Here is a 46,441-nt window from a genome sequence, read left to right as displayed (position 1 = left end):
AAATGGGATTACCACTCACTTTACCAAGCACATCTTGGGCCTCAGGAGCTCAGGAGGAGCTTTAAAATATAAACAAAAATTCAGTTTTGAAGATTCACAGCCAATTATTTGACACTTACGACGTCGTTCAATCCGTGTTAAATGTTTGCCTTTTATGTTAGAATGATTTTGGATCTGAATTACTTTCTACTTACAATTTTTTCCAAATTCAAGTATAAAGGTTTCAGGTGCTTTTTTTTTCTTTAGGTGGCTGACTTAATATTATAATTTGCCATGAAGTCAGAATTTAAGTTATGATTAAGTTTTTATTAAGCTTGAGATTAGAAAAGCCTGATAATATTTATCAACAGGCTATTGAATAGTGGCATTTTCGCTTAAACGCATAGGTCCTCTATCCAAGTTCCTAGCTTCATTAAAATTTGAAAAATTAATAGATGAAATTAAAGAAAGACTTAAAGATGAAAAAATTAGTATCTATTATTGTAACGGCCCTGATTGGTTTGGTAGCAGTCGTTGATGGCTATTGGTTCTTTAGTAAAAATATAACAAAAACAACTACTTTAGCTACAGCCTCCTCGAGTTCTTCCGCTAGTCAAAGAAGTTCTTCAGTAACTTCTACGGTTCAAAGTTCTGATACTTTGGAAGCTTCTAGTGTTAGTGGGTCAAGCTCGACAGGTTCTTCTGGCTATAAAGATGGAACCTACACTGGAAAAAGTATAGCGACGCAGTGGGGTAATGTACAAGTACAAGTCACAGTTTCTAGCGGTCAAATCAGTAACATTATTATGCTCAAATCAACTTCTTCTGATGGCGCGGGTAGAAGCCATCAGATTGACTCTATTGCTGAACCTATCTATATCAGTGAAGCCAAGTCAGCGAATTCGGCCAATATTCAAGCCATATCAGGTGCAACTGAGACCTATGACGGTTTTACGAATTCTCTACAAAATGCGCTGACACAGGCGGTCTGATATGAAAATAACGATTAAACAGGTCAATCAGGGATATAAAATGATTAGCATTGTCTATTTGGGGATGGGAACAGCTTTTACGAGTCAGGTCGTTGTCAAAGATGAAAGTCCGGTTCCCGAAATTTTGTTTGCTCAAGGAGCTTTGGAAAAATGGTTGGAACATGTTGACGAAGTCTTTTCAACCTATAAGGAAAATTCAGAAGTAAGCAAATACAATCGTGGCGAAGTGGACTTCTTAAGTATGTCTGAGGAAATGCGCTTTGTCTATGTCTCATGTGCTCAGGCAAGTGAAGCAACTCATCATTCTTTTAATGCAATGCTTCCATCTGGGTACGATCCAAGCGGATTTGTTAAGGGTTGGGCAATTGAGGAAGGGTTTAATCGTTATTTAAGGCCATTACTTGATTTGAATAATGTCATAGGCGCAAATTTGAATGGTGGTGGAGATATGCAAATGGCCAGCAAAGAAGAGAGTGATTGGAATTTTGAAATTGCTGTTCTCGATCCTTTTGATAAAACGAAAATTATTGCAGAACTTTCGATGAAAAAAGGAGCAATTGCTACTTCGGGAATTTCAGAACGTGGAAACCATATTTTTGGAGCAGATAAAAATATTTTGCAGACAACCGTGATTGGAGTAAATTTACAAGAAGTAGACGTTTGGGCGACGGCTTTGATGGTTGATTTTAATTCTAAGATGCCTAACTATTTAAGAGCTTTTGAAGTGAACCGACACGGCATTATAGTAGAGAAAGAAGTAATAACAAATGCTAAAGAAACATAAATTTTGGTTAGGCCTCTTTTGGCTAATAACTATATTCATTATTCCTTTTCCTCTTATTTTGACAGCTACACAGGGGGTAACAGGTACGATTAACGCACCAATGACTTTGGGTATACAGATTGGAACAATTGCCTATGTATGGATGCTTTTGGTTATCGCAATTTCAGTAAAGCCACGTTGGTTAGATCGGTTGATAGGGCTACCCGAAATGTATTTTTTACACGGAATTGTTGGAACACTTGCTGTAGTCTTGGCTTTCTTTCATAAAGAACTTTCCCCTTCTACTGGGTTGATAAAATTAACTGGAGAGATCTCACTTTACTTATTTATTTCAATTTTGCTTTATTCAATTTTCTTTATGTCAAGTTGGCTGACTGGAAGAAGCCGTTTTGCTAACAAAGTTAAGAAATATTTAGAAAAGATTTTCAATTATGAGACTTCAATATGGTTACATCGATTAAATATTGTCGCAACCTTACTAGTCTTTGGACATGTGTTATTGATACCATATATTACATCAATTAAATCTTATATGTTTTGGTTCTATCTATACTCAGGTGTCACAGCTGTTGTCTATTTTAGCTATCATTTTATAAAACCATTGGCTTTTCATAATGGGAGGCTCATCTCAAATAGAAAATTAGCAGATAACATAACAGAACTTGTCGTTCAACTTAAAGGAAATATTGCTTATCGTGCCGGAGATTTTGCTTTTATTTCATTTCCGAATGATGAAGGCATGAAAGAAAAACATCCATTTTCAATTTTGCAGTATAATAAGCAGAAAAAACAGGTAACTTTTGCAATTCGAAATTATTCAGATTTCACAGGTAAATTAGATCAGTTAAAACTAAGAAGTCGAGTGAAGATTGATGGAAGTTATGGGCGGCTATATGAATCTTTACAAGAGCACATAAATCAAAATTTAGTTATGATTGGCTCAGGTCTAGGCTCTGTCCCACTTATATCAATTGTTATACATTTTGTTGGGAAACGTGAGATCACTTTTGTACGTGTGGCACATGAGCCAAAAGATCTTATATATGAAGAGTTCTTAAAAAGCTTATCTGATAGATATTCAAACTTCCACTATATATCTCAAATTGGTAGGTTATCAGAATATCAGATTGACCAATTTGCAAATGAAAAGTCTTATTTTCTGGTCGGAGGGTCCAATCAGATGATGAGTGGGACAATGACCATGCTCAAGAAAAAAGGTGTTAAATCTTCAAATGTTTATGGAGAAAAATTTAGTTTTTAAAAAAGTTGAGAATTATTTTCTCGACTTTTTAATTATTCTCAAATATTGGCAAATTGCAATTATAAGTTAGCCAGTCTTAACATCTGGTTCGAACTTTTATAAGTGAACATTTTTCTTGGATAAGAATTAATCCAACCTTCAATAAAGGTCACAAATTCTTTTGTCGTTGATCGTGTTCCCTTAGGCAAAAAACGTCGGATCATACGATTGTGGTTCTCATTTCTTCCACGCTCAAAGCTTGCATAGGTTATGACAATAATGAACCGAACAAGTTACTGCTTCACGAAGGCATGCAAATTCACGGCCATTATCCGAAGTAAGGGATTTGAACGTTATGGTTTGCTGGATTATCTTGAGTTCCATGTTAACAGATTGGGCAGACTTATCTGGAATCAATCGGATCAACTCTGAACGTGTCTTTCTTTCTGTAAGCGTTAGGAGACACTCCTCCTTCGCTTTTGTCAGAAGGACGGTATCAATCTCGTAATTTCCAAATTCTTCACGCTGGTTAATCACCTCAGGACGTTGTTCGGTGACCCATAAGGTCGCTTAGGCTGAGCTGACCGTAGTTTCTTCACCTGAGGATAAAGGAGATCATGGGTTTTCACATCCAGACGTCCCGCTTCAATCCAGTGATAGAGCGTTCGTAAACAGACAGGATGAGAAAGTTTATGAGAGAGGACTTCAAGTGATAATTTCTCCCGGACGCCTTTTGAAATCAGATCATTCAAAACCTTTGTGAACTTTGAGGGACGTCCACAATGCCTTCGACTTTTGTCATAGGAAGCTTGAGCCACCTCAGCGGAATACTTGGTCTTGGTCTTAAATTGAACCCGTCCCCGCTTGAGTTCATGATGAATCGTTTGTGGTGCCTTACCTAAGAGGCGTGCAATCTGATTGTCACTTCGGTGTCCCCTATTGTGCCAACGTTCAATTTGATGTCGTTCAATCAGTGTTAAATGTTTGCCTTTTGTATTAGAAGCATCTTGCATCTGAATCCTTTTCTACTTTATTTTTCCAAATTCAAGTATAAAGGTTTCAGGTGTTTTTTTCTTTCTTCAGGTGGCTAACTTAATTTTACAATTTGCCTTTTCTGATTTTTAAAATAATTTTTAAATAATCAATCATCATAAGGTGTCCATTTATTAAAAAATAATTGTGCTAATTTATGTATATGTCTATTTATTCTTGACATTATTGTATAAAAGTATTATATTATTGTTGTAATCGTTTTCAAAAATAGTTGTAACGATTAAATGAAAGGATTTATAAAAATGGATAATGCAATTAATGTCAATTCCGAAATTGGTAAGTTAAAAACTGTGCTCCTCCACAGACCTGGAGAGGAAGTTGAGAATATAACGCCAGATACAATGGATCGTCTTCTGTTTGATGATATTCCGTATTTGGAAATTGCTCAAAAGGAACATGACTTCTTTGCTCAAACTTTACGCGATACAGGAACGGAAGTATTGTACATTGAACAATTGATCGCAGAAACTTTGGATACATCTAAATTAGTTCGAGAAGGTTTTACTAGAAGATATCTTGAAGAACATGGATATTCAAGAGGCAAAACATTTGAGGGACTGGCAGAATATCTAAATTCATTTACCACTAAAGATTTTATTGAAAAAATATATGCTGGTGTTCAGAAAAAAGAAATTGAAATTCCTCATGAAGTGTTGTCAGACATGGCTGGTAGTGATGCAGAAAAATTATTTTATCTTGATCCTCTGCCCAACGCTTATTTTACACGGGATCCTCAAGCTTCCATGGGTATTGGTATGACAGTAAACCGTATGACTTTTGCCGCTCGTCAACCAGAATCACTTTTGACAGAATATGTTTTGAATCATCATCCACGTTTCGCAGGTAAAGTTCCTGTGTGGCGCAATCGTAATCATCAAACTCGAATTGAGGGTGGAGATGAATTGATCCTTAGTAAAAATGTTGTGGCAATTGGGGTCTCTGAAAGAACTTCAAGTAAATCTATTCAACAATTAGCACTTGAATTGTTCAAGAATCCACTATCAACCTTTGATACTGTATTGGCAGTCGAAATTCCGCATAACCATGCTATGATGCACTTGGATACAGTTTTTACAATGATTAATCGTGACCAGTTTACAGTTTTTCCTGGAATCTTCCACGGTGATGGATCAATTAATACATTTATTTTAACTCCCGGCAAGCAAGCAGATGAAATTAAGATTGAGCATCTAACGGATCTTGAAGCCGCGTTAAAGAGAGTTTTGAATTTAACAGAGCTTGATTTAATAGAGTGTGGTGGTGGTGACTCTATCATAGCACCGCGTGAGCAGTGGAATGATGGATCAAATACACTTGCCATTGCCCCTGGAGAAATTGTAACTTATGATCGTAACTATATCACGATTGAATTGCTTAAGAAACATGGCGTTAAAGTTCACGAAATCTTATCGTCGGAATTGGCTCGTGGTCGTGGAGGAGCACGTTGTATGTCACAACCACTTTGGCGCGAAGACTTATAGAAAAAATCAATATTTTAAATAATACAAACACAAAGGAAGAAAAATGGAAGAAGCAAAAATAAACTCAGTATTTCAAGGTCGTAGCCTTTTAGCAGAGAAGGACTTTACCCCTGCAGAAATTAACTATCTTGTAGATTTTGGAATTCACCTCAAGGCATTAAAGAAAAATCGAATCCCACATCGCTATCTTGAGGGACGTAACATAGCCCTACTTTTCGCGAAGACATCTACGCGTACACGTGCTGCTTTTACAACAGCATCTATTGATTTGGGAGCTCACCCTGAGTATCTTGGAAAAGATGATATCCAACTAGGAATCAAAGAATCAACAGAGGACACTGCAAGAGTATTGGGTTCTATGTTTGATGCCATTGAACGCCGAGGCTTCTCACAACAAGAAGTTGAAGATTTAGCAAAATACTCTGGTGTTCCAGTTTGGAATGGTTTGACCGATCAATGGCACCCAACTCAGATGATTGCAGACTTCATGACAGTTAAAGAAGAATTTGGTCATCTTAAGGGCCTTACTCTTGTCTATGTAGGTGATGGACGCAATAATATGGCGAATAGTTTGATCGTAACTGGGTCGATGCTTGGGGTCAATGTGCACATTGTTGCCCCTGACAGTCTGCATCCGAGTCAAGAAGTCATGGATATTGCTAATGATTTTGCAGTAAAATCAGGAGCTAAACCACTTGCCACTTCGAGTATTGAAGAGGGGGTTAAAGGTGCAAACATTATCTACTCAGACGTCTGGGTATCAATGGGAGAAAGCAATTGGGAGGAACGCGTTAAACTTCTCACGCCATATCGTATCACCATGAATATGATGGAACTAACTGGCAACACAGAAAATGGTAAATTAATCTTTATGCACTGTTTACCTGCCTTCCATGACACGGATACTAAGTATGGCAAAGAAATTAAAGAGCAATATGGGTTGACTGAAATGGAAGTTACTGATGAAGTCTTCCGTAGTAAGTTTGCCCGTCAGTTTGAAGAAGCAGAAAATCGTATGCACTCAATCAAGGCAATTATGGCAGCTACACTTGGTAATCTCTTCATTCCAGCAGTACCACAAGATTGGGAATAATATTTTGGCTTGAGATATTTGTCATTTTGATGGGTTTCTCAAATTATAGAAAAGGATTATTACATTATGGAAGCAAATAAAAAGGGAATTGGTCTAGTTGCTTTAGTTGCACTAATCGTCTCAGGAGCAATTGGAGGTGGTGTATTCAACCTTCCTAATAGCTTGGCGTCTGGTGCGACAGCAGGTGGTGCTCTTGTTTCGTGGTTAATTGTTGGGCTAGGGATTTTATTCTTGGTACTTACTTTTAATTATTTAATTGTTAATAAGCCAGAATTATCTGGCGTTTCAGACTATGCTCGTGCTGGATTTGGGGATCTAGTTGGGTTTATTTCTGGTTGGGGTTACTGGTTATCGGCATGGTTAGGAAATATTGCCTTTGCTGTACTTCTTATGACATCTGTTGATTTCTTCTTCAAGGGAACATTTGCCAATAAGAATGGATCTTTGACGATTCTTTCAGTTGTTGTTGTTTCACTAGTCATGTGGGGCTTGACCATTCTTGTTTCACGTGGAGTCGAGGGAGCAGCTGTGATTAATGCCATTGTTTTGATTGCAAAATTGATCCCACTTTTAATTTTTGCTATTGCTGCCATTGTTTCTTTCAGGGCTGGTGTGTTTACAGAGCATTTTTGGCAAAATGTGTCAGTGAATGCTGACATGTCAAAATTTACTTTTTCAGCTATGACGGGTTCTGGATTTATGAGCCAATTTTCAAGCTCTTTGATGGTTATGATTTGGGTTTTTGTTGGTATTGAAGGTGCTGCTATGATGGGGGATCGTGCGAAGAAAAAATCTGATGCAGGTCGTGCCACGATTCTCGGCTTAATTAGCTTAATTGTTATCTATGTTCTACTTTCTATTTTACCTTATGGATTTATGGACCAAAAGACTTTAGCAAATGTTGCTGCTCCAGGACTTATAAATATTTTGAATGCCATGGTAGGAGGTTGGGGCGGTTCATTAATGGCGATAGGCCTTATTATTTCTCTCCTCGGTGCTTGGTTATCTTGGACAATGTTGCCAGTGGAGGCTACTACACAATTAGCAAAGCAAAAGCTTTTGCCAAAATGGTTTGGTAAACTTAATAAAAACAACGCACCATTTAATGCTTTAATGTTAACAGGACTGCTGATGCAGGTTTTCATTATTATGACTTATTTCTCTGCAAATGCCTATAATGTGTTCGTGTATCTATGCACAGCTGTCATCATGATTTGTTATACCTTGGTTGGCTTTTATATGATGAAACTTGGCTTTCAGGAAAAGAAGACTTCTAATATTATTATTGGATTCTTAGCTGGTATTTTTCAAGTTTACGCCCTTTATTTATCAGGATGGATCTTTATCTGGGCAGCGACAATTATCTATATCATTGGATTTGCCTTCTTTACAATTGCAAAAACAGAAAACGGTCAAAAAGTCGGAAAAGGAAATATCATCGCTTCTGCAATTATTACGCTCCTAGCTATTTTTGCAGATATTGATTTGCTTGCATCTTGGGGGGGGAATCTTGATATACGTGGAAATTTAGGAATTGATCCATCAAGTATGGTTATGGTATATTTATTGACAGCTATCTTGGTAATGGGTATTGGTGCATTAATTTATAGTATTATAAAAAACAATGCTGTTAAAAAGGTTGAACTTAAAGATGCTTAAAAATAGGAGAATGAGATGGTAAGACGTATCTTAGTAGCCTTGGGGGGGAATGCTATCTTAACGGATGACCCCACTGCAAAGGCGCAACAACTTGCTTTAGAAAAAACAGCTGAACTGCTAATTCCACTTATTAAAGATAATAATGTAGAAATTATTGTCACTCACGGAAATGGGCCACAAGTTGGTAACCTCTTGTTGCAACAATTAGCAACAGATTCAAAAAAAAATCCAGCAATGCCACTTGATACGGCAGTTGCGATGACTCAAGGACAAATTGGTTATTGGGCGCTTCAAGCCTTCACTAAAGCGTTAAAAAAGAATGGTATGGGCCAAGTTGATGTTCTTCCAGTCATAACACGTACATTAGTAGACAAGAATGATCCAGCATTCGAGAAACCTTCAAAACCAATTGGTCCTTTTTACGATAAATCAGGAGTCAATGAGTTGCTTAAAACTTATCCGGAGTGGACTTTTGTTGAAGACTCTGGAAGAGGCTACCGTCGAGTCGTTCCATCACCAAAACCAAAAGGGTTTATCGAATCAAAAGCCTTGGCAGCAATGGTTTCAATGACAGTTCTTCCAATTATCTCAGGAGGTGGCGGGGTTCCAGTTGTTCAAACTGAGGACGGTTATGAAGGAGTTGAAGCAGTTATTGATAAGGACTTTTCAGCTGCAAGGTTAGCAGAATTAATTGAAGCTGATGATCTTTTGATTCTGACCGCGGTAGACAATGTTTATGTCAACTTCAACAAGTTGGATCAACAAAAGCTTGAGATTGTGACTATGGCTGAGATAAACAATTATATTGAACAAGGCCAATTTGCAGCTGGGTCAATGTTACCAAAGGTTCAAGCCGCAATAGAATTTGTGGCTTGCACTGGACATGCAGCTACAATTACTTCACTGGATAACCTGGCAAGCTTTTTAGCTACTGGCTCTGGTACTAGAATTGTTCCTTAAGATAGATAAAATCAAAAACTGTTGCAACACTGAATCAAAGAGTCTGTAACAGTTTTTTTTAGAGGTAGAAATGATGAATCTTGTACAATTTGGATGTGAGGATTGGTTAAATAATTGGGAAAAATCAGCCAAAATTGATATTGCTCAGTCAACGATATCATCCTTAACTTTAGAAGATATTTTGAATCTTGAACCAGATTCTGGAGTGGCTATTCTAGAAAAATTAAAAAAAGAAACTTTTTCATACGGTTGGATTGAGGGCTCACCCCAATTCAAAAATGAAGTCTCAAAACTTTACAAGAATATCAAGACGGATAATATTTTATCAACAAATGGTGCAACAGGTGCTAACTTCATAGCGGTTCTTGGATTGATTGAGCCTGGAGATCACGTCATCGCTGAGTATCCAACTTATCAACAGCTTTATGATTGGCCGAGGACTTTGGGGGCAGAGGTTGATTATTGGAATGTGTATGAAGAAGAAGACTGGCACCCTCGCCTTGAAGAGCTCCGTGCTCTTGTTAAAAAAAATACAAAATTGATTTGTATCAACAACGCTGCTCAGCCAACAGGTGCTATTTTGAACACTGTATTCTTGAAAGAAGTAGTTGAAATTGCTCGTTCAGTTGGTGCATATATTTTATCAGATGAGGTTTATCTTCCCTTAAATTCAGAAATAGATTATAGCCCAATTGCTGATCTTTATGATAAGGGAATTTCGACTAACTCATTGTCAAAGACCTACTCAGTTCCAGGCATTCGGGTTGGTTGGATAGCTACTAAAGACGATTTTCTTGTCAATAATATCCGAAAAATTCGTGACTACACATTGATATGCACGGGAGTTTTTGATGATGCAATTGCTGCTTTAGTTTTGAAACATAAGGACAAAGTATTATGTCGTTCACGTTCAATTGTTTTGAATAATTTGGCTATATTAAAGGCTTGGGTTGAAAATGAGCCCCTGGTTTCAATGATCTATCCAGACATGGTATCGGTCAGTTTTGTAAAATTTGAAAAATTGGCTCCAGAAAGAACAGAAGAGTTTGCTGAGTATCTTCTAAAGGAAAAAGGAGTACTTATTGTTCCAGGTAATCGTTTTGATATGCCTGGACATGCACGAATTGGATATTGCACTGATGAAAAAACCCTGCGCACAGGTCTGGAATTACTGTCAGAAGCATTACGCGAATTTAAATAATTAATTTAGATAGATTGGAAATATAATATTATGATGCGACGTATAGTTGTTGCTTTGGGAGGAAATGCTATTCTTGCAAGTGATCCATCAGCAAACGCTCAACAACTTTCCCTTGAAAATACAGCTGAGCAGTTAATGCCACTGGTTATTGACAAAAATGTGGAGTTGATTATTACTCATGGCAACGGTCCTCAAGTTGGTAACCTTCTCCTCCAACAATTGGGATCCGACTCTGAAAAGAACCCCGCAATGCCACTTGATACTGTTGGTGCAATGACTCAAGGTCAAATTGGTTATTGGATGGGGCAAGCCTTTACGAAAGCTTTTGATAAGCATGGGTTGAAAAAGCCATTTGTCTCTATTGTGACTCGTACAGTTGTTGAGGCTACTGATCCTGCTTTTACTCACTTGACCAAGCCAATTGGTCCCTTTTACACAGAAGAAGAATCAGAAAAGTTAAAATCTCAAAACCCAGATTGGCAAATCGTTGAAGATGCTGGTCGCGGTTATCGTCGTGTTGTTGCTTCACCACTTCCGGTTGAGATGCTTGAAGCTGATGTGATTGAGCCTCTTCTAAATGCTGGAGCACTTGTTTGTGTATCTGGTGGGGGTGGCATTCCAGTAATCAAGGTTGAGAGAGGTTATCAAGGTGTTGAAGCCGTGATTGACAAAGATTTCTCAGCAGCTAAATTAGCAGAGCTTGTTGGAGCTGATGAATTGGTAATATTTACATCTGGTGGCGATGTTTATTTGAACTATGGTAAGCCAAGTCAATCTCTATTGACCGAAGTTACCTCATCTGAAATGAACAGTTACATTAACGATGGCTACTTCGCGGAAGGTTCAATGAAGCCAAAAGTGGCTGCTGCCACTTTATTTGCTGAGCGCACAGGTAAGATTGCCACAATTACTTCACTTGATAATGTGAAAAACTTTGTTAAAAATGGTGCTGGAACTCGAATAATTGGTAGTTAATAGTAAATAACGAGATAAGTTATCAAACGTACTTTTTGAAGGATTTTTTAATATGTTATAATCACCTTGATTTCACTAATAAAAATTATAGAATAGAATAAATATGCAAAAAAAACAAAAAGGTATCGGATTATTTGCCCTCATTGCAGTAATTGTCAGTTCAGCCATTGGTGGTGGTGTATTTAATTTAACAAATTCTTTGGCGATAGAAGCAACACCAGGTGGTGTCGTTATTAGTTGGTTTTTTGTAGGTGTAGGTATAGTTGCTTTGGTACTTTGTTTGAATTATTTAGTCTTAAAAATGCCGGAATTAAGTGGTTTGTCAGACTATGCTCGTGCAGGATTTGGTGATTTTGTTGGTTTTCTTTCTGGTTGGGGTTACTACTTATCAAGCTGGTTCGGAAATATTGCCTTTGCTGTATTACTTATGCAGACAATGGCTTATTTCATACCTAGTTTTCAGACAGCCAAAGGATCACTGACTCTAATATCAATTGTTGTAGTTTCGATTATTTCTCTAGGAATGACAATTATCGTTGTCTATGGGGTTGAGTCTGCAGCCTTTATTAATGCAGTTATTTTGGTTGCCAAATTGGTACCCCTAGGTTTTTTCACGATAGTAGCTGTGCTTAGCTTTAAGGCAGGTCTCTTTACGGCCCATTTCTGGGGTAATGTAGTAAAAAATGCTCAGGGACTTTTATTTGTCAGCGATAAGCTATCGGCCACTGATTTATTGGGACAGGTAAAGAGCTCTTTGATGGTTATGGTTTTTCTATTTGTTGGGGTCGAGGGAGCGGCGATGATGAGTAACCGTGCTAAGAAAAAAGATGACGCTGGTCGTGCCAGCGTGTTGGGTGTTATTATCTTGTTGGCTATTTATATTATTCTTTCTCTCCTACCTTTTGGCTATTTGAATCAATCTGCTTTGGCAAAGCTTCAAACTCCTGGACTTGTTTATATCATGAAACAAATGGTAGGGACTTGGGGAAGTGCTGTTATGGCGGTAGGACTGATAATCTCAATTATGGGAGCTTGGCTGGCATGGACAATGCTACCAGTTGAAGCAACCTCTCAGATGGCAGAGCAACGTTTGTTGCCAAATTGGTTTGATAAGCGCAACAAGTATAATGCACCAAGTAATTCGCTTTGGCTAACCGAAATTATTGTTCAGATTTTTATTGTTGTCACTTATTTCTTTACAAATGCCTACATAGTTTTTGTCAATCTTTGTACGGCAGCTATTATGATTTGTTATGCTCTTGTTGGACTTTACGTTATAAAGTTGGGGATTCAGAAAAAACAGGCTGAAATTGGAGCTTTTGGTGCTGTTGCCTTGGTTTTCCAACTCTTAGCTCTCTACCTAAGTGGTTGGGAATATATCTGGCTAACAACCTTGCTCTATACAATTGGGTTTGCACTGTATATAATTGCTCGGCGGGAACATAAGCTCAAGATTCATAGAAATGAGTGGTTAGCAATGTTTCTAATTGCACTCTTAGCAATTCTAGCCTTGTTTGGCCTGATAGGAAACTGGATTAATTTGAGATCATCTTTAGGACTCTAATTTTTGGAATATGTATTTACTAAAACTTTTGCAAGCTTATTTTGGCAGAAGTTTTTCTATATGTGAACCATGTTGGATTAAACGCAGTGGCGATAGTTTGCTTTTACATACTCTGAATTCCTGAGAAGCCACATCTGTCACGGATAAACTAGCTGTGGAAGCGAGGTATCTGTCCTGCCAACTCACCAAACAATTACAACATAGTGATATTTTCAAAACATTCTGCACTCGTAACGGAAATAATCAAAACATGGAAATCTAAAATTTCTTCTGCTATTTTTTAGCACAGCTAGTAATAAGCGTTAAGAGAGTTATCAAAACAGGGTTGAGAATTTTTCACGACTTTTGAAGCAATTTATGATAGAGTCAATACTGCTTTAATATAAACTAGTTTGGTTAACTAACTTAGAAAGTCACCTGCAACAGTAATTGAATTAAACTTCTATCGAACCATCATTCTATGGTTGCCGTTTTCAACCCATAGATAGTTATCATAATAATATCCCAAACATACCCAGAGAATTCGTTATCAAGACTTTGTATGTGCTAGAGATGCTGTTACCAAATTTTTAGTTGTAATATGCGTCTGAAAGGGTGAACTAAGTTAGAACTGGTATATCCGCGATAGAAATAAAGAAAATTGTGAACGCCGAAAGATTTGGAACTTTTTCTTTGCCGTTTTATAAGAAAATTTTCATTAAATTGTTTTAGATAAAGCGCATATATTTATATTTTATAGGTTTGCATATTAAAAGTAAAAAAGTGAGCAGATCGCACACTAATATTTATTGTTAAAATTTATAAAAAGTTAAAATGTATTTTACATTTCTTCAGGAGACTCTATACCGAGAAGTCGAAGGGATTCTTTAAGAATAACAGAAACAGCATAGATCAAAGTCAAACGGCTTTCACGCTCAGAAGTTTCATCAAGGATGCGTACATGTGCATAATAACGGTTGAATGACTGAGCTAAGTTGATCACGTATTTAGCGAGGATACTTGGCTCATACTTATCTGCTGCTCTTTTTACAGTAGTAGGGAAGTCTTTCAATAAAGTGATAAGTTCCCAATGTTCACTACCATTTTCCAAAAAGCTGAGTTGAAGATTGAGATTAACCTTAAAATTGGCTTTTCTCAGAATAGACTGAATACGAGCGTTCGCGTATTGGACATAGGGGCCTGTTTCTCCTTCAAAACTAACCATCTTTTCAAGATTAAAGTCATAGCCATTCATGCGATCTGTTTTAAGATCATAAAATTTAATAGCCCCAACTCCGACTTGAGTGGCAACTTTTTCTTTATTGGCAAGTTTAGGATTTTTATCATTGATTTGCTTTAAAGAACGTTCAATTGCTTCATCAATTGTTGGCTCAAGTAAGATAACATTGCCTTTACGAGTAGAAAGTTTTTTTCCGTCTTTAGTGACTAAGCCGAAAGCGACATGTACCATATCATCTGACCATGCGTATCCCATTTCCTTAAGGACTGCCTTTAGTTGTTTGAAGTGACCAGACTGTTCATTGCCAACAACGTAAATAGATTTTGCAAAATCATAAGTTCTTTTGCGATAGAGAGCAGCAGCCAAATCACGTGTAATATAAAGAGTAGCCCCATCTGATTTTTTGATCATAGCTGGGTTGAGATTGTATTTTTGAAGGTCAACGATTGAAGCACCTTGTGACTCGATAAGTAATCCCTTTTTTTCAAGAAGATCAACAATTTCATCCATTTTATCGTTGTAGAATGCTTCGCCATTCATAGAGGCAAAGCTAACGTTCATTTTGTCATATATACGTTGAAACTCAATAAGTGATTCATCCCGGAACCATTGCCAGAGAGCAAGGGCTTCCTTGTCGCCATTTTCTAGTTTCAGGAACCAAGCTCTGGCTTCTTCGTCAAGCTGGGGATTGGTTTCTGCTTCTGCGTTGATTTTTACATACAATTTTAAGAGTTCATCAATAGGATGAGCTTTTACGGCTTCTTCGTCTCCCCATAATTCATAGGCCGTGATAAGCATACCAAACTGTTTACCCCAGTCACCGAGGTGATTAATACGAACAGGAATATAACCTAATTTTTCATAGATAAAGGCGATTGAGTCAGCAATAACTGTAGAACGGAGATGACCAATACCGAAGGGTTTAGCAATATTAGGTGAAGACATATCAAGAGTGACATTTCGCCCTTGGCCAATGTTTTGATTGCCATAGCTTCCAGATTTGTCTACAATTTCATTAATAACATCTGAAGCAACAGCGTTTTTGTCAAGGAAGAAGTTAATGTAGGAACCAGTAGCTTCAATCTTTTCAAATGAACTTACATCTATTTTCTCGGCGAGTTCAGTGGCAATAATTTGTGGAGATTTGTGTAGCTTCTTTGCTAATGAAAAAGTTGGAAAGGCAATATCACCCATTTCAATATTTTTTGGTGATTCAAGAAGCTCATAGATTTTATCACTAGTCAGTTCATCATTAAGTTCCTTAGCAATAACTTGAGCAACGATTTTTTTTTCGTTCATTTGAAAAATTTCTCCATAATTTTTTCAGCGGTCATTGAAAGGTTACAAAATAAGAAGCTGAAAATTCTAAATATATTGATCATAAAAATACTCAAAATAGCTGTAAAATACAGCTTTTTTGTGATTATTATATCATAAATTATGGTATAATATTGGAAATGAAAATTGGTAAACAAACACAAGAAGATCGACGCCAACTTATAATAGATGTTATAAAAGAAAAACACATTTCTACACAGGCTGAGCTCTCAAAAGAACTTGGAGAACTTGGGGTTAAGGCTACACAGGCAACTCTTTCTCGCGATATAAGTGAATTGGGAATTGTGAAATTTCGACACGGTAATGAGAATTTCTATGGAATTTATAATTCAAACCAAAGACTAATAAATCTCAATATCACATATCGTTCTCAGATACTCTCCGCTCAAAGTGTCATGTTTATGGTGATTTGCCGCACAGAACTTGGAGAGGCATCAATCTTAGCAGATGAGATTGATGGCCAAAATAAAGCAGAAATTCTTGGAACTTTAGCAGGAGCGGATACGCTTTTTATAGTTTGCGATAGTGTTGATTCAGCTAATGCTCTTTTGAAAGAAATTCAAGATGCTCTCAAAAAAACTGTCTGAATTAATTTCTGAACTTGATTATGTTCAGGAATTTAAGCGTTCTGAAGAGTTACTTCGATCTGATGAGAAACTTTGGTCAGATTATCAGTTGATGAAAAAACTTCAGAAAGACGCAATTTTATTTAAACAGATTGGAAAGTTTCAAGCCTTCAAAGAAACCTCTTTCCAAGCTCAAAGGCTTGAAAAAACTTTGAAGTTAAATTCAGAAGTGCAGAATTATGTTAATAAAATGATAGACACAGATGATCTCTTAACATATGTTACCGGAGAAATCGAGCGTAAAGTCAATGATGGCTTACTTGCTATGGAAGCTTCCCATTGAAGAAACAAGACGACTCTATAAAACAGAGATTATAAAAATCTTAAAATGAGAGAACTTAATATAAACTGATAATTTGAAACGTAATTTATGGCGTAGCATTGAAAAGTTTGAGTTTTTAATGCCGAGATGAAAGATGTTTTGCCTATTATCCTCCCTTAAGGTGAGACAATAGGCTATTTTTTTTACTCTTATTGGGTAAAAAAGGTAAAACAAAACTGCATAACCATAACAGTCCTTGTCATACTTAAAGTGGAACGCTTTTATGAGAATTTTCAACTTCATGTTTCAAAACAGTTAAAAGAAGAAATCCAACTCTTTAGCAAAGTAATATTAACACTCTCTGACATGACTAGAAACCGTAAACTTGCAATCTATTATTTCTACTGAATCTTAAAATAGCAAGATCACTCAAACAATTTGTTTAAAGAAGATGCGACACTTTGAATTCATTCAGTTAGATTTTGTTTTACTTTCATTAATGTTATAATTAAAATTAATGGATTTTATAACACAGGAAAAAATATCACCAGGTATGCAACAATATTTAGACGTCAAAAAAGATTATCCAGACGCCTTTTTGCTTTTTCGAATGGGAGATTTTTATGAGCTATTTTATGAGGATGCGGTAAATGCTGCCCAGATTTTAGAATTAACTTTGACTTCACGCAATAAAAATGCGGATAATCCCATTCCAATGGCGGGTGTACCTCATAAATCGGTCATGGAATATGTTGAGAAATTAGTTAATCTTGGCTATAAAGTAGCAATAGCTGACCAATTAGAAAATCCCAAAGATGCAATTGGGGTTGTTAAACGTGGTGTGACTCAGGTAATTACACCTGGAACAACAGTTGACACTCTTTCTTCAAGTGATAACAACTTCCTGGTCGGAATTGATAAAGTGGCAGATAATTTTACGTTGGCTTATTTGGATTTGGCAACGGGTGAATTTAAAAGAACCGAGTTGGTAAATTTTGCAGCTGTTTGTGGTGAAATTGCTTCTTTAAGAGCACGTGAGGTCGTGGTTGGGTTTAATCTCTCTGATGAACAGAGAGAAGTTTTGACAAAGCAACACAATCTCCTAATTTCAGAAGAATTCACAGGTGAAGATGTTTGCGAAAAACTTATGAATTATGTGTCACGGACTCAGCTAAGAGATTTGACTCATATTCAGGAGGCTGTTCATTATGAAATCGCAGATTTTCTTCAAATGGACTATGCAACAAAGACTGCACTGGAGCTTACTATAAATAAGCGCGATGGGAAGAAGTTTGGGACCTTGTATGGGTTACTTGATGCGACAAAGACTGCCATGGGAACGCGAATGCTTAAATCTTGGATTGAACATCCCCTGATCGATTTAGCTCGAATTCAGAAGCGTCAAGGAATTGTTACCGCACTCATTGAAAACTTTTTTGAACGAGCCGACTTGATTGAGGCTTTAAAAGGTGTTTATGATCTGGAACGTTTGGCTTCCAGGGTATCTTTTGGTAAAGCCGTCCCAATTGACTTGTTGCAACTTTCTAATTCATTGTCAAATGTTCCAGCAATTCGCAATGTGATGAAAGTCATGGGAAGTGAGTTGCTTCTGGATATAATATCCAATTTGGATGAGATTCCAGAGCTTTCAAACCTAATTAATGCCGCTATTGATGAAAATGCGCAACGCAGTATTACCGAAGGTGGCATTATCAAGAAAGGCTATAATGCACAACTTGATAAGTATCGTGAAGCCTTAACAGAAGGAAATACTTGGCGGCTTGAACTGGAAGCTAAAGAAAAGGAAAAAACTGGGATTTCTGGCTTGAAGATTGAATATAATCGTCAAGATGGCTTTTATTTCCATGTCACGAATTCTCAACTTGATCGAGTACCCAGTTATTTTATCTACAAAAAGGCTCTGAAAAGCGCGACTCGTTACACTACGCCAGATCTTGAGGCAATTGAAATAACTGTTTTAGAAGCTCAAGAAAAATCTTCAAATTTGGAATATACTCTTTTCCAAAAAGTTCGAGAACAAATTATAAAGTATATAAATCGATTACAAGTTCTTGCTGCAACAGTGGCCGAGATTGATTGCTTACAGAGTTTGGCAACAGTAGCTGAAAAGTATAACTATACTTGCCCGCTGCTAAATGAGACCTCACATGAAGTAAAAATTGATAAGGGACGTCATGCAGTAATTGAAGCCGTCATGGGAGATCAAGAATATGTTGCAAACGATATTCATTTATTTGATGGGACAAATATTCAACTGATTACTGGACCGAATATGTCCGGAAAATCGACCTACATGCGACAATTTGCATTGCTCGTGATTTTGGCTCAAATCGGATCTTATTTGCCTGCTGAAGCAGCAGAGATGCCAGTTTTTGATGCAATTTTTACGCGGATAGGTGCCTCAGATAATTTAATTGGTGGTGAATCTACCTTTATGGTCGAAATGTCAGAGGCAAATCAAGCAATTCAACATGCAACTGCTAACTCGTTGATCCTGTTTGATGAACTTGGCCGGGGGACTGCAACATATGATGGTATGGCATTGGCTCAGGCCATTATTGAATATATTCATGATCATATTCATGCCAAGACTCTTTTTGCAACTCATTATCATGAGTTGACAAGCCTTGACAAAACTTTAAAAGACTTGACTAATGTCCACGTTTCTACTTTGGAACAGAATGGTGAAGTTGTCTTTTTGCATAAGATTTCAGATGGTCCTGCAGATAAGTCCTATGGTATTCATGTTGCTAAAATTGCAGGATTGCCAAATGACTTGTTGACAAGAGCTGATGTGATTCTCCAAAAGCTTGAGAATCAATCTCCTAATCTCGTCAACTCAGGAAATTCAGAGCAAATGGAACTTTTCACTTTTGATTCAAAGGAATCAGAAGTTGAAATAGCTTTGGAGGCTCTTGATATAATGAATATGACACCAATTGAAGCGATGAACCAATTGGTCAAGCTAAAAGAATTGTTGTAAATTATTTCAAAAATAGAATCAGAACTTTTTTCAAGTAAAAAAGGAATGCGAGGAGGAGTTTTCAAAATGGGTATAATAAAAGAACTCCCAGAAGAATTGGCCAATAAAATTTCAGCCGGTGAGGTAGTTGACAGGCCAGCCTCTGCTGTCAAAGAGTTAATTGAAAACTCAATTGATTCGGGAGCAAAAAAAATTCGAGTTAGTGTTGAAGAAGCGGGTCTTAATCTGATTGAGATTATCGACAATGGCTCAGGAATTGAGGCTGACGACTTGCCAATTGCACTGCTCAGTCATGCGACCAGTAAAATAAAAACAAGTGCGGACCTAGATCGAATTCGTACTTTGGGCTTTCGTGGTGAAGCTCTTGCATCGATTGCTTCAATTTCTGAATTGACAATAGAAACTTCAACTGAAAAGGAACTTTCAGGTAGTCGTTTAGTTGCTAAAGGGGGGAAAGTTGAGCTTCTCGAAGCGATGGCAAAAATTAAGGGGACTAGAATTTCGATAAAAAAGCTCTTCTTCAATACACCAGCTCGACTAAAATTTGTTCATTCGCTCCAAGTTGAAAATTACCATATTACGGATATTATTAATCGTGAAAGTCTGGCACACCCCGAAACAAGTTTTACTTTAATTAGTGAGAATAAACCAATTGTTCAAACGACTGGCTCAGGAGATTTGCGTCAAACAATCGCTCAAATCTATGGAATTGCAAATGCTCGGAAAATTATCGATATTTCGGCTGAAGACTTAGATTATAAAATTCAAGGTTATATCTCGTTGCCTGAGTTAACACGAGCGAGTCGAAATTATATTTCAATATTGTTGAATGGTCGCTATATTAGGAATTTGGAAATCAATCGTGCAATTATTAAAGGTTATGGAACTAAATTAATGGTAGGTCGTTTTCCATTGGTTGTTTTGAACATCCAAATGTCACCTCAAATAGTAGATGTTAATGTTCACCCAAATAAACTAGAAGTGAAATTTACTAAAGGTGATGAGTTGATGCAGTTAATTTCTGAATCAATTCGCAAGACATTATCTGAGAAAACTTTAATACCTTTGGCCTTAGAAAATTTGTCCCAAACCCGTGCTGGGATGTTGGAAAACAGGAATCTAAATGAAGTTTTTGACCCCCAAAATTTTGCGCAAGCTGAAAAGGTTCCAAATCTATCAGAAAAAAGCACACCTTTCACCTCATATAAGCAACCAGTAGAAGAAAAGCTTAACAATTTTTTGACAGAAAAAGAGCTGTTGCTTAGTTTGGATTCAAGTCCGTTTGAAAGAGCTAGTACCTCTTCAGTAGGTGTTTCAAATGCCAATCAGACTTTCCCAGAACTTCAATATTTGGCTCAACTTCACAGTACTTATCTTCTTTGCCAATCACCAGATGCATTTTACATTGTCGATCAACATGCAGCACAGGAGCGGGTAAAGTATGAGTATTGGCGTGACAAAATCGGAGAGGTAAATTATGAACAGCAAAACTTACTTTTGCCTCTTTTAATTGATTTGCCAAAAAATGATTTTCAACGCGTGCTTTTGCGAAAGTCAGAATTAGAAGAAGCAGGTCTCTATTTAGAGGAATATGGAAACTCTCAGCTTATATTGCGTGAACATCCGATTTGGATGAGAGAAGGTGAAATTGAAAGTGCCACTTATGAGTTGATTGACTTATTGCTGAATGATAAAGAAACCTCAGTTAAAAAGTATCGGGAGAATCTGGCAATCATGATTGCCTGTAAATCAAGTATCAAAGCGCACGATCCGATTGATCCTGAAGGAGCACGAGACTTATTAAGACAGTTGTCGCAATGTGAGAATCCATATAACTGTCCTCATGGGCGACCTGCATTGGTAAAATTTACTAGCACTGAGGTGGAGAAGATGTTTCGTCGTATTCAAGCCAGTCATTCATCTGCTAGGTTAAATAGCTTGAGTGATTGAGAAACAAGGGACTAGCAAACTTACCAGCAAGAAAATAAGAGGAGAACATGTACGAATATCTTTTGGGTACAATTACCAAAATCAAACCAACTTACATAGTGCTTGATGTCATGGGAGTAGGTTATTTACTTAGCGTGGCTAATCCTTATAGTTGGGACGTAAATACCAGCAAGAAAGTCTATGTCCATCAGGTTGTGCGTGAAGATGCACAGACACTTTACGGGTTTGTCAACGAGGAAGAAAAAGAAGTTTTTCTAAAGCTGATTTCTGTTTCAGGAATTGGTCCAAAGTCAGCTTTAGCAATTATTGCAAGAGCTGATAATGTTGGCCTTGTAAACGCTATTGATAATTCAGACATTACTTATTTAACAAAATTTCCGGGTGTTGGGAAAAAAACTGCAAGTCAAATGGTCTTGGACCTGGCTGGCAAATTTGTTCCACAAACTTTGAATCAAGTTGCCAAGGTAATTGGAAATCAAGAACTGGGGGAAGCTCTTGAAGCTCTTGAGGCATTGGGCTATAAGGGTGTAGAGTTAAAGAAAATCATTCCAAGCCTAGAGGCAGAAACCAATGGATCAGCTGAGTCATATATTAAGTTAGCTTTGAAGTTATTGATTAAATAAATTAAAAAAAAATCATTTATGGATGATTTTTTTCATTACGCTTTAAAAATCTAAATTATAAGTAGGCAATTTTAAACATATAGCCTGCAAGAATAAAGGCTCCAATAATGATTAACCAGCGTAGAAAAGTTTTTGGGAGTTTACGCGCAATTGCAGGACCGATGTAACCTCCGATCATAAATCCTGCTCCCATTGTCAGTCCAAATAGCCAATTAATATGACCAAAGAATATAAAAACAATGGTCGCAACTAAATTTGTAATTCCCATAGTGACATTTTTTAAAGCGTTGGCCGCAAGGAGACTCATACCTTCGGTTAGACTAAAGACCAGAAGCATAAATACACCACTAGCAGCACCAAAGTATCCCCCATAAGTACCAATGAGAAAAATGGCAATCAAATTAAATAGGGATTTCTTGACCCTTACCTCTTGAGCGTTGCCAGTGGAGGCCTTTTTTAATAGGGGTTGGAAAACAAAAAAAATAGCGGCACCAAGAATCATAAATGGAACTACTTTTTCAAAAACCTTGTTAGGAAAAGTCAGTAAGAGAATACAACCAGATAAACTTCCAAAAATAGCAGTTGGTAAGATCCATATTAAATCTTTAAAGCTAAATTTTAGTTCCCGGCGAGATGAGATACTCGAACCAAGACCTGAAAATATTAAGCCAGCAGTATTTGTTACATTTGCAACTATAGGCGAAAGCCCAGTCGCGAGAAGAATTGGATATGATACTAGAGAAGCCATGCCAGTTACACTGGCAAGTATTCCAGCTAATATGCCTCCAATAAGTAATAAAGTAATCGTTAACACCCTTCGATTATACTCCAAATTTTGAGAAGGGAGTAATAAATTTGAAGTATATTGGTGCTATGAGCAGTGCTTTTAGATATCGAAAAAGTGTATAATTGAACCACCATGAACGAAAATTTAAATTCGGAAATAATAAATGGGGAGATTATTCTTGAACAATCTCTTCGTCCAAAAAGTTTTGCTCAGTATATCGGTCAGGACAAGGTCAAGGAACAACTTGAGATTTTCATTGCAGCCGCAAAAAAACGTGAAGAAGCACTAGATCATGTTTTGCTCTTTGGCCCTCCAGGTTTAGGGAAAACAACCATGGCATTTGTCATAGCTAATGAATTAGGTGTGAATATTAAGCAAACTTCCGGACCAGCAATTGAAAAACCGGGGGATTTGGTGGCGCTACTTAATGAACTTGAACCGGGTGATGTTCTCTTTATTGATGAAATTCACCGTATGCCAATGAATGTAGAAGAAGTTCTTTATAGTGCTATGGAAGATTTTTATATTGATATTATGCTGGGATCAGGCGATGGCTCTCGTTCAGTGCATTTGGAATTGCCACCCTTCACTTTGGTTGGTGCTACTACTAGGGCTGGTATGCTATCCAATCCTTTACGTGCTCGTTTTGGAATTTCTGCACATATGGAGTACTACACGATTGAAGATTTGGAAACAATCACCAAACGTACGGCCGAGATTTTTGTAACAGAAATTGCAGAGGATGGGGCTCATGAAATTGCTCTACGGAGCCGAGGAACCCCACGTATAGCAAATCGTCTTTTAAAACGTGTGCGGGATTATTCCCAGATTAAAGGTGAAGGAATTATTGACCGTGAAATCTCAGATCTTGCACTTAAAATGCTAGATGTAGATTCAGAAGGCCTTGATTATGTGGATCAAAAATTACTAAGAACTATGATTGAACTTTATAATGGTGGCCCTGTTGGGCTGGGGACTTTGTCTGTGGCGATTTCGGAAGAAACAGAAACGGTAGAAGATATGTATGAGCCCTATCTGATTCAACATGGCTTTATAATTCGGACGAAACAAGGTCGTCGAGCTACAAAAAAGGCTTATGAACATCTGGGTTATCCTTTACCAGCAATTTGATTTCACATTATTTTTGAGAGGTAGATCTTGTTTATTTTTGTAGGTTGTTCGGGTGGTGCAAGCTCAAGTATGTTTTGCCAGAGAATTGTAAAAGAAATCAATGAGAATGATGAAAACATGACGGCTGCATTCGCGTCAATTGACCAGGTGTTCCAAAAGAGCCGGGCCTATGGTTCCATGTATGATATGGTTTTTGCTTACGGAGGAATCGATAGTATTCATCCTTATAATGCCGTTGAATTTGGAGAATTATTTGATGTCATATTTGTTGCACCTCAATCGAACTATTTGACAGCAACGGTAAAGGAATATTTGAAGGATTATCCGTCTGTTGTAGAAACTCTTCCAAGAAAGCTTTTTGGAATGATGAATGGAACCGGAGCTTATAATATTTTAAGAGGAATGTTAATCGAGCTTGATCTTTGGCGGGGCTATCAGTCTCCAAATTCAACTACCAATAAATCTTCTGATAAAGATTTGGAAATTTTTGTAGCAGGTGCAGGGCATGCTGAACCGTACTGGCAAGAAATATTTAAGTTTCTTGATGAATTGGAAATTCGCACTGTCCATCAAAAATTTAGCCTATCTGAGCTGTATGATTACCAACCAATTGAGGATTTTGAAGTTCGTTTTTTGTTTGGGCATATGTCAATGCTCCAGGAAAAAGATTTTTCAAAAGTTGCCAGACGAATTGATGGTTTTCTGGTTTCACCAAGCTCCCTTGTTTCTTTGAAAAACCGATTATCCTGGCTTCTAGATTATCAAATTCCTTATCAAAGGTTTGACAATTCTGATGCGAAGAAACTTATTAAAAGTAATGATTTTGAAAATGAAAAAAATAAAGTTCTTGATTTTCTTCAAAATTTAGAACTTCAAACAGGACGGACATCAGAGATTTTTATTAGGAAGTTTGAAGAAAAAGAGTTACCAAAGAAAAAGAATTTTTGGTTCTTTAGTTGGGAAAGTTAATAGACATTTTAAATTACTCACTTAGGTGAGTAATTTATATTATAAAAATGATGATGTTATATTATGTTACATGGAATGGTTTTATCTCTTGACTTAAAATATGAAATATCGTAAACTCAAATCATGAAAGAAAGTGAGCTTAGAAAAAACATGGCAGTTTTACCCATGTCAACTGTAATAAAGCTTACAGGGTTGTCTGCTCGTCAGATTCGATATTATGAGGCACAAGACTTGGTGATTCCCGAACGGACAGGTGGGAATCACCGTCTTTATTCATTATATGATATTGATAAGTTACTAGAAATCAAAGATATCCTTCAGAGTGCAAACTCGATGGTGGATGTTAAAAGAATTCTGAAACGGAGGCAAACAATCGCTCAAAAACAGCCCACCCAAGAAGAAATCTCAAGGGCACTTCGTCATGAACTAGAAATTCAATCAAATTTCTATCGGAATGACAGTACCACATTCAACCAGCCTAGATTTTAAATTTAGTTAAAAAAGGAGAAGAGAAAATGGTAATTACTGAAGCGGACATTCGTCGTGATGTTAAAGAAAAAGGAATTAAATTCCTTAGGCTTATGTTCACTGATATTTTAGGAACATTAAAGAATGTTGAAGTTCCAGCGACCGAAGAGCAGTTGGATAAACTCTTTGAAAATAAGATGATGTTTGATGGAAGCTCAATTGAGGGCTTCGTTCGAATTAATGAATCAGACATGCTTCTCTATCCTGATCTTGATACTTGGATTGTTTTCCCTTGGGGAGATGAATATGGAAAAGTTGCCGGTGTTATTTGTGATGTCTATACCCCAGATGGTGAACCTTTTGCAGGTGATCCACGTGGTGTTTTGAAACGTAACCTTAAGAAGATGGAAAAGGTTGGATTTAAGAGTTTTAACCTTGGACCTGAACCAGAATTTTTCCTTTTCAAACTTGATGAGAATGGAAACCCAACTCTTGAAGTTAATGATAAGGGGTCGTACTTTGATCTTGCACCAACTGATTTAGCTGGAAATACACGTCGTGAAATTGTGAACGTTTTGACTTCGCTTGGATTTGAAGTAGAAGCTTCGCATCATGAAGTTGCGATTGGTCAACATGAAATTGATTTTAAATATGAAAATGTTTTAAAAGCTTGTGACAACATTCAAATTTTCAAACTAGTTGTTCGTACTGTTGCTCGTGCACATGGCTTACATGCTAGCTTTATGGCAAAACCTGTTCAAGGAATTAATGGATCAGGTATGCATTGTAACATGTCTCTTTTTACTGCGGATGGAAAAAATGCTTTTGCAGATCCTGCAGGTGATATGGGATTGTCAGATGTTGCGCAAAGTTTTATTGCAGGACTTTTGAAGCATGCCTATAACTTCACAGCCATCTCTAACCCTACAGTGAATAGCTACAAACGTCTTGTCCCAGGATATGAAGCACCAGTTTATGTGGCTTGGGCTGGTCGCAATCGTTCACCATTGATTCGTGTTCCTGCATCGCGTGGTATGTCAACACGCGTTGAACTTCGCTCGGTAGATCCAACGGCAAATCCATATTTGGTGCTTTCAGTGCTACTTGCATCAGGACTTGACGGAATTAATGATAAATTGCAAGCACCTGCAGCAATTGAAGAGAACATATATATGATGTCTGAGGCAGAACGTAAAGCGCATGGCATTACAGATTTACCATCTACTTTGCATAATGCTGTTAAAGCCCTCCAAGAAGATGCGGTTGTTACTGAAGCGCTTGGGGATCATGTATTAGCTAATTTTGTCGAGGCGAAGCGTATTGAATGGGCTTCTTATGCACAATTTGTATCACGCTGGGAGATTGACAATTACTTAGAATTGTACTAAGAATTATAAATTGATTATTTCAAAACACTTTAAAAGGAGCCAATAGCTCCTTTTAAAGTGCAGATTTTTTGAATGTTTGTGAGCATTGTTGTATGATAAAAATATGAGCGAACTTAAAGATAATTTGCAGACAAGATTGTCTGAGATGGTATATGGTGAAATACAAGCCATTCCAATGGTTGATCGCGGACCTTATCGTGAGTTGGATGAGTCCGAAAATCTTGACACTACAACTGGTGCCTCTAGATCAAATGTTAGTGAACTATTAACAATTGCTAAAAATTTGGCTAGTTCCGATGAAGACTTTATCTCAGTTCAAAGAAAAAACGAGGATGTCGCGCTGACATTAGCAGATTTCGATTGGTACTTAGCAAAGCTAGAAGCAAAGAAACATTTAATTTTTGTGAACTGTCTTAATTTAGGAACATCGGAAATCAAAGCATTTATCTTGGCGCTTTTTGATTCAAAGAAGCTTGGAAATAGCAAGATTTTCCTTCTAGACTTACCACAAGTTGAATATTTGACAATTCGTGATAGCTTAGCTGGAAAAATAAAAATGTAAGAAAAAACTCGGTCCTACTCTTGAGATCCGAGTTTTTTATTTTGATATTTTCTTGAGTTCTTCATGATATCGTAGAAGGTTCCTACAATTGCCTCCTCATAACGCTTATTTTTAACTTGAGAAGCAACTCCTTCGAGGATCTTTTGTTCACGTTTATAATCAAATATGGCTACCTCAGAGTTTTTTTTAATTTCTGCAACTTGGTTGACGAGTTCCATTCTTTCTTCTAAAAGTTTTACAATTTGTTCGTCAATGCAATTAATTTCATTTCTTATTTCTTCCAAATACATAATAAAATTATAGCACAAGTAAGTCACAAGCAGACCCCATTAAATGTAAGTTCAGAGACATAATCTAGTTGAGGATCTAATGTATTTTTAGCCATTTGTGCTATAATTTTATTTATGGAAAAGATTGAAAAAATTAAAGCGTATGAGCTTTTAACACCAATGTTAGAAGGACTTTTAAGTTCTCAAAATTATACAATTTCAAATCTTTCAAATGCTTCGGCAGTACTTTGGGAAGCATTACCAGATCAAGTTTTCACTGGATTTTATCTTTACAACGGTGAAAAATTAATTTTGGCTCCATTTCAAGGTTCTGTTTCTTGTGTAGAAATTGAGTTGGGGAAGGGCATATGCGGGCAGTCTGCTGCTGAGCGTCGAACGGTTGTTGTAGAAAATGTTAAAGAATACGAAAACTATATTTCTTGTGATTCACGAGCCATGTCTGAAATCGTTGTCCCACTCATCAAGGATGAAAAATTAATTGGGGTTCTAGACCTGGATGCCTCAACAGTGGCTTACTATGATGAAATAGATGTCAAGTATCTTGAAGAGTTTGCAGCTAAACTGGTCGAAATGACTGATTTTAATTTCTTTAGTGTAGGTTGAGAAAGAAAATGACGAAAGTAATAGATGAATTTATTCAATCAAGATTTCCAAATTTGGATGGGAAAGCTGTTAATCCCGGGAATTATGGGAATCCCAAAAAATTTGCGCGTGATCTAGGACATTTTTTACATGATTTACAAAATCTTTCAACAATTGTAGCTCCAAGACCGAGTTTTGAAAATTATTTTGCAGGTTCAGAACTCGTCTTTTTTGAGGCGGAAATGAATGACTTACTTTCAGGTTTTAAAAATCTTGTGCCAAAAAATTTTATGGGAATGACTTTTGATCTTGCAACAAAAAAGGCTATAAAAAAACAAGTTTGGGTACATGGTAATTTTGTGGCTAAAAATATTTTTGTTAAAGATGGCGAATTATCTGGAGTTCTTGGACTTGAAAAAGCTGTTGTGGGGGACCCTGCATGCGATTTGGCTATTGCTTGGTCGCTATTCGATAGTCATGTTCGCAAGATCTTCTTTGGGGCGGCAGAGGTGAACCAAGCTACAATTGATAGGGCAAGAATGCACGCAATGCGCTTAGCTTTAAAGACTTATAATTCTAATGATATTGATGAACAAATCATGGCAAGAGACGCAATGTCAGAAATCCTTGATGAACTTGGCTATCATGGTCAGGATGAATTGTTCGATGATCATATTCCGGAAGGGGATGTGAATGGCATACCAGGCACTTTATAGAAAATATCGATCACAAACTTTCGGTTCCATGATTGGTCAGGAGATAGTAACTACAACCTTAAAAAATGCTATTGTGAATGAGCAGATTTCGCACGCTTACCTATTTTCTGGCCCACGAGGAACAGGAAAAACTTCAGCAGCCAAAATTTTCGCTAAAGCAATTAATTGCCCAAATCAAGTGGGTGGAGAACCTTGTAATATCTGCGACATTTGTACAGAAATTACTAGAGGGACACTAGAGGATGTTATTGAACTTGATGCAGCCTCTAATAATGGAGTTGATGAAATTCGTGAAATTCGTGATAAATCCACCTACGCAGCCGCGATTGCGAAGTATAAAGTCTATATTATTGATGAAGTACATATGCTTTCTGCAGGGGCTTTCAACGCTTTACTGAAAACTCTGGAAGAACCGACGCCCGGTGTCGTATTTGTGTTAGCAACTACTGAGCTCCAAAAAATTCCTGCAACTATTATTTCACGTGTTCAACGCTTTGCGTTTAAGTCAATTTCCACAGCAGAAATTAGTGGGCATCTTCAAGAGGTTATGGAAGATGAAAATTTAAGTTATGAAACTGAAGCTTTAGATGTTATTGCAAGATCAGCCGAAGGTGGAATGCGAGATGCTTTGAGCCTTCTTGATCAAGCTCTATCGTTTTCGGAAGAGAAACTGGTCCTCAATGATGCTTTATTGGTAACTGGAGCAATCTCTAATCAGGCTCTAGTTGATTATATCTCTTACTTAGAGAAAGCAGATTCTAAGTCGGCTCTTGAACAGTTAAATACTATTTTTGCTGAAGGTAAAAACATGCTCCGTTTTACTGAGGATTTACTTGGTAATTTCCGTGACCTCCTATTTGATGAGAAATCAGAAATTTCGCACAAATTGCTCTATCGTTGGATAGATATTGCAATAGATAGTTTAAAGGCTTTGAAAGAGACTACACAAACGAAGATAGTTGCTGATGTAATGACAATGCGTTTGTCAGATAGCAAGGTAGCTTTACTTGAAACTGAACCTTCTCTAAGTCGGATTAAGGCTCAAACGGCGGCGAGTCAGTCTGATATTGTGGTCTCTCGTGGAGAAGAATTTAAGGAAGAAGAGACTGTTGAGCCAGCGACTATTTTGAAATCCAAACCAAAAGCTAGTTCTATTATGAGAGTAAGTCGTGATCGCGTTCTGGCAGTTCTTGATGAAGCAGTTGCAAATCCAGATGCAATCACGAAAATAAAGGAAGCCTGGGGAGATGTGCTTGGAGCAAGTGCTAGTCCTCGCGATTTAGCTGTATTGAAGTCAACACGTCTGGCAGCGGCGTCGACAAGCGCTCTGATATTAACTGTTGAACATGAAAACCTAGTCAAATTATTGGTGGGAAACCCAGAATTGACAGGAACTATTTCTTCTACAATTTCCGATATTTGTGGTTTCCAACCTGAAGTTTTAACTCTAGCTGAAGGAGATTGGCGAGAAATTCGTGCGGTATATGCTTCAAATCGCAGAACTGGTCAAATTTTAGCTGAAGCATCCGATGTTTTGCCTGATCAAATAGAAACAGAAGCGATTCAATATGAAGATAAAGAAGATATTTCTCAACTTGCTCAGCAACTCTTTGGAGATAAGGTAAATATTATTAATGATTAAAAAGCGCAAGAATTCACATGTTTCTGATTGAAGACAAAGTCTATGTGATTTTGTCTTTTTTAATACTTTTAAGGTGGTACAAGGACACTAAATACAAAGCTTTTTTGGATTTCGATGCATCAAAAAATGGAACCGAAATTGCGAACTCTATTTGGTTATATTCTCTTTATTTTTATTTGCTCCAGAAGATCACGTCTTACGTCAAATGGATACGGTGGTGGATTTTGATTTCATCTATGATCTCATTGAATCGCTTTAGGATGGGGAAACGGTTGACTTTTATTTGACCTTTTTTTACTCAAGATTAACATTTCTATTTTTACAATACTGAGAAATATACAAGGTATGCGCTAGATTATTAAAATGGTTCATACTTATCGCTATTTTTTTAAATCTTCTACTGGATGAGGAAATTCCTCTATTCTAAACCTTTAATAAAAAAACTAAGTCTATCATTTTAAGAAACTGTCCTCTTAATAATTAATAAATTTTCTATGGAGAGTTTTTCCAAAAAGTCAACTTCAAATACAACTATGCCAAAGTTCATGCCACGCATGTTAGGAAAGATGATTTAGAAGCTTGGAAAAAGCTTTAAGAATTTGATTTTGTGAAGGAGCTTGTAACAAACAGAAACGAATGAAAGTTTGCCTATTGGCACTGCGAAAGAACTTCATGGGTTGAGGCACAAGTATCAAAAGGATAGGTGAAGTTTTATACGAACTGGCGCTTATTTTTTTACCCAAGATTAGTCCAAATCTTCAAAATAAACAATCTAACAAGAAAATCCACCAAAATGTTGATGAATTTATCTATAGTCTGAATGTTCTCATTCGAACACTTTTTATTTCCCACAAAGCGGTTAGTCAAGATAACGAGTTAAGAACTCACGAGTACGCGCTTCTTGAGGATTCCCGAAGAGTTGATCAGGTGTGCCTTCCTCAGCGATGACACCTTTTTCCATAAAGATCACACGATCAGAAACTTCACGTGCAAATTGCATCTCGTGGGTAACAATTATCATTGTCAAACCTGTATTGGCCAACTCCTTTATGGTTATCAAGACTTCGCCTACCATTTCTGGGTCAAGGGCAGAAGTTGGCTCATCAAATAGAAGAACATCTGGATTCATTGAAAGGGCGCGAGCTATTGCAACACGTTGCATTTGTCCCCCAGAAAGTTGAGAAGGTTTGGCTTTCTTAAAAGCTGCCATTCCCACCTTTTCAAGATTCTCAATTGCAATTTTCTCAGCCTCAGCTTTGTTGCGTTTCAAGACTGTCATCTGTCCAACAACTACATTTTGGAAAGCCGTCAAATTGGCAAAAAGATTGAAACTTTGGAAGACCATCCCCATGTGAGTACGATATTGAGCGAGGTTATAACCTTTCAGTAAGACATTTTCACCTTGATAAATAATTTCGCCATCAGTTGGAACTTCTAAAAGGTTGATTGAGCGAAGCATAGTTGATTTACCAGAGCCAGAAGAACCAATGATAGATATGACTTCACCCTTCTTTACTGTTAAGTTAATGTCTTTCAAGACCTCATTTTCACCGAAAGACTTTTTTAAATGCTTGATTTCTAAAATTACTTCATTTTCCATCTTATCAAGTCCTTTCTTTAAATTCGCATTTGGTTTACACCAGTTGTATTTTCAGGAAACTCCCTACTAATAGTAGTCTTACTGGTTCGATTTAGGAAATATTCAATACTACGTAGGATGCGGGTGATTGAGAATGTTAGAATCAAGTAAATTCCAGAGATGATGAAGAACGTCTGAAAGTATTGATAATTTTGCTGTGCAATTGTATTACCCATAAAATAAAGCTCACTAACAGAGATAACATTTAAAACGGAAGTATCTTTGATGTTGATGACAAACTCGTTTCCAACTGCTGGTAGAATATTGCGAATTGCTTGTGGTAAGACAATCTTATACATAGTCTGCCAATGGGTAAATCCAAGTGCATGGGCAGCCTCAAATTGACCTTCATCTACTGAATAGATACCACCACGGACGATTTCTGACATGTAAGCACCAGTATTAATTGAGACAATCAAGAATGCAGCGAAAAGTCGATCAATATTTAAATGTAAAAATTGAGCTGAACCATAGTAGATTACCATAGCTTGAACCATCATAGGTGTGCCACGGAAGATTTCTATGTAGATATTAAGAACCCAACCGATAATGCGATGAATCCAACGGCCAAAGGCACTGGAGTTTTTATCCATTGTACGGAAGACGCCGATTAAGAGACCGATTACAAAACCAATAATTGTTCCGATGATTGAAAGAAGGAGTGTCATACCAACGGAATCAATCAAATTCTTCCAGTTTTGTGACCAGATAAAGGACACTTGATTCCAGAATCCATTGATTGTATCAGGGTGGCTTTGAAGTTTGACCATTTTGTCCATAAGAATTGTTTGGTTAGACTTTGACCAACTCTTTAAATAAGAGTTAATAATTTTCAGATCAGCTGTATCATTCTTACGAAGACCAACTGAAGAGACCATCATTGAAGGGTCGGTCGTAAACCCACCCTTTCCTGAAAGATCAATAAATTGAAAGTTAGGTTCTTTTGCAGTTGCGGTCAATCCCTCAACACGTTCTGCGATGTAACCATCAATGACACCTGAGCTGAGAGCTACGCGCATGGCTGAGAAGTCACCCATAGCAGGTTGTTTGTTGACGCCCTTGAGTTGATCAATCAAGTCATAATGGAAGGTACCCTGTTGAGCAGTGATTTTTGCTCCAGCGAATCCAACAATGTCAGTTGATGAAGCAAATTGACTCCCCTTTTTTACAATGACACCCATTTGCCCAGTTTCATAAGCTTGTGAAAAGTTAATGGCTTGGGCACGTTCTGGAGTTGGACTCATGCCAGCAATAATGGCATCAATTTTTCCAGATGTTAGAGCAGGAATTAGACCATCCCATTTTGATTTTACAATAACTAATTTCCTGCCCAATTTAGCAGCAATGGCTTTTGCGGTTTGAACATCATACCCATTGGCAAATTGTTTTGATCCTTCAATTGGGTAAGCTCCGTTGGCTGCTGTGTCTTGTGTCCAGTTAAATGGAGGATAAGCAGCTTCCATACCAACTTGGAATTCCTTTTGTTGACTTGCCGCATTGGCAGAGGTGCTAACAAATGATAGTAGACCAAAGATCGTAAAGAAGGCAATCAACATTGTGAATATCTTTTTCATAAGATAATTACTCCTTAATAGTGTTTTGCAGTTATGCAAAATAAAAAATCTAGTTCAAAGAGCTAGATTTTAACGATTACAGGGTTATTGAAAGTATGTAATTATTTAAATAAAATTCTTCCAACAAAGCGCACCGCTAAAACTTAATAGCGACAGTCTAAGGGATTTTCTCCATTAGCCCAAGCTTTTGACTTGCCAGTCAAACCTTTCGGCAACCATACCTTTCGACTGCATCATAGCAATGCCTTGCTCATACAGCCTACTCTTCATGAGTTGCAACCTCTTCGATGTTTTTAAGTGTAGCATAAGGCAAAAGTACTGTCAAGCAAAATATTAAAATTTTCTGAAAATAGTCCATAAAAAAACAATATTTCTTGTTAAATTAATATATTTGCTATATAATTACCCCATGGATATTATCAAAGCGTTCGTTCTCGGCATTGTCGAGGGAGTAACTGAGTGGTTACCCATTTCTTCAACGGGACACTTAATAATTGTTGAAAGTTTTTGGGGACTTAATCAGTCCGCAGCTTTCAAAGCCATGTTTGATGTTGTCATCCAACTTGGTGCAATTCTCTCAGTTTTAGTTATCTATTTTCATAAATTGAACCCTTTTTCCAGAACCAAATCAAAAAAAGAGGTACAACATACGTGGCAACTCTGGGCAAAAGTATTGATTGCTTGTATTCCAGCAGCAGTGATTGGCCTTCCACTCAACGACTGGTTGGATGCAAATTTTAATAAATTTGTCCCAGTCGCAATTATGTTGATAATTTATGGTGTCGCCTTCATTGTGGTTGAACGCTATTGGGTACCAGCTCATGAATTCTCAGTTACTCGGGTTGGACAGATTTCCTATAAAATGGCCTTAATCATTGGTGGTTTCCAAGTTTTGTCATTAATTCCTGGGACTTCTCGTTCAGGAGCGACCATAGTTGGAGCTCTATTGCTTGGTATTAGTCGTGCTGCGGGAGCTGAATTTAGCTTTTTCTTGGGTATTCCAGTCATGATTGGTGCCAGCGGATTAAAAATTGTCAAATACTTTACGAGTGGTAATTCAATTGGTTTTTACCAAATTCTGATTTTATTGATTGCCTTTGTCGTGGCTTTTATCGTTTCAATGTTCACTATTCGATGGTTAATAGATTATGTTAAAAAGCACGATTTTACTTTTTTTGGAAAGTATCGAATTGCACTTGGTTTAATTTTAATTATGATCGCAATTATTATTGTTGTAACTGGTGGATCGCTTTAACAGAAGGTGAATATATAAAGTCGTGAGTATCGCTGCTTGCGATTTTTAATTTATTCTGTTAGAATTAATGTTCGTGAGTAAAAAGCTCATCTTTCGTGTGTCTCGATCACACGACATAAGACCAAAAGGAGGAAATCAACAATGACTAAATACGAACTACTTTATATCATTCGCCCAAACATTGATGATGCCGCAAAAACTGCTCTGGTTGAGCGTTTTGATGGAGTTTTGACAGATAACGGTGCTACTATCGTTGAGTCTAAGACTTGGGAAAAACGTCGCCTTGCCTACGAAGTTAAAGATTTTAAAGAAGGTATCTACCAAATCATAAATCTTGAAGCTGAATCAGATTCTGCTGCTCTTAGCGAATTTGATCGTTTAGCAAAAATCAGCCCGGACATCTTGCGTCACATGTTTGTAATTGTCGAAGAATTTGTTGCACCAAAAGCTCCAAAAGCTTCTCGTAAAGCAAAAACTGAAGATACAGAAGTCGCTGAAGAAATTGCTGCACCTGCTGCAGAAGCAACAGTTGAAGCTGAATAATTTAAACAGAAGGTTTACATGATTAACAATGTAACTCTCGTAGGTCGTTTGACACGAGACCCTGAACTCCGCTATACTGGCCAAAATACGGCTGTTGCTACTTTTTCAATCGCGGTAAATCGGCGTTTTAAGAATGCAGCTGGCGAGCGTGAAGCGGATTTTATCAACTGTGTCATTTGGCGCCAAGCTGCTGAAAATTTGGCTAACTGGGCAAAAAAGGGCGCTTTAATAGGTATTGTTGGCTCTATCCAAACTCGAAATTATGAAAATCAACAAGGTCAACGTGTTTACGTGACAGAGGTGGTAGTTGATAATTTTCAAATGTTGGAAAGCCGTACAACGCGTGATGCTGCGGGCACAGGTGCTGGAAACTATCCTGCGCCGTCAGCAGGAGGACAAAGTTCCTCTACTAACCGTTCTGCATCTCAACCAAGTGCACCAGTTCCAGATTTCGGACGCGATTCTGATCCATTTTCAAGCGGAAGCCCAATGGAGATTTCAGACGACGATCTTCCATTCTAAGATCGAACAAACAACAATATAAGGAGAATTTAAATGGCATTTGATAAACGCCGCGGAGGCTTTAAGCGCCGCAAAAAAGTTGACTTTATTGCAGCCAACAAAATCGAATATGTCGATTATAAAGATACTGAATTGCTTTCACGTTTCATCTCTGAACGTGGAAAAATCTTGCCACGTCGTGTGACTGGAACTTCAGCTCGTAACCAACGTAAAGTTGTAACAGCTATCAAACGTGCACGTATAATGGCTTTACTTCCATTTGTTGCTGATCAAGATAATTAATAATGTTTACCTCTCATAAGAGAGGTAAACATTATTTCAAAATTGAAAGTATAAAAAAACTTGTCGCGTTGGACAAGCTTTTTTAATTAAATCATTTCCGCAGGGGTTGTAATGGTTTCACGTCCTGTATTGTCAACAGCGTGAAACAACCTTGGCCAGCGTCGATCAAAACCATAACTCGTATCAAATAAGATAGAAAATTCAGGCATGTCATCCTGGGAAAAACGAACAGAGAGTTGTCCTTTAGGTGTTTGTATCAGTTCAAAGTTAAGCACTGTTGAAAGGGGAAATGCTCCTTTTAAGTCATTATCAATCAGATACCAAAAGAGATCAATGATATCCCCAGGAATACTTTCAACTGTGCCGAAGCTAGCATAGCGACGTTTGGTATTTGCAAAAGCCATGACAACCTCCATAAATGCTTTATTTTACTATCTTATAACTTTTGTAAATTTAGGTCAAATAATCTGGCTAAGATTATATCTGATATAATATAATGGTTTTAAAGAATGGTTGGTGAAGATGAAGTATTTTATCGGTGTAGATATAGGGACAACAGCCACAAAGGCGGTTCTATTTGATGAGAAAAAGGTTCAAGTCTGTAAATCAGAAAAAGGTTATAAACTATACCGTGATGTTACCGGAAAAGCTGAAGAAGACCCTGAAGAAATTTTTTTAGCTGTTATTGAGACGATTTCAAAATTAACAAAAATTTTGAATCAAAATGATGAACTCTTAGCGGTCTCATTTAGTTCTCAGATGCATTCATTAATAGCAATGAATAAAAATTGGGAAAAATTGACCAATTTGATAACATGGGCAGACACACGTTCAGACAAATTTGCACAAAAACTTAAAGCTCAGCCAGATGCTCAAGGAATCTATGAGAGGACAGGGACGCCGATTCATCCGATGACTCCATTATCAAAAATTCTTTGGTTAAGGGGCGAAAAAAATGAAATCTTTGAGAAGACTGCACATTTTTTAGATATTAAAGGCTATATTTTCTGGCGTCTATTTGCTGTTAATAAAATAGATCTTTCAGTAGCAAGTGGAACGGGACTCTTAAATAATCAGATTTTGGACTGGGATTCAGAACTTTTGAGTCTCTCAGGAATAAGTAAGGATTTACTGCCTGTTATTGTTAGCCCTTATGAATACGAAGTGTCTATAGAGCAAGGTTTTGCAGAGGAAATGGGGGTGTCCAAACAAACTGGATTTATTTGGGGAGCTGGGGATGGCCCCTTGGCTAATCTTGGGGTATCGGCAATAGATACTGGTCAGGTAGCTTTAACAATTGGGACTTCTGGTGCAATTCGTTCGGTTACTGAAAAACCTCAGGTAGACTCAAAAGGGCGAACTTTCAGCTACGCACTAGATGCAGAACACTGGGTAACTGGTGGCCCTGTGACCTCTGGTGGTGATGTCTTTCGCTGGTTGCAGGAAGAAATTTTTGAAAAAAAATACAGTTTTGATGACTTAACTACCTTAGCATCAACAGTGCCAGCCGGAAGTAATGGCTTAATTTTTCATCCTTATCTTGGTGGAGAAAGAGCCCCTCTATGGGATGCAGATGCTCGTGCTGATTTTTATGGCCTTAATTATAGCCATAAGCCAGCCCATCTTGCCCGAGCCATACTTGAAGGAATTGTCTTTAATCTTTCTGAGGTAGCTGAAGGTTTGGGGGAAATAAATGAAATTTTTGCAACTGGGGGATTTACCCAATCGGAGCTCTGGCTTCAAATTTTATCAGATATTTTTGACAAACCAATCAAAATCTCTCAAAGCAGTGAGGCAGGATGCTTGGCGGCTGTGATTATGGCAGAAAAGGCACTAGGTTTGACGAGTAAGCTTGAATCTCCTGAAAATGTCGTAAGAATCCTACAACCCATCCAAAAGAATGTCATAATATATCAAGAGCTATCATTAATTTATCATTCGCTAACTGTTCAGCTCCAGCCACTCTTTAGAAAAATTTCAAATTTCCAAAAAAAATATTCAAATTAAAAGTCGATTTCATAATGAATCGACTTTTTTTGACAGAATATTTTAATCAAACCTAGTTTTACGAATGACTTCATGAATACTTTCAAGAGCCTCATTCGTTTTGTTTTTTTTCTGTATTCCATAAATCATGAATAAACTGTCAAGTAAACTGATTTGAGAAAGTGTACTTGAAACAGCTTCGAGGCGATAGCTAGTTTCCTCAGCAACTGAAATGAGAGCTATGTCCACCATTTCAGCAAAAGGAGAACCTGCAAAACTTGTAATTCCAATGACGGAGACATTTCTTTCTTTTAAAATTTCTACCAATCGAATTGTGTCACGATTTTTTCCACTATGAGAGATGACAATAGCGCAATCCCCTTTTGTCATTTTGGCAGCAATCATTTGTTGAAAATGGAAATCTGAACTAAAAAAAGCTGTCATTGGAGTTTTTAAAAATCGATGATATGCAATGAGAGCAACCGCGTTTGATGCACCAAGCCCAAGAAAAGCACATTTTTTGGCAGATAAAAGAAGTCCCACAGACTTTTCAATTTCGGTATCGGTGATAAAAGCTTGAGTTGCTTGGAGAGAGGCGATATTTGCACCAAAATTTTTAATCAACATTTCATGAGGGCTGTCGCTAGAATTGATTTCGTGAAAAAAATCATCATTTCTTTTGGGAGAAATACTAGACATTTCAAACTTTAAATCCTGGTAAGATTGATAGCCAATTTTTTTTGCAAATCTAGAAATCGTTGCAATAGAAATATGGGTTAAATTTGATAGTTCTTGGATCGACAGTTTTCCAGCTTTAACTGGGTTGCCTAAAATGAATTCCGCAAGACTTTTGTCAGACTTGCTAAGTTTATCTTCGTAAGATCTAATTCTATTAATCAGTGATATCATATTGGATTTATTATATCACACAAAAGATTACGCAAAAGGCATAAAACGATTAATTTTTGAAAAAAATTTTCATTTTACTATTGACAAAAGAAAAACTTTTTCGTAAACTATTAATGTAAGCGTTAACAAGGAGGAAAAATGAAGTTTGGAATGATAGGTCTTGGGAAAATGGGCCTAAATTTAGTGAAAAACGCGGTTGATCATGGAAATAAAATTGTGGCGTTTGATTTAAATTCTGATGCTGTAAAAAATGCTGATTCATATTCATCATTTGTTACTGGAGCAAAGGATATAGACGAATTAATTGAAAAATTGCCAAATCCAAAAATAATTTGGTTGATGCTTCCAGCGGGTGAAATCACTGATTCAATGGTGACTCAACTATCAAAAAAACTTAAAGCAGGTGATATTTTGATTGATGGAGGAAATTCAAATTATAAGGAAAATCTTCGTCAAAATGTGTTACTCGAAGAGAATGGAATAAAATTCTTTGATGCAGGAACCTCTGGCGGAATGGATGGGGCTCGCCGAGCGGGAAACTTTATGATAGGAGGAAATGATGTTGAATCTTGGGAAATAATTGAACCACTTTTTGCCGATTTATCAGAAAATGGCGCCTATCTTTTCACAGGGAAAATTGGATCCGGACATTATCTTAAAATGATTCATAATGGAATAGAATATGGGATGATGCAAGCAATTGCTGAGGGGTTTGAAATTTTAGAAGCCTCTGATTATGACTATGATTATGAAAAAGTTGCAAACCTATGGAATCATGGTTCAGTGGTTAGATCATGGTTGATGGAACTTGCTGAAGAAGCATTCAAAAAGGATCCAAAACTTACTGAAATTGCTGGCCGGATGCATGCATCCGGTGAAGGCAAATGGGCAATTGAAGAAGCTCTTGAATATAATGTACCAGCCCCAGTTATCGCTCTTTCACTGATGATGAGAAATCGTTCGATGCAAAGTGATACCTTTACCGGTAAGGTCGTTGCGGCCCTCAGAAACGGTTTTGGTGGCCATGCTGTTGATTTAGTAGAAAAAAAATAAAAAATTTTAAGGAGAAAAATATTATGACACTCACCGTAGTTCAAGCTCTTCTCATTGCAATTTGGGTAGCGCTTGTTGAATCGCGTATTCTTGGTTATGCGACATTAACTTTACGCTTTAGTCCACTAATGACAGGTTTCGTAGTTGGGTTAGTAACTGGTCACGTTGCTGAGGCTATGATTGTTACTGCAACAATCCAATTGATATACATGGGGACAGTAGCTCCTGGAGGAACACTTCCTGCAGAACCTTCTATTGCAGCAGCAATTGCGGTTTCAGTAGCGATTATTGGTAACTTGAAACCAGAAGCAGCTGTTGCCATAGCTGTACCAGTTGGACTTTTGGGGAGCTATCTTTACCAATTCCGTTTCTTCTTAAATACTTTCTTTACTCGTCAAATGGATAAGTTTGCCCGCGAAGCCAATGACAAAGGTCTTATAACAAGCATTATGGTAATCCCTGCAGTTATTTCCTTTTGTTTATTTGTGCCAATGCTTTTCATCGCGCTTTATTATGGTGCTCCAGCCATCTCATCAGTAATTAAGAGTTTATCAAATGGACCAGTCTTACACATATTGACAGTGGTTGGTGGCGGATTAGCAGCCCTTGGAATTGCAGTTATTATGCATGTAATTGGTAAAAAGAGTCTTTTGGTTTATTTCTTCCTTGCATACTTTGTAAGCGTGGCTCTTGTATCACTTAAGATTAACACAGTGACATATGCCATAATTGGTGTAGCTTTAGCTGTTCTCTATACTCAATTTATGAAGAAGGAAGATTAAAATGACTGAAGATAATGTAAATGTTGTAGCAACATCGACGAGAATTGAAGATTATATGGATGAGGAAGGACTGATTCATGCTGATGTTTCAGTAATGACAAAGCCTGAAAACAAGCCCGACGAAATTACCAACAAAGATTTAATGAAATCTTGGTTTCGTTGGTGGTGGGCTAATGAAGTACCCCATACATTTGACCGTATGCTTGCACCATCCTTTTTGTTTGGTATGATGCCAGCTCTAAAAAAACTATACAAAGATAAAATTATGCGTGGTGAGGCATATCAACGTCATCTAATGTTTTTCAATACTCAAGCCGTTTGGGGTGGTGGTACCTTAACAGGTATGTCGATTTCTCTTGAAGAAAGTCGTGCAAAAGCACTTCATGAAGGAAAAGTTAATGAGGCAATTGATCCAAGTTTGATTTCAAACACAAAAGTTGGCTTAATGGGTCCACTTGCTGGTATTGGCGACGCCATTGACTCTGGCACAATTCAATATATTTTTATTGCGATCTTCTTGCCTTATGCTAAACAAGGAAATCCGCTTGGAGCGATACTTCCTTTCCTCTGCTTTGCGACTGCAACATTTATCTATGGATATTTCTTCACTAAAATGGGGTATAGACTTGGGCGTAATGCTGCTAAAGAGATTATGACCGGTGAACGTACAAAAACAATCATCAATGCACTAGGTGTTTTAGGCCTATTTATGATGGGAATAATGGCATCAAGTTATGTGACTATTACTTCAGGTCTTAAATTTACTATTAGTGGGAAAGCTTTTGTTATCCAAGATATTTTAAACCAAATCCTTCCAGGCTTGCTTCCTCTTGTTGCAATCATGGCACTTTACTTCTACTTTGATAAGAAGGGGTTAAAGATTATGCGCGGTTTAGTTTATTTAACAATTGCATTAATTGTTTTAGCAGCAGTTGGAATACTATAATATTGCAACATTCAACATTAGGAGGAAAATCATGGAAAATCGTGCACTATTAATAATTACTCATGGACAATTTGGCATTGAGTTAGTCAAAAGCGCTGAAATGATAATGGGACCTCAAGAAGATATCAAAGCTTTAGCGCTTAAACCAGGAGATTCTGTTGAAGATTTACGTTCTGAAGCCAGTTTAGTAGTGGAAAATTACATTAATGAAGGAAAGAAAGTATATGTACTTTGTGATTTACTTGGAGGAAGTCCCTCTAATGTTGCTCTCTATCTCTTGTCAAAGGGAGTTGAAAAAATATTTACAGGCGTAAATATGCCAATGCTTATCGAGATGCTGACATTCTATAAAACAGCTGAAGATAGTGAGGTTTTGCTCAACACCGTTAAAAATACAGCTGAGGAAGGTATACAACTAATTGATATAAGTTTTTTAAAGAGAGGAAGATAGAAATGGGAAAAATTAATTTATTGCGTGTGGATGATCGCTTGATTCACGGTCAGGTTATGACAAAGTGGTCTAAAGGCATGGGAACGAATGCAATTTACGTTGTTGATAATGATACTGCTGCTGATGATTTCATGAAAGACATTTATATTTCAACAAATTCATCGTCAGGATTAAAGATTGGTGTCTTTAGTACGACAGAGGCCATTGAAGAGTGGGAGAAAAATCAATTTGGATCAGACAATGTGATTCTGCTTTTCAAAACAATTAAAGCTGCCAAAGAAGTCATTGATCATGGGATTCCTGCTGTGGCCTTAAATATTGGTGGAATTGCTAAAAAAACGAATGCAACATTCGTAATTAATACTGTTGGCCTGACAAGAGAAGATGGAGAGCTTCTTAAGCAACTTCATGAAGAAAAAAATATTGAAGTGACCTTCCAAACGGTTCCTGATACAAAAAAAGTATCGTTAGAAGAGGCTTTAAAGGCTTTGTAGCGACAAGCCGTCCTACGGGGCGGCTTTCTTATTAGTTTAAAAGATTGTAAAAAATATCACAAATCAAAAAAGAATGGGAAAATTATGGAATATAAAATTGCAATTGTAAATTCGAGCAGCTTTGGACGAGTTTTTCCAAAGCATGTTGAAGCACTAAAAGAAATAGGGAAAGTTGAATACTTTCGTGTTCCAAATGAGATTTCGGGTAGAGAATTAGCAGAAAAGTTAAATGGTTTCAATATTATCATTTCAAGTGTAACCCCATTTTTTACAAAAGATTTCTTTGAAAATAAAGATGAGTTGTTTATTATTTCAAGGCATGGGATAGGTTATAACAATATTGATCTTGCGGCTGCCAAAAATCACAATGTTTTTGTGTCCATCGTACCTCCTTTGGTAGAGCGAAATGCAGTAGCGGAAAATGCGGTGGCAAACCTTTTGGCACTAGTCCGTCAAACTCGTAATTCGAGCAAAGCAGCTATTGAAAGCCACTGGACGGATAGGGCAAATTTTATGGGAAATAATCTAACTGGTAAGACTTTTGGAGTGATTGGCTGTGGTAATATTGGGAGCCGAGTAGCTGAAATTTTCAAATATGGTTTTAATGGTCGTGTTCTTGTCACGGATCCAAAACTTGATAATGAATGGGCAATTAAAAATAAGGTTGAATTAGTTCCGCTTGAACTTCTTCTGAGGGAAGCAGATTTTATTTCGTTGAATTGTACTTTAAATGAAACAAGTGAGAACATCATAAATTATGAGACCTTAAAATTAGTCAAAAGTGGAGTTTATATTACAAATACGGCACGTGGAGCACTAATTGAAGAAAAAGCTATTATATCAGCTATTGAAAAAGGACAAGTTGCTGGATTGGCGACGGATGTAATGATATCAGAGCCAGCAGAGAGTTCACATCCATATTTTGGAAATCCAAAAATTTTAGTAACTCCCCATACATCGGCTTATACATACGAATGTCTTGAAGGGATGGGGGAGAAGTGCTTGACAGATATTAGAGCTGTTGTTAAAGGAGAAAAACCAGAATATTTGGTAAATTAGATGACAAAAATTAAACTTTTGATATTTGATATGGATGGGTTAATGTTTGATACTGGCCGTCTTGCTTATAGAGCGTATTTACAGTCAGCTCAAATGCATAATTTTCAAGTTACAGCGGATGTCTATTATTATTTGACGGGGAGAACTGAAAAGGGCATAATGAAAGGAATGCATGAACTCTATGGAGATACTGCACCAGTAGGAACTTGGAGATTCGAGATTAATAGGTCAAAAGATGGAATTCTCAAAAAGGAAAAACGAGTTTTCAAAAAGAAGGGCTTGCTTCAAATACTTAACTCGGCAAAAAGTGCTGGTTTAAAAGTTGCCTTAGCTTCTTCAACTTCAAAGCCTAAAATCATGAGATATCTAGAAATGGAAGAAATGTCTGGAATGATGGATATCATTGTATCTGGTCAGGATATGAAACAAGGTAAACCTGCCCCAGATGTATTTCTCGCGGCAAGTCGACTAGCAGAAATAGCAGTCGAGTCTTGTTTAGTATTTGAAGATTCAATAGTAGGAATTCAGGCGGCTAAAGCTGCAGGAATACGCTCTGTGCTAATAGAAGATGATATCAGAGCGTTAGGCGGGTTTGATGGAAAACACAAATTACTCAAGAATTTGGATAATTTAAGAGACAAAATGGTCATTTCGGATTTTAAATTTGATGATTTGAGCCAAGCTGAGAAATATCTATCTAAAAAGGATTACATTATTTAATGAATACAAAATATCTGGTATACCCCGATAGGATTAGGGGGGGAATTTCAATAACCATTGAGGTTTTAATTTTTCTTGGTTTTTTAAGTGTTTTAATTTTCAAAAACCCACCAATTTTAATTTTTGTGGTTATTATTGTCCTACTAATTTTCTTCCTCCTCATGATTAATAATGAAGTTAAAAAATTTCTGAAGAATGACCTTATGTATGAGATATCAGGCAATGGAATTAAGGATATGACTAATAAAGATCACATAATAGATTTGTCCTGGTCTGAGGTTATGAAAATTGAGGAAGTATCAAATAATTCTTCACTGCAAATTGGAATATTTGCGAGCCAGAATTTAGAAAATCATGCTGAACTTGCAAAGAATGTAAGGGTAAACATGATGAGAAATGGAAATCATGTTTTTTACAATATTTTGATTGATGGTTTTCAATTCAGGAAAAGAAGCTTGCAAAGAATCTGGGACGAGCTAAAAAAAAATGCACAAAACGCAAATCCTTCTATTGTTGTCATTGATTATGTAGATCCAATTTTGAAGAAAAGAAGAAAAAAATAGTATTCTTTCTGCAAGCCATAAATAGACCTTTACCGAGAATTCAGTAAGGGTCTATTTATTAAAAAATTAAGTTACGAAATATAATTAAAACTCAAAATTAGTTAGAATGTCAGAAATATCACCCCAGTCAAATCCTTTTCGGCCTAATGTCTGAGAGAGACGATGTTTCAAATCATAGCCTTCATAACGTTGAGACAGTCGATTATAAACTCTCTCAGCTTCTTTGACGAGTAAGTCTTGTTCATTGTCTTCATCTGCTTCAAGTTTTAGATTATCTAGAGCTTGCTCCGCAATTTTATAAGTGAAACCTTTATTCACTAGTGTTTGCGAAAGTTTCAATTTGAGTTGCTTGAGCGGCAACCGAGCTTTTTTCGCCCGAGCTTGTTTTTCTCCAATTTTTATAGCAACTTCAAGCTGTTTTTCTTCATTAAAAAGTTCAGATAACTTACTTTCAATAAGATCATCCGAGAGTCCTTTTTGGATGAGTTTCTGCTTGATTGAGAATGGGCCTGACTGAGCTGCTAGGATTTTACCATTAATGAAACTTTCAGCATACTTCTCATCGTCGATTAATCCCAACTCCTGTAGCTTTATCAAAATTCGAGATACATCCTTATTCAAAACTTCGTGTTCAATCAGATATTTTGAAACTTCTGCAGAAGTACGAAATTTAAAAGAGATAAAATAAATAGCGAGATTTTTCCCATAAGAATAATTAGCAAAATCAATTATTGATTTAACTTGACTATTATCATAGTCAGTTTCTTTTGACAATCTAAATTTTACAATTGTGTCTTCAGTGACATAAATTTTATTGGAAGATTTAGAATTGCCAAGATTAGCAATGGCAGGTATATCTTCATCAAATTTAACAGAATAGAGACGTTTTAATTTTTTAATCTCAGTAATTTTCATCATTTCTATTATACGTAAATTTTATAAAAAGTATCCTAATCTTGTATCTTTGAGAAAAATCCACAAATATTTTTGAAATGCATGCATAATTCTTTATATGTTTTTATGTTTATTTTTTGATGGCAAATTGTAAAATTAGTTTAGCCACCTGAAGCAAGAAAAAAACACCTGAATTTCTTATACTTGAATTTGAAAGAAGACAAGTAGAAA

At 37.0% G+C, this 46,441-nt stretch carries 43 protein-coding genes, 2 pseudogenes and 1 riboswitch; of the genes and pseudogenes, 36 read left to right on the top strand and 9 right to left on the bottom strand.

What is annotated here, in order from left to right; translation table 11 throughout:
* The first annotated feature begins 458 nt into the window (after positions 1 to 458).
* Genes HNQ37_RS04235 through HNQ37_RS04225 form a run of 3 tightly spaced genes read left to right on the top strand, consistent with a single transcriptional unit; the run spans position 459 to position 3,016 of the window.
* A complete protein-coding gene (locus HNQ37_RS04235) occupies positions 459 to 971 on the top strand; it encodes an FMN-binding protein (RefSeq protein WP_183539610.1) in 513 nt (170 codons plus the stop codon).
* A gap of 1 nt (position 972) precedes the next feature.
* Positions 973 to 1,755, top strand: coding sequence for an FAD:protein FMN transferase (locus HNQ37_RS04230; protein ID WP_183539608.1), 783 nt, complete (start codon positions 973 to 975; stop codon positions 1,753 to 1,755).
* A 58-nt stretch (positions 1,756 to 1,813) separates the two neighbouring features.
* Entirely contained in the window at positions 1,814 to 3,016 is a 1,203-nt protein-coding gene (locus HNQ37_RS04225) for a ferric reductase-like transmembrane domain-containing protein (protein WP_183539606.1), read from the top strand.
* Between the two features lie 59 nt (positions 3,017 to 3,075).
* On the opposite strand, the pseudogene HNQ37_RS04220 reads toward HNQ37_RS04225, so the two are convergent.
* Positions 3,076 to 4,008 (bottom strand): annotated as a pseudogene (locus HNQ37_RS04220) (IS30 family transposase).
* Positions 4,009 to 4,290: 282 nt separating this feature from the next.
* On the opposite strand from HNQ37_RS04220, the gene arcA reads away from it, so the two are divergent.
* From arcA to HNQ37_RS04185, 7 genes are all read left to right on the top strand, one after another.
* Entirely contained in the window at positions 4,291 to 5,529 is a 1,239-nt protein-coding gene (arcA, locus tag HNQ37_RS04215) for an arginine deiminase (RefSeq protein WP_183539604.1), read from the top strand.
* 43 nt (positions 5,530 to 5,572) lie between these two features.
* Positions 5,573 to 6,622, top strand: coding sequence for an ornithine carbamoyltransferase (gene argF / locus HNQ37_RS04210; RefSeq protein WP_183539602.1), 1,050 nt, complete (start codon positions 5,573 to 5,575; stop codon positions 6,620 to 6,622).
* Between the two features lie 66 nt (positions 6,623 to 6,688).
* Positions 6,689 to 8,281: a basic amino acid/polyamine antiporter gene (locus HNQ37_RS04205; protein WP_183539600.1), complete on the top strand. Its 1,593-nt coding sequence runs from the start codon at positions 6,689 to 6,691 to the stop codon at positions 8,279 to 8,281.
* Between the two features lie 15 nt (positions 8,282 to 8,296).
* Positions 8,297 to 9,241 carry a carbamate kinase gene (gene arcC, locus HNQ37_RS04200; RefSeq protein ID WP_183539598.1) on the top strand — a complete coding sequence of 315 codons (945 nt, stop codon included), beginning with the start codon at positions 8,297 to 8,299 and terminating at the stop codon, positions 9,239 to 9,241.
* 73 nt (positions 9,242 to 9,314) lie between these two features.
* Positions 9,315 to 10,442 carry an aminotransferase gene (locus tag HNQ37_RS04195; RefSeq protein ID WP_183539618.1) on the top strand — a complete coding sequence of 376 codons (1,128 nt, stop codon included), beginning with the start codon at positions 9,315 to 9,317 and terminating at the stop codon, positions 10,440 to 10,442.
* A gap of 30 nt (positions 10,443 to 10,472) precedes the next feature.
* On the top strand, positions 10,473 to 11,417 hold the full coding sequence (arcC, locus tag HNQ37_RS04190) for a carbamate kinase (RefSeq protein ID WP_183539596.1): 945 nt from the start codon (positions 10,473 to 10,475) through the stop codon (positions 11,415 to 11,417).
* 103 nt (positions 11,418 to 11,520) lie between these two features.
* On the top strand, positions 11,521 to 12,981 hold the full coding sequence (locus tag HNQ37_RS04185; protein WP_183539593.1) for a basic amino acid/polyamine antiporter: 1,461 nt from the start codon (positions 11,521 to 11,523) through the stop codon (positions 12,979 to 12,981).
* A gap of 820 nt (positions 12,982 to 13,801) precedes the next feature.
* Here HNQ37_RS04185 and argS read toward each other — a convergent pair.
* Entirely contained in the window at positions 13,802 to 15,499 is a 1,698-nt protein-coding gene (argS, locus tag HNQ37_RS04180; protein WP_183539591.1) for an arginine--tRNA ligase, read from the bottom strand.
* Between the two features lie 158 nt (positions 15,500 to 15,657).
* On the opposite strand from argS, the gene HNQ37_RS04175 reads away from it, so the two are divergent.
* From HNQ37_RS04175 to ruvA, 5 genes are all read left to right on the top strand, one after another.
* Positions 15,658 to 16,125, top strand: a complete 468-nt coding sequence (locus HNQ37_RS04175) for an arginine repressor (protein WP_183539589.1) — start codon at positions 15,658 to 15,660, stop codon at positions 16,123 to 16,125.
* Positions 16,103 to 16,447: a YlbF family regulator gene (locus HNQ37_RS04170; protein ID WP_183539586.1), complete on the top strand. Its 345-nt coding sequence runs from the start codon at positions 16,103 to 16,105 to the stop codon at positions 16,445 to 16,447. Before HNQ37_RS04175 ends, HNQ37_RS04170 begins: the two co-directional genes overlap by 23 nt.
* Positions 16,448 to 16,943: 496 nt before the next feature.
* On the top strand, positions 16,944 to 19,430 hold the full coding sequence (gene mutS / locus HNQ37_RS04165) for a DNA mismatch repair protein MutS (protein WP_183539584.1): 2,487 nt from the start codon (positions 16,944 to 16,946) through the stop codon (positions 19,428 to 19,430).
* Positions 19,431 to 19,496: 66 nt separating this feature from the next.
* On the top strand, positions 19,497 to 21,380 hold the full coding sequence (mutL, locus tag HNQ37_RS04160) for a DNA mismatch repair endonuclease MutL (RefSeq protein WP_183539582.1): 1,884 nt from the start codon (positions 19,497 to 19,499) through the stop codon (positions 21,378 to 21,380).
* Positions 21,381 to 21,427: 47 nt separating this feature from the next.
* The gene (gene ruvA, locus HNQ37_RS04155) at positions 21,428 to 22,003 is read left to right on the top strand and encodes a Holliday junction branch migration protein RuvA (RefSeq protein ID WP_183539580.1); all 576 of its coding nucleotides are present in this window, start codon (positions 21,428 to 21,430) and stop codon (positions 22,001 to 22,003) included.
* 55 nt (positions 22,004 to 22,058) lie between these two features.
* Here ruvA and HNQ37_RS04150 read toward each other — a convergent pair whose 3' ends face one another.
* Positions 22,059 to 22,817, bottom strand: a complete 759-nt coding sequence (locus tag HNQ37_RS04150; RefSeq protein WP_331035932.1) for a sulfite exporter TauE/SafE family protein — start codon at positions 22,815 to 22,817, stop codon at positions 22,059 to 22,061.
* 105 nt (positions 22,818 to 22,922) lie between these two features.
* Between HNQ37_RS04150 and ruvB the strand changes: the two genes are divergently transcribed.
* From ruvB to HNQ37_RS04125, 5 genes are all read left to right on the top strand, one after another.
* Positions 22,923 to 23,921: a Holliday junction branch migration DNA helicase RuvB gene (gene ruvB, locus HNQ37_RS04145; protein WP_183539578.1), complete on the top strand. Its 999-nt coding sequence runs from the start codon at positions 22,923 to 22,925 to the stop codon at positions 23,919 to 23,921.
* A 27-nt stretch (positions 23,922 to 23,948) separates the two neighbouring features.
* The gene (locus tag HNQ37_RS04140) at positions 23,949 to 24,890 is read left to right on the top strand and encodes a PTS sugar transporter subunit IIB (protein ID WP_183539576.1); all 942 of its coding nucleotides are present in this window, start codon (positions 23,949 to 23,951) and stop codon (positions 24,888 to 24,890) included.
* Positions 24,891 to 25,013: 123 nt separating this feature from the next.
* Positions 25,014 to 25,379 carry a MerR family transcriptional regulator gene (locus HNQ37_RS04135; RefSeq protein WP_183539574.1) on the top strand — a complete coding sequence of 122 codons (366 nt, stop codon included), beginning with the start codon at positions 25,014 to 25,016 and terminating at the stop codon, positions 25,377 to 25,379.
* A 26-nt stretch (positions 25,380 to 25,405) separates the two neighbouring features.
* Positions 25,406 to 26,746 carry a type I glutamate--ammonia ligase gene (gene glnA / locus HNQ37_RS04130; protein ID WP_183539572.1) on the top strand — a complete coding sequence of 447 codons (1,341 nt, stop codon included), beginning with the start codon at positions 25,406 to 25,408 and terminating at the stop codon, positions 26,744 to 26,746.
* A 103-nt stretch (positions 26,747 to 26,849) separates the two neighbouring features.
* Positions 26,850 to 27,308 (top strand): hypothetical protein, encoded by a 459-nt coding sequence (locus tag HNQ37_RS04125; RefSeq protein WP_183539570.1) that lies wholly within the window; start codon positions 26,850 to 26,852, stop codon positions 27,306 to 27,308.
* Positions 27,309 to 27,322: 14 nt separating this feature from the next.
* Here HNQ37_RS04125 and HNQ37_RS04120 read toward each other — a convergent pair whose 3' ends face one another.
* Complete coding sequence (locus tag HNQ37_RS04120; protein WP_183539568.1) at positions 27,323 to 27,598, bottom strand: chorismate mutase; 276 nt, start codon at positions 27,596 to 27,598, stop codon at positions 27,323 to 27,325.
* A 114-nt stretch (positions 27,599 to 27,712) separates the two neighbouring features.
* On the opposite strand from HNQ37_RS04120, the gene HNQ37_RS04115 reads away from it, so the two are divergent.
* Genes HNQ37_RS04115 through dnaX form a run of 3 tightly spaced genes read left to right on the top strand, consistent with a single transcriptional unit; the run spans position 27,713 to position 30,538 of the window.
* A complete protein-coding gene (locus tag HNQ37_RS04115) occupies positions 27,713 to 28,201 on the top strand; it encodes a GAF domain-containing protein (protein ID WP_183539566.1) in 489 nt (162 codons plus the stop codon).
* 8 nt (positions 28,202 to 28,209) lie between these two features.
* Positions 28,210 to 28,896: a phosphotransferase gene (locus HNQ37_RS04110; protein ID WP_183539565.1), complete on the top strand. Its 687-nt coding sequence runs from the start codon at positions 28,210 to 28,212 to the stop codon at positions 28,894 to 28,896.
* The gene (gene dnaX, locus HNQ37_RS04105) at positions 28,874 to 30,538 is read left to right on the top strand and encodes a DNA polymerase III subunit gamma/tau (RefSeq protein WP_183539564.1); all 1,665 of its coding nucleotides are present in this window, start codon (positions 28,874 to 28,876) and stop codon (positions 30,536 to 30,538) included. Before HNQ37_RS04110 ends, dnaX begins: the two co-directional genes overlap by 23 nt.
* Positions 30,539 to 31,397: 859 nt before the next feature.
* Here the strand turns inward: dnaX and HNQ37_RS04100 are convergent.
* Both HNQ37_RS04100 and HNQ37_RS04095 read right to left on the bottom strand, forming a co-directional pair.
* Positions 31,398 to 32,138 carry an amino acid ABC transporter ATP-binding protein gene (locus HNQ37_RS04100; RefSeq protein ID WP_183539563.1) on the bottom strand — a complete coding sequence of 247 codons (741 nt, stop codon included), beginning with the start codon at positions 32,136 to 32,138 and terminating at the stop codon, positions 31,398 to 31,400.
* Between the two features lie 17 nt (positions 32,139 to 32,155).
* Positions 32,156 to 33,751, bottom strand: a complete 1,596-nt coding sequence (locus HNQ37_RS04095) for an ABC transporter substrate-binding protein/permease (RefSeq protein ID WP_183539562.1) — start codon at positions 33,749 to 33,751, stop codon at positions 32,156 to 32,158.
* A gap of 118 nt (positions 33,752 to 33,869) precedes the next feature.
* Positions 33,870 to 34,044: riboswitch (Lysine riboswitch) on the bottom strand.
* A gap of 116 nt (positions 34,045 to 34,160) precedes the next feature.
* Between HNQ37_RS04095 and HNQ37_RS04090 the strand changes: the two genes are divergently transcribed.
* The 4 genes and pseudogenes from HNQ37_RS04090 to rpsR all read left to right on the top strand — a co-directional run bounded on the left by HNQ37_RS04090 (position 34,161) and on the right by rpsR (position 36,353).
* The gene (locus HNQ37_RS04090; protein ID WP_183539561.1) at positions 34,161 to 35,006 is read left to right on the top strand and encodes an undecaprenyl-diphosphate phosphatase; all 846 of its coding nucleotides are present in this window, start codon (positions 34,161 to 34,163) and stop codon (positions 35,004 to 35,006) included.
* 141 nt (positions 35,007 to 35,147) lie between these two features.
* Positions 35,148 to 35,426: pseudogene (gene rpsF / locus HNQ37_RS04085) on the top strand (30S ribosomal protein S6); the annotation flags it as partial.
* A 141-nt stretch (positions 35,427 to 35,567) separates the two neighbouring features.
* A complete protein-coding gene (ssb, locus tag HNQ37_RS04080; protein WP_183539558.1) occupies positions 35,568 to 36,071 on the top strand; it encodes a single-stranded DNA-binding protein in 504 nt (167 codons plus the stop codon).
* A gap of 33 nt (positions 36,072 to 36,104) precedes the next feature.
* The gene (rpsR, locus tag HNQ37_RS04075) at positions 36,105 to 36,353 is read left to right on the top strand and encodes a 30S ribosomal protein S18 (RefSeq protein WP_183539557.1); all 249 of its coding nucleotides are present in this window, start codon (positions 36,105 to 36,107) and stop codon (positions 36,351 to 36,353) included.
* Between the two features lie 86 nt (positions 36,354 to 36,439).
* Here the strand turns inward: rpsR and HNQ37_RS04070 are convergent, their stop codons facing one another.
* A complete protein-coding gene (locus tag HNQ37_RS04070) occupies positions 36,440 to 36,757 on the bottom strand; it encodes a DUF960 domain-containing protein (RefSeq protein WP_183539556.1) in 318 nt (105 codons plus the stop codon).
* Between the two features lie 118 nt (positions 36,758 to 36,875).
* Here HNQ37_RS04070 and HNQ37_RS04065 point away from each other — a divergent pair, with 118 nt between their 5' ends.
* Positions 36,876 to 38,360, top strand: coding sequence for an FGGY family carbohydrate kinase (locus HNQ37_RS04065; RefSeq protein WP_183539555.1), 1,485 nt, complete (start codon positions 36,876 to 36,878; stop codon positions 38,358 to 38,360).
* Between the two features lie 42 nt (positions 38,361 to 38,402).
* Here the strand turns inward: HNQ37_RS04065 and HNQ37_RS04060 are convergent, their stop codons facing one another.
* Positions 38,403 to 39,248 (bottom strand): MurR/RpiR family transcriptional regulator, encoded by an 846-nt coding sequence (locus HNQ37_RS04060; RefSeq protein WP_183539554.1) that lies wholly within the window; start codon positions 39,246 to 39,248, stop codon positions 38,403 to 38,405.
* A gap of 138 nt (positions 39,249 to 39,386) precedes the next feature.
* Here HNQ37_RS04060 and gnd point away from each other — a divergent pair, with 138 nt between their 5' ends.
* The 8 genes from gnd to HNQ37_RS04020 all read left to right on the top strand — a co-directional run bounded on the left by gnd (position 39,387) and on the right by HNQ37_RS04020 (position 45,316).
* Positions 39,387 to 40,301: a phosphogluconate dehydrogenase (NAD(+)-dependent, decarboxylating) gene (gene gnd / locus HNQ37_RS04055; protein WP_183539553.1), complete on the top strand. Its 915-nt coding sequence runs from the start codon at positions 39,387 to 39,389 to the stop codon at positions 40,299 to 40,301.
* Between the two features lie 20 nt (positions 40,302 to 40,321).
* Complete coding sequence (locus HNQ37_RS04050; RefSeq protein WP_183539614.1) at positions 40,322 to 41,083, top strand: PTS sugar transporter subunit IIC; 762 nt, start codon at positions 40,322 to 40,324, stop codon at positions 41,081 to 41,083.
* 55 nt (positions 41,084 to 41,138) lie between these two features.
* Positions 41,139 to 42,029, top strand: a complete 891-nt coding sequence (locus HNQ37_RS04045; protein ID WP_183539612.1) for a PTS system mannose/fructose/sorbose family transporter subunit IID — start codon at positions 41,139 to 41,141, stop codon at positions 42,027 to 42,029.
* Between the two features lie 31 nt (positions 42,030 to 42,060).
* On the top strand, positions 42,061 to 42,480 hold the full coding sequence (locus tag HNQ37_RS04040) for a PTS sugar transporter subunit IIA (protein ID WP_183539552.1): 420 nt from the start codon (positions 42,061 to 42,063) through the stop codon (positions 42,478 to 42,480).
* Positions 42,481 to 42,482: 2 nt separating this feature from the next.
* A complete protein-coding gene (locus tag HNQ37_RS04035; RefSeq protein ID WP_183539550.1) occupies positions 42,483 to 42,974 on the top strand; it encodes a PTS sugar transporter subunit IIB in 492 nt (163 codons plus the stop codon).
* 84 nt (positions 42,975 to 43,058) lie between these two features.
* Entirely contained in the window at positions 43,059 to 44,033 is a 975-nt protein-coding gene (locus tag HNQ37_RS04030; protein ID WP_183539548.1) for a D-isomer specific 2-hydroxyacid dehydrogenase family protein, read from the top strand.
* Positions 44,034 to 44,753 (top strand): HAD family hydrolase, encoded by a 720-nt coding sequence (locus HNQ37_RS04025; RefSeq protein ID WP_183539546.1) that lies wholly within the window; start codon positions 44,034 to 44,036, stop codon positions 44,751 to 44,753. It begins immediately after the preceding gene.
* Positions 44,753 to 45,316 (top strand): hypothetical protein, encoded by a 564-nt coding sequence (locus tag HNQ37_RS04020; protein ID WP_183539544.1) that lies wholly within the window; start codon positions 44,753 to 44,755, stop codon positions 45,314 to 45,316. The genes HNQ37_RS04025 and HNQ37_RS04020 overlap by 1 nt, the downstream gene beginning before the upstream one ends.
* An 84-nt stretch (positions 45,317 to 45,400) precedes the next feature.
* On the opposite strand, the gene recX is transcribed toward HNQ37_RS04020, so the two are convergent.
* Positions 45,401 to 46,234, bottom strand: a complete 834-nt coding sequence (gene recX, locus HNQ37_RS04015) for a recombination regulator RecX (RefSeq protein ID WP_183539541.1) — start codon at positions 46,232 to 46,234, stop codon at positions 45,401 to 45,403.
* Between the last annotated feature and the right edge of the window lie 207 nt (positions 46,235 to 46,441).

The sequence above is a fragment of the Lactovum miscens genome, assembly GCF_014202895.1.
GTDB lineage: Bacteria > Bacillota > Bacilli > Lactobacillales > Streptococcaceae > Lactovum > Lactovum miscens.
The sequence above is the reverse complement of the archived record's forward strand: the minus strand, read 5'-3'. Positions and strand labels throughout refer to the sequence as shown.

Bases quoted from the DNA above. Each gene is read 5' to 3' on its own strand.
- HNQ37_RS04235 (WP_183539610.1), top strand. From the start codon at position 459: ATGAAAAAATTAGTATCTATTATTGTAACGGCCCTGATTGGTTTGGTA.
- HNQ37_RS04230 (WP_183539608.1), top strand. From the start codon at position 973: ATGAAAATAACGATTAAACAGGTCAATCAGGGATATAAAATGATTAGC.
- arcA (WP_183539604.1), top strand. From the start codon at position 4,291: ATGGATAATGCAATTAATGTCAATTCCGAAATTGGTAAGTTAAAAACT.
- argF (WP_183539602.1), top strand. From the start codon at position 5,573: ATGGAAGAAGCAAAAATAAACTCAGTATTTCAAGGTCGTAGCCTTTTA.
- HNQ37_RS04205 (WP_183539600.1), top strand. From the start codon at position 6,689: ATGGAAGCAAATAAAAAGGGAATTGGTCTAGTTGCTTTAGTTGCACTA.
- arcC (WP_183539598.1), top strand. From the start codon at position 8,297: ATGGTAAGACGTATCTTAGTAGCCTTGGGGGGGAATGCTATCTTAACG.
- HNQ37_RS04195 (WP_183539618.1), top strand. From the start codon at position 9,315: ATGAATCTTGTACAATTTGGATGTGAGGATTGGTTAAATAATTGGGAA.
- arcC (WP_183539596.1), top strand. From the start codon at position 10,473: ATGATGCGACGTATAGTTGTTGCTTTGGGAGGAAATGCTATTCTTGCA.
- HNQ37_RS04185 (WP_183539593.1), top strand. From the start codon at position 11,521: ATGCAAAAAAAACAAAAAGGTATCGGATTATTTGCCCTCATTGCAGTA.
- argS (WP_183539591.1), bottom strand. From the start codon at position 15,499: ATGAACGAAAAAAAAATCGTTGCTCAAGTTATTGCTAAGGAACTTAAT.
- HNQ37_RS04175 (WP_183539589.1), top strand. From the start codon at position 15,658: ATGAAAATTGGTAAACAAACACAAGAAGATCGACGCCAACTTATAATA.
- HNQ37_RS04170 (WP_183539586.1), top strand. From the start codon at position 16,103: ATGCTCTCAAAAAAACTGTCTGAATTAATTTCTGAACTTGATTATGTT.
- mutS (WP_183539584.1), top strand. From the start codon at position 16,944: ATGGATTTTATAACACAGGAAAAAATATCACCAGGTATGCAACAATAT.
- mutL (WP_183539582.1), top strand. From the start codon at position 19,497: ATGGGTATAATAAAAGAACTCCCAGAAGAATTGGCCAATAAAATTTCA.
- ruvA (WP_183539580.1), top strand. From the start codon at position 21,428: ATGTACGAATATCTTTTGGGTACAATTACCAAAATCAAACCAACTTAC.
- ruvB (WP_183539578.1), top strand. From the start codon at position 22,923: ATGAACGAAAATTTAAATTCGGAAATAATAAATGGGGAGATTATTCTT.
- HNQ37_RS04135 (WP_183539574.1), top strand. From the start codon at position 25,014: ATGAAAGAAAGTGAGCTTAGAAAAAACATGGCAGTTTTACCCATGTCA.
- glnA (WP_183539572.1), top strand. From the start codon at position 25,406: ATGGTAATTACTGAAGCGGACATTCGTCGTGATGTTAAAGAAAAAGGA.
- HNQ37_RS04125 (WP_183539570.1), top strand. From the start codon at position 26,850: ATGAGCGAACTTAAAGATAATTTGCAGACAAGATTGTCTGAGATGGTA.
- HNQ37_RS04120 (WP_183539568.1), bottom strand. From the start codon at position 27,598: ATGTATTTGGAAGAAATAAGAAATGAAATTAATTGCATTGACGAACAA.
- HNQ37_RS04115 (WP_183539566.1), top strand. From the start codon at position 27,713: ATGGAAAAGATTGAAAAAATTAAAGCGTATGAGCTTTTAACACCAATG.
- HNQ37_RS04110 (WP_183539565.1), top strand. From the start codon at position 28,210: ATGACGAAAGTAATAGATGAATTTATTCAATCAAGATTTCCAAATTTG.
- dnaX (WP_183539564.1), top strand. From the start codon at position 28,874: ATGGCATACCAGGCACTTTATAGAAAATATCGATCACAAACTTTCGGT.
- HNQ37_RS04100 (WP_183539563.1), bottom strand. From the start codon at position 32,138: ATGGAAAATGAAGTAATTTTAGAAATCAAGCATTTAAAAAAGTCTTTC.
- HNQ37_RS04095 (WP_183539562.1), bottom strand. From the start codon at position 33,751: ATGAAAAAGATATTCACAATGTTGATTGCCTTCTTTACGATCTTTGGT.
- HNQ37_RS04090 (WP_183539561.1), top strand. From the start codon at position 34,161: ATGGATATTATCAAAGCGTTCGTTCTCGGCATTGTCGAGGGAGTAACT.
- ssb (WP_183539558.1), top strand. From the start codon at position 35,568: ATGATTAACAATGTAACTCTCGTAGGTCGTTTGACACGAGACCCTGAA.
- rpsR (WP_183539557.1), top strand. From the start codon at position 36,105: ATGGCATTTGATAAACGCCGCGGAGGCTTTAAGCGCCGCAAAAAAGTT.
- HNQ37_RS04070 (WP_183539556.1), bottom strand. From the start codon at position 36,757: ATGGCTTTTGCAAATACCAAACGTCGCTATGCTAGCTTCGGCACAGTT.
- HNQ37_RS04065 (WP_183539555.1), top strand. From the start codon at position 36,876: ATGAAGTATTTTATCGGTGTAGATATAGGGACAACAGCCACAAAGGCG.
- HNQ37_RS04060 (WP_183539554.1), bottom strand. From the start codon at position 39,248: ATGATATCACTGATTAATAGAATTAGATCTTACGAAGATAAACTTAGC.
- gnd (WP_183539553.1), top strand. From the start codon at position 39,387: ATGAAGTTTGGAATGATAGGTCTTGGGAAAATGGGCCTAAATTTAGTG.
- HNQ37_RS04045 (WP_183539612.1), top strand. From the start codon at position 41,139: ATGGATGAGGAAGGACTGATTCATGCTGATGTTTCAGTAATGACAAAG.
- HNQ37_RS04040 (WP_183539552.1), top strand. From the start codon at position 42,061: ATGGAAAATCGTGCACTATTAATAATTACTCATGGACAATTTGGCATT.
- HNQ37_RS04035 (WP_183539550.1), top strand. From the start codon at position 42,483: ATGGGAAAAATTAATTTATTGCGTGTGGATGATCGCTTGATTCACGGT.
- HNQ37_RS04030 (WP_183539548.1), top strand. From the start codon at position 43,059: ATGGAATATAAAATTGCAATTGTAAATTCGAGCAGCTTTGGACGAGTT.
- HNQ37_RS04025 (WP_183539546.1), top strand. From the start codon at position 44,034: ATGACAAAAATTAAACTTTTGATATTTGATATGGATGGGTTAATGTTT.
- HNQ37_RS04020 (WP_183539544.1), top strand. From the start codon at position 44,753: ATGAATACAAAATATCTGGTATACCCCGATAGGATTAGGGGGGGAATT.
- recX (WP_183539541.1), bottom strand. From the start codon at position 46,234: ATGATGAAAATTACTGAGATTAAAAAATTAAAACGTCTCTATTCTGTT.